Origin of the sequence: Lysobacter sp. 2RAF19, assembly GCF_052115395.1 — a bacterium.
In the GTDB taxonomy this organism is placed as follows: Bacteria; Pseudomonadota; Gammaproteobacteria; order Xanthomonadales; family Xanthomonadaceae; genus Noviluteimonas.
Genome location: NZ_JBFRGO010000005.1, coordinates 1 through 57,671, shown reverse-complemented (window position 1 = coordinate 57,671; position 57,671 = coordinate 1). Strand labels below are relative to the sequence as shown.

The window sequence follows — 57,671 nt, the reverse complement described above, 5'->3', positions numbered from 1 at the left end:
CTGCAGGGTGGTCAGCAGCGCGAACACCAGCGGCGAGAGCAGCAACCATCGCAACCACCGGCGGCGGCCGCGCGCTTGCGTCCGACGGGGTCCGGCCCCATCTGTCGTTCTTCCCGAAGCCACGTCCTTCCCCCGTCGTGCGTGCGGCGCGCATTATCGCCGCGCGAACTCACGATGGCGCGACACATCGCCCATGAAGATTTCCGACAAGATGACCGACGCCCTTTCCACGAACGAGACTGCCGGCCAGGACGACCGACTGTCGCGCTTCCTCCTCCCCGAAGCCGGCGTGCGCGGCGTGCGTGTCCACCTCGACGCCACCTGGCGCCAGATCCGCGACCGCGTGGCGACGTCCGAGCAGGGGCCGTACCCGGCCAGCATCGCGCGGCTGCTCGGTGAAGCCACGGCCGCGGCGGCGCTGTTCACCGGCCACGCGAAGGTCGACGGACGCCTGTCGGTGCAACTGCGGGGCCGCGGCGCGCTGCGCACGCTCTTCGCCGAATGCACGGCCGCGGGCACGCTGCGCGGCATCGCGCAGTACGACGACGACCAGCCCGCGCCGCAGGGCCTGGCCGACCTCGGGCCCGACCCGATCCTGGCCATCACCATCGAGAACCCGACGCCGCATGGCCGCGACCCCCAGCGCTACCAGGGCCTGGTCCCGCTGGAAGGCGGCGACATGAAGACGGCCTTCGAGCACTACTTCCTCCAGTCCGAGCAATTGCCCACCCGGCTCCTGCTGGCCGCCGACGACAACAGCGCCGCGGGCCTGATGCTGCAGAAGCTCCCCGGCGACGCGGGCGACGCCGACGGCTGGACGCGGGCCTGCGCCCTGTTCGACACGCTGACGGCGAAGGAGCTCCTGGAACTGCCCCGCACCACCCTGCTCCACCGCCTCTTCCACGAGGAAGCCCCGGAATTGCTGGCCGACCGGCCCCTGCGCTTCGGGTGTTCCTGCTCCCGCGAACGCGTGGAGGCCATGCTGCAGTCCCTGGGTCGGGAGGAGGCGGAGGCATCGGTGGCCGACGGAACCGCGCGGGTGCGTTGCGAGTTTTGTGGGCAGGGCTACGCCTTTACGGCGGCCGAGATCGCGGGGCTGTTCGCCCCCGGCTCGGCGCCCATGCCGGCCCCCGAACGCATGCAGTAACGGGACGCAGATCCCGCTCCGGGTGCATTTTTTTGTCTCCGGATGATTGTTAAATAAACATAAACGGACTAGGATTCAGACAACCGCCTCTTCAGGAACTTCGACCGGCCCTACGGGTCCCAGACCGCCATGCGACGCTCGTTCCGCCAGCGCCTGTGCATTGCCCTCATCGCCCTCGTGGCGGCGGCCGGGGCGCATGCGCAATCGCGGAACAAGGACGGCATGGTGGAGCTGCCCGTCTGGAACCAGGCGAGCGGCAAGGTCGAAGCGGTGTTGCTGCTGGAGCCCACGCAGAATGCCGTCGGGCTGCGCAAGCAGTTCAGCGAAGGCGCGCTCGATACGGCCTTCGGCCTGGATGCCGGCGATTCGCTCGGCCTGCTCTGCGATCGCAAGACGGGCGTGGCGAGTGCGATCTCGAATCTCGCCAACCACTGCCTGCTCGCTTCGCTCGACGAACCCACCGACAGCCGCCACTTGAACGCGACCACCGCGTTCAGCCGCAACGGTGCGCGCGTGGGCCTGACGCTGGGCACCGGGCAGGAAACCTTGCCGGCGTGGCTGAGCCCGAACGCGCGGGCGCGCGTCGAGCAGCACGACGTCGCCGTGTTCGGGCAGAAGAACATCGGCCGCGAAGGCTTCATCACCATCGGCGGCACCATCGCCAAGGCGCGCCTGGTGTCGGTGGCGGACGTTCCGGAACTCGCCGATCGCTGGGATACCCGCAGCTTCAGCGTGGGCGGCGGCTACGGCAACTTCAGCGGCAACATCATCGGCCGCGTCATCGACGTGCCGGGCCAGCCGAACAACTTCCAGGGCTTCGGCATCGGCCTGACCTGGCGGACCCCGTGGCGCGGGCAGCTCACCGTCGGCGCGGAAAACGTGGTGACGCGCGGCAAGAATCCCTTCGCGCTGCCGGCCGACACCGAAGACCAGGGCACCGTGCCCTACGTGCAGTACCAGCAGGATCTGTGATCCGCTGACGCCCCGCGGCGCCTGTCAGGCCTCGCGCAACCCTTCGATCAATGTTTGCAGGTGGGCCTCGTAGGGCGCCCACTTCGGCACTTCGCGCGCTTCCACCTTGCCACGCACCTGCACCGCGCTCGCGGTCGACACCCCGCGCGTGCGGTTCTGCAGCGCGAGCATCTCCGGCTCATAGGCGAAGCCGCAGAACGCGGAAACCTCGCGCAACACGCGCTCGGTGTCGCGCGTCAGCGCCGCGTAGTCGACATCGAGGATGCGGCCGGGAAACGCGGCGTGCCAATGCGCCATCAGGCGCCGGTACTGGTGGTGGAAATCGGCGAGCTCGCCCTGGTCGTAGGAATACGCGTTGGCGGTGGAGAACAGCTCGCGCAGGTTGGAGAAGCAGGTCTCCATCGGGTCGCGCACCATGTGCAGGATCTTCGCGTCCGGCATCGCGCGGCAGATGAACCCGATATTGAGGAAGTTCGACGGCAGCTTGTCGGTGAACCAGCGCGCATTGCCCACGCGCCACGCCATGCCCTCGCGATATCCCTGTCCGATCGCGGCGAAGTCGGCGTCGCGTGCGCGCGCGACGATCTTTTCGTCGATCACGCCCGGACAGTGGTGGTCGGTCCCCCACCGCATCTGCGTGGTGAAGTCGTAGAGCTCGCCGACGCCATGCACGTCGGGATGGCCGTCGAGCAGTTGTTCGAGCAGCGTCGTCCCCGAACGATGCATGCCGACGATGAAGATCGGCGTGCTTGCCGTCGGCGTCGCCGGCGCGATCGGACCCGCCGGAAAATCGATCAGCGCGTCGAACAGGCGCCGCGTTTCCTCCCGCGAATACGACAAGGTCGGACGCTTCGCGCGACACATCTGTTCCAGCGCAGCCCATGCGCCTTCGTAGTCGCCGATGTCGTCGAGCTCCTTGTGCAGCGCATCGGCGAGCATCGCGATTTCCTCCGGCTTGCGGCCGGGGCGTCGCAGCTGCGCACGGATCGCATCGACATGATTCGACGCGCTGGTCTGCTTGCGCACGCGCGCGAGCACGGTCCAGCCGTGCGGGATCTCCGGCGCGCGCCTGTGGCTGCGCAGGACTTCGGCTTCCGCTTCGTCGAAGCGCCCGAGATACGTCAGGATCTGCGCACGCGCAACGAGCGTGGGCGGAAAATCGGGATCCGCGCGGCGCGCTTCGTCGAGCAGCGCGAGTGCGCGCGTCTGTTCGTTGAGGTAACTGAATTGCGCCGCCGCGGCCAGCAGCACCGGGATCGGGATGTTCGACAACGGGCGCAGATCGTCGATGGCCGCGTGCATCTCGGGCACGGCGTTGAACGTGCGCAAGCGCGAAAACATCTCACGCAACACCGCGGGATCGCGCGGACGCGCGCGTTGCGTCTTCAGCGCATATTCGCGCGCGGCGCGATAGTGCCCGGCGAGCGAATGCGCGTAGGACAGGTGCAGCAATACGTTGGCATCGTTCGGACGCGCGGCCTCGAGCCCTTCGTAAGCGGCGATCGCCTGCGCGAATTCCCGGCGCGTGACGTGCAGGTCGGCCTGCTGGCGCAGGCGTTGTTCTTCCTGCGGGAGCATCAGTCGACCAGCCCGTGCGAAGCCAGGCGCGCGCGCAGCGGTTCGAGCTGCATCGCGTAGCGCTGCCACGCGCCGACGCTGCGCGCATGGATCGGCTGGCGCACCTGCGTGCTGCTGGCCGTCGAAACCGGCGCGGTGTTGCCGGTGATGTCCAGGCAGCGCGCGTCGAACGGCAGGCCGCAGAAGTCGAGCAACGCGCGCACGGTGGGCTCGGTGTCGGTCACGAGGGTTTCGTACTGCACCTCGAGGAAGCGGCCCGGCAGGGCCTGGCGCCAATGGCGGCACAGGGCGTCGAAGCGCGCGTAGTGGTCGGCGAGTTCCCCGAGGTCGTAGCTGTAGCCGTACGCCGCGTTGCCGAACAACTCCTTGAGGTTGGAGAAGCACGCATCCATCGGATCGCGGCGCAGGCAGACGATGCGCGCATTCGGCAATGCCCGTGCGATGAAGCCGGCGAATGCCGCGTTCATCGGATTCTTGTCGGTGAGGAAGGGCTTGCCCGCTGCGCGATGTGCGGTGCGTGCCATGTAGGTACGCCCGACGGCGTCCAGATCGACCGCTGCGACGCGCGCGACCACATCCTCCGTCACGGTCGTGCCGAGAAACGCATCGGTCGCCAGGCACAGCGCAGTGTGGAAATCGTTGAGCTCCCCGCCCTGCGCGACGCTGTCGTGTCCACCGACGATGCGTTCGACGAGGGTCGTGCCCGTGCGCGGCATCCCGAGGATGAAGATCGGCGCGAACGCTGCGTCGCTGGCCGATGCATCGCCCTTCTTCGCCGGCGTCCACCGCTGGAGGGCTTCGAAGCCCGCCTGCTCGTCGCTGCCGCGGTAAGGCACCGTTGCGCGCTTGATCGCCGCACCGGCCTGCAGGTGGCGCCACGCGGCGTCGGTGTCGCCGGCGTCGTCGTATTCCTTGAACAAGGCGAAGTGCATGTAGTCGCGCGTGGTGTCGTCGGCCGGGAGCGCCGCGAGCGCGCGCTCGATGCGTTGCGTGCGCGCACCCGGCGGCGAGGCCTTGCGCAACGAGGCGAGCGACCAGTGCGCAAGCGTGTAGGTCGGTTCGATCGCGATGCAACGCTCGTATTCCGCGGCGGCCTCATCCATCCGCCCGAGGTAGTTGAGCACCTGCGCCTTCGCGTAGGCCAACGAGCCGTTCGGCCGCACGCGCGGCTCGACGTCGGCGATCAGGTCGAGCGCGCAATCGAGCTTGTCGATCAACCACAGATGCTGCGCAAGCATGGCGGCGTTGCGGATCAGCTCCGGGGACTGCCAATCCGCCCCCATGATCAACTCGAAGACCAATTGGGGTTCATCGAAGGCCAACAGGCGACGCGTCACGTGCGCCAGGTCGCCGGGCCGCCGGCTGCGCACCGAACCGGCGCAACGCAATGCATGCTCGCGCGCCGCGCGATAGTGGCCCTGCCCTTCTTCGATCACCGACATGCGCAGGCGCACGTACAAGCGGTCGGGATCGGCCGCGAGCAGGGTTTCGTAGATCGGCTTGGCCTCCAGCGGACGGCCCTGGTTCTCGAGCGTCCTGGCCAATCGCCACTGGCGCTCGAACTGACTGTCCATGGGATGCGCGTCGTCGAAAAGATTGCCCGCATCCTACAAAAAAAAGCGGCCGCCCGAAGGCGGCCGCTCCTGTATCGCCGACAACCGATGGATCAGAAGTCGTACTGCACCATGAAGCGCACCGAACGCGGTGCCTGGTACGAACGCGGCAGCAGGTAGGTGTTGAGCGGAATACCGGTATCCGCGTCTTCCGCCACTTCGCTGACCGACGTGACCTTCTGGTTGTTGAACACGTTGAACACGTCGACCTTGAACATCAGGCCCGCCGCCCACGACGGCGAGTAGCCGACGTTGAGGTCGATCGAGTTCGTCCACGGCAGGCGACCGGCCGTACCGCGCGGGCGCGCAGCATACGGATAGTGCGGACCCTGCAGGTCGGTGAAGTCGATCGGCTGCTGGCCGGCCGGCGTCGTACCGCAACGCATGAACGACGAACCGTACGGGTGGAAGCCCGTGCTCGACGGCCACGGCTGCAGCACGCCCAGGCAGTTGATCGGACGACCGGACTGCACGAGCAGGTTCAAGCCCACCGACCATTCGTCGGTGATCTCGTAGTTGCCGAACAGCTTCAGCGCGTGGCGACGGTCGTTCGGCAGGTAGCCGTACGTGTCGACCGCGAGCTCGCGGTAGTCGAAGTCCTGCGTGGTGTTGGTGTCGCTCTGGCCGATGTCGGACTTCACGCCGCCTTCGGTGTTGCCCTTGTTGTAGGACAGCGTGTACGAACCCTGGAAGAAGAACTTGTCCCAGTTGCCGTCGAGGAAGAACTCCATGGCGGAGTACGAACGCTTGGCCTGCGGTGCGAGGCGCGCACCGGGGATCGTGTTGAGCACCGGCGCGAGCGGACCGTCGCCGTCCAGGTCGGTGTACAGCACCGCATCCTTGCCCGGGTTGATCAGGCGGCAGTACGGGAAGCTCGGGTTCGGGATCACTGCCTGGCCCGCGGTATCCGGGTTGGCGTCGAGGACCGCGGTGTAATCGCAGTTGTCGTCGATGGCGGCCTTCAGCTCACGCATGATCGCGCGGGTACCGAAGGTCATGTGGTCCGTGACCTGCATCTGCATGCCCAGGATGTATTCGTCCTGGTACATCGGATCGAGGTTCTTCGACGCGATCGTGTTCGAGTCGTGCGCACGACCGTCTTCGCCGTTGATCAGGTTCAGCGGGTTCAGCGGGTTGACCAGGATCGGCACGCCCGTCACCGGGTCGACGCCCGAGAACAGGTTGTTGTTCGAACGCTGGAAGATCGACGCGCTCGAACCGCGCACCGCGACGCTCGGCGTGAGCGGCAGGGCGTAACGACCGGCGTTACCGTAGATCTTGAACGTGCTGTCGCCGTTGACGTCCCACGAGAAGCCCAGGCGCGGGCCGAACTGGTTCTTGATCTCGACGAACGTGTCGCCCGACGCGGACTTGTTCTTGAACGTGTCCCAACGACCGCCGTAATAGACGATGAAGTTGTCGGTGATGTTCCAGCTGTCTTCGATGTAGAAGGCCTGCTGTTCCAGCTTGACCGTCGTACCGCGGGCGGTGGTCTGGCGACGCACGACGTCGAACTCGTCGCCGTTGTTCGGCACGCCGTCCGGGTTGCGGGTCGAGTAACGCCACAGCCAGCCACCGACGTTCGCTTCACCGGCGACCGACTGGTAATCGTCGACGTCGATACCGAAGCGGATCTGGTGCGAACCGAGCGCCCACTCGGCGTCGATACGCCACTGGTCGCGGGTGTCTTCGTTGTTGTCGGCCTGCAGCAGCGCGCCGCCCATGAGGTGGCAGGAGCTGCCGTACGTGCCGGTTATAGCCTTGCGGTAGCCGGGACGGATGTCGAGGATCGCCGGGCAACCACCGAGCGTGGTGGTGGCGAGCGGGTCGGTCGCGTAGGCGTCGGTGATGTTGCCCGAGTACACGACTTCCGAACCGTCCGGGTTCTCCAGGTGCTGCTGCCGCTTGAACACGCCGTGGCCGTACAGGGCGCTCAGCGTGAACGAGTCGGTCATGTAACCGGTGTACTTCAGGACGTAGTTGTCACCGCCCTGTTCGTCGACGAGCTTGCCGGCGAAGTTGCCGCGGTTGAGCGTACGCGGCTGGTTGGCGTAGACGCTGGTCTTCGTGGTCTGGTCGTCCGAGAACGCCGTGAATTCCAGCAGGTTGTTGTCGTTGATGTTCCAGTCCAACTTCACCAGCCAACCCGGCGTCTTGACCGTCGAGTCGTTGTTGGTGAAGGCGTCGATGTTGCCGTAGTTGGTCGAGTCGTTCTTGGAGAGCGACACCAGGCCGTAGGCGAACAGCCTGTCCTTGATCAGCGCGCCGCTGGCCCACAGGTTCGCATTGACGCCCTCGAAGCTGTCCTTCGAGTTGTCTTCCTGGATCAGGCCGAAGTCGGTCGCGACGAGCGGGTTGGCGTAGTAGACGTTCTTGACGTCTTCGCGCAGCGAATCCGGCGCCCAGTAGATGTTGCCACCGGCGTGGAAGTCGTTGGTACCGCGCTTGGTGATCTGGTTGATCACGCCGCCGAGCGAACGGCCGAATTCAGCGCCGTAACCACCGGTCTTGACCTGCTGTTCCTGGATGGCCTCGAACGGGACCTTCGAGAAGTTCAGGCTGCGGAACGAGTTGGTGACGTTGAAGCCGTTGATGTAGTACTGGTTTTCCGCAACCGACGAACCACCGAACGAAGCGAGGTTGCCGAACGCGCCATCGCCCTTCACGGTGCCCGGTGCGAGCAGCGCGACGCTGGTCGTGTCGCGCGCGACCGGAATCTTCGCGAGCTGTTCGGCGGTGAGGATCGTGGTGGATTCGACCGACGTGACGTCGATCGGGTTGACCGCCTGGCCCGTGACCGTGACGGCCTCGAGTTCCTGCGGGTTACCGGTGGGCGCGGCGTAGCTGACGTTCGCGGCGGTACCGACGTTCACCGTGACGGTGCGCGGGCTCGTGCCGTTGCGCGTCACCGTGTACTGGCCGATCGGCACCTGCGAGAAGCGATAAGCACCGTCGGCACCGACCGTGATCGTGCGCGAGAAACCGGTGTTGGCGTTGGAGATCGTGATCGTGTCACCGGCCTGGGCCGAACCCGACACCGCACCCGCGGTGTTGGTCTGCGCCTGGACGCCGCCGATGAAACAGAAGCCGAGCGCGAGACTCAACGCGCTTCGCTTTAAGCCTTTTTTAAGATGTTCAGAAGCCATTTCTAACCCCCTCAGGGCTGTTTGCGGATTGACCAATCAAACATCAGCAGCCGGTAAGTAGTCCGACCGGCCGACTATAGACCCTTGAACATTTCCTTAACAAGTACCTTGCGGCGGTTTGACGCAATTGGATCCAAACAAATTTTTTGCGACTTTTTTACTTTTGAAATCAGGCGTTTGCGGTAATTCCCACGGATTCAAACCCCTCCCGCAACGGTCTGAGCTGTCGCTGGTAACGTTTCCAGTGCCCTCTCCAACTCGACAAAAAGGCCGCCTTCCGGCGGCCTCTTCGTCCCCGCATTCCGACAAGGTCAGAAGTCGTACTGGATCATGAAGCGGAGCGAGCGCGGCGCCTGGAAGCTGGCGGGCACCAGGTAGGTCTCGGAGGGAAGACCCGTCTCCGGTACTTCGGCGAGTTCGTTGACCGACGTGACCTTCTGCGAATTGAAAACGTTGAAGACGTCGATCTTGAACTGCAGGCCCGCTGCCCACGACGGCGCGTACGCGACATTCATGTCGAGGTTCTGCGTCCACGGCAACCGGCCCGCCGTACCGCGCGGCACCGGCAGATTGTTGCAGCGCATGAATGCCGCATCGTATGGATGCGGGTCGTAACCGGGGCCCGGAGGCGCACCCGGCGCGCGCGCCGGATCGCGATCGAGCACGCCGATGCAGTTCACCGGTCGGCCCGACTGGATCAACAGGTTGGCGCCCACAGACCACTCGTCGTTGATCGTGTAGTTGCCGAACAACTTGATGCTGTGGCGGCGATCGTTCGGCAGATAGCCGTACGTATCCGTCGTCAGCTCGATGTAATCGAAATCCTGCGTGACGCTCGTGTCGTTCTGCCCGATGTCCGACTTCACGCCGCCCTCGGTGTTGCCGATCGACTTGGCGAAGGTGTACGAACCTTGCAGGAAGAAATTGTCCCAACTGCCATCGACGAAGAATTCCATCGCCGAGTAGTTGCGCTTGGCCTTCGGCGACAGGCGCGCACCCGGGATCACGTTCGTCGTCAGTTGCCCGTTCCCGAGCAGGTCCGTCACGAACACCGCATCCTTGCCCGGATTGAACATGCGGCAATACGGGAAGCCGGGGTTGGGCAGCATCGCGAAGTCGCCGGCTGCGTTCGAGAAGCCGATGAAGTCGCCCGCATTGTCGAACGTGGCGGAGAATCCGTTCGCGTCGAGCACCGCGGTGTAATCGCAGTTGTCGTCGATCGCCTGCTTCAGTTCGCGGTAGATGCCCCGGATGCCCAGTGACAGGTGGTCCGTCAAGGCCTTCTGGAAGCCGAGGATGTATTCGTCCTGGTACATCGGGTCGAGGTTCTTCGACGCGATGGTCAGCGGGTTCTTCGGCCGGCCATCTTCGGAGTTGAGATACAGGAAGCTGTCGGGGACGGCGACCGGATTGATCGGCGCACCGGTGATCGGATCCACCGTCTGGTCGAAATCGAAGCTCTCGCGGCTGAACAATGAGGCCGACGCACCGCGCACGGCCACCGACGGCGTCAGCGGTAGCGCGTAGCGGCCTGCGTTGCCGAACACCTTGAACGTCGAGTCACCGAAGACGTCCCACGAGAAGCCCAGGCGCGGGCCGAACTGGTTGCTGATCTTGACGTAGCTTTCGCCGTTGCCGTTGAGGTTCTCGAACGTATCCCAGCGCAGGCCGAAGTAACCGATGAAGTTGTCGGTGATGTTCCAGCTGTCCTGGATGTAATACGCGTGCTGCTTGACCTTGACGGTGGCGCCCTGCTGGAAGAACTGCTGGCGCGCGCGGTCGAATTCGTCCCCGCTGTTTTCGATGCCGTCGGGGTCGACGGTGGTGTAACGCCACTGGAAGCCACCTTCGATCGCGACGCCGGCGACGGATTCGAAGTCGTCGCGGTCGTAGCCGAAGCGCAGCAGGTGGTCGCCCAATTGCCATTCGGCGTCGAGCCGGAACTGATCGCGCTTGTCGCCCGAGTCGGTACGGTCGATCGTATCGTTGGTGATGTTGCAGGTACTGGAGTACACGCCGGTCGCGATCCGGCGGTATTCCGGACGCGCATCTTCGATCTGGGGGCAGCCGGTCGCGGTCGACGCGATGTCGCCGTTGTATTGGACGGGCAGGCCGGCAGCCGTGCGCAGGTGCTGCTCGCGGGTGAACTCACCGTGGCCGGCCAGGGCCGACAGGGTGAAGGTGTCGGTGAGATAGCCGGTGTACTTCAGGATGTAGTTCTCGCCGCCCTGGTCCTGGAAGTTGGTACCGACCAGGTTGAGGCGTTCGGTGACGCCCGGTCGATTGGCGAAAACCTCCTGTTCGTTCTTCTGCTTGTCGGAGAACGCGGTGAACTCGAGGGCGTGCCTGTCGGTGATGTTCCAGTCCATCTTCAACAGCCACGTCGGGAACGCGATGTCGTCGCTGACGTTGGTCGATGCGACGGCGTTGCCGTAGGTTTCGTTTCTCGTCTTTCCGTAGGAGATCAGGCCGTAGGCGAAGAGTTTGTCCTTGATCAGCGCGCCGCTGGCCCAGATGTTGGTGCGCCATTCGTCCACGCTTTCCTGCGAGTTGTCCGAACGCAGCACGCCATTGGTCTGGTAGGCGTCGTGGACGTCCTCGCGCAGGTCCTTCGGGCTCCAGAACACGTTGCCGCCCGCGTGGAAATCGTTCGTACCGCGCTTGGTGATCTGGTTGACCACGCCGCCGAGCGAACGGCCGAATTCGGCGCCGTAACCACCGGTCTTGATCTGCTGTTCCTGGATGGCCTCGAAGGGGACTTGCGCGAAGTTGAGGTTGCGGAACGCGTTGGTGATGTTGAAGCCGTTGATGAAGTACGCGTTCTCCGCCACCGACGCGCCGCCGAACGAAGCGAGGTTGCCGAAGACCGCGTCGCCGCGCACGGTGCCGGGCGCGAGCAGCGCGACCGCCGTGGTGTTGAGCGGAACGGGGATCTTGGCGATCTGTTCGGCCGTCAGGATCGTGGTGGATTCGACCGAGGTGACGTCGATCGGATTGACCGCGCCGGTGCCGATCACTTCGACGCCTTCCAGTTCCTGCGGGCCCGCCGCGGCGACAGCCGCGTAATCGACGTTCGCCGCAGTGCCGACGTTGACCGTGATCTGCTTGGGCGAACTGCCGTTGCGCGTGACCGTGTACTGCCCGATCGGAATCTGCGAGAAACGGAAATTGCCGTCGGCGCCGACGGTGATCGTGCGCGTGAACCCCGTTGCGGGATTGGACATGGTGATCGTGTCGCCCGACGCTGCGCGGCCCGACACCGCACCGGCGGTGTTGGTCTGCGCGTGGATGCCGCCGATGAAACAGAGCCCGAGTGCGGCTGCGAGCGTGGTGCGCTTGAGGCGCCCGATGTTGCGGCTGGTCGCCATGATCATTCCCTCCTGCCGAAGAACTCGAAGAAGAAGAAATGTGCAATCCGTAAATCGGATCGATGCGGCGGACGTTAGACCTCGAACAAATCCTTAACCACCCCCTTCCGGCGACGTAACGAAACGCGCGGTCGGATTCATGTTTTCGCGCGCCGACAACCGCTTGAATCCAAGCGGTATTTTTATTGCCGAGTTGCCGCACGCAGGCGTGTTACAGCCGACGAAAGGTCGCCGCGTGAGACGCGATACAGCCGCTGTCGCCTCAATCGTCGTTCGCGAGCGCCGATTGCAGCGGACGCAATTGGCGTTCGTAGCGCTTCCACCAGCCCACCCGCCCCGCGTGGATCGGCTTGCGCACCTGCACGCTGCTGGCGGTGGTCACCGGTTGCAGGTTCGCGGTGATGTCCTGCACACCGGCTTGCGGTGCGAGGCCGCATCCGGCGAGGAGCGCGCTTGCGCCCGCTTCGGGTTGCGCGACCAGGGTTTCGTATTGCACGTCGACGATGCGTTCGGGCGCGAGCTGCTGCAGATGTCGCATCAGGCGCACGGTATTGCGATGGTGGTTGGCGACATCGTCGAACGCGTAGCTCCAGTCGTAGAACGCGTTGGTGAACAACTCGCGCAAGCAGCCGAAACACGCGTCGACCGGATCCTTGCGCACGTGCACGATCCGCGACTGCGGCAACGCGGCGAGCGCGACGCCCGCCAGTGCGACGTTGCCCGGGTGCTTGTCGGTATGCCAACGCCGGCCGGCGCTGCGCGCCTGCGTGGCATGGAGGTACAAGGTTCCGACCGTCGCCGCGTCGGTGTGCGCCAGGCGCTGCGAGGCCTCGGTGTCGAGGAAACCTTCGCACCAGTAATCGCTGGCCCATTTGTAGGCCATGCGCAGTGCATTGGATTCGCCGCAGCTCGCGACGTCGGCGTGGTTGCCGAGGATGCGTTCGACGACGGTCGTGCCCGACCGCGGCAGGCCGATGATGAAGAGCGGGATGCGCTCGGCATCCACGGCCTGGCGCGCGATCGACTCGGCACGCGCGGCATCGATGATGCGATCGAAGATCGCGTCCTCGCGCGCGGCGTCGTATCGGCTCGTCGCCTTGCGCAAGGCCATCGCGCGTTCCAGATGCGGCCACGCGCGTTCGGGTGCGTCGGCATTGTCGAGTTCGCGGAACAACGCGTAGGACCAGGCGGAGACCAGGCTGCCGTCGGCGTTGCTTGCAAGCAGACGTTCGAGACGCGCGATGCGCGCGTCGCGCCCTTCGGCCACGTCGAGCGATGCCAGTGCGAAGTGCGCACCGGGATGGCCCGGCTCCAGCGCGATCGCCTCTTCGAAGGCGGATGCGGCCGCCTCCAGGCGACCGGTGAATTTCAATGCATTGCCGCGCAGGAAGGACAGCGCCGGGCTGTGCACGTTCGAATCGTTCGCGACATCCAGCCAACGCAGCGCGGTGGCGGGGTCGTCGAGCATCATCGCCTGCTCGGCGACGCCGGTCAGTTGCATCGGGTCCAGGCCCATGCGCGGATCCAGCGACGCCAGCAGTTGTGCGCAAGTCGCGTATTCGCCGGTGGAAATCAGCCCGCTGGCGACGACCAGCACTTCATGCGGGGAGGCATCCTGGCGCAGGCCGCGCGCGGAGGCACGCGCGTGCGAGACCGCCGCGCGGAAGGCGCCGCGTGCCTGGAACAGGCGCGAAAGCATCCAGTGCGCGCCCCAGAAACCGGGTGCGCGCGCGAGCAGTTGTTCGCACAGGGCGGCGGCGCGCGCCGGGTCGGCGCGGAAGGTCAGTTGCGCTTCGCGCCAGAGAATCTCGGGGGACGGATCGTTCATATGCATTCCGAATAAAAAACGGCCGCTGCGTGAGCAGCGGCCGTCGGTTTACCACAATCGACTCGATGGATCAGAAGTCGTAACGCGCCGAGAAGCGGAAGTAACGCGGCGTCTGGTAGTTGATCGGCAGGAGGTAATCCTGCGAAGCCACCGGGGAAGCGCGGTTCTTGTCGCCGGTTTCGACGTATTCGGTCACGCCTTCGTCGCCGAGCAGGTTGAACACGTCCATCTGCAGCGTCAGCTTGCCGTCGCCGAACGTCGGGGTCCAGGCAACGTTCGCATCGAACGTCTTGGACCACGGCGTACGACCATGGTCGCCACGGTTACCCAGGTGCGGGTTACCGGCGGCGTCGTGGCAGTAGAAGCTCGAGGCCGAGTACGCGCCGATCGAACCGCCGTCGATGCCCTGGAAGGACGGGTGGCTTTCCGGGATGTAGCCGTTGCAGTTCACCGGGCGACCCGACTGGACGATCATGTTGCCGCCAACGCGCCACTGGTCGGTGATGTCGAAGGTACCGAACATCTTGACGGTGTGGCGACGGTCGTTCGGCAGGTAGCCGTACGCGCCTTCGCCGAACGCCGCGAAGTCGAAGTCCTGGGTGATGCCGGCGTCCGCCTGCTCCAGGGTCGAGTTCACGTAGCCTTCCGCGTTACCGACGCTCTTGGCGAAGGTGTACGAACCCTGCAACGCCCAGCGATCGGCCTTCATGCGCTCGAAGAAGAACTCGACCGCGCTGTAGTTACGACGGTACTGCGGCAGGCCGAAGTAACGCGCCGGGATGGTCACCGTGGTGAACGTGCCGTCGTTGTTGAGGTCCAGCGCGAGGTCGGCGTCACGGCCCGGGTTGATCAGGTAGCACGAAGCGGCCGTGTTGTAGTCGTAGTTCGTGTAGCCGTTGTCGGCTGCCCAATCGGCAAGCGCCTGGTGGCTGCACGTGTCGTCGAAGCCGTCCTTGATCTTGCGCTTGATGCCACGGATGCCGATGTTCCAGTTCTCATTGAGCTGCTTCTGCATGCCCAGGATGTATTCGTCCTGGTACATCGGGCTCAGGTTCGCGGCGGCGACGGTGGCCGGGTTCGGGGCGGTGAAGCTGCCGTTGAGCGCCAGGCCGCCGAGCTGCGTGCCCAGGGTCGGGGCACCGGTGATCGGATCGACCGCCGTGTACAGGAAGTACTCGTTGGTCGTGGCTTCGGCGCCCGAAGCGCGGATCGAGGTGTTGTTGGCGACCGGGATGAAGTAACGGCCGGCGTTACCGAACACCTTGAACGACGAGTCACCCATCACGTCCCACGAGAAACCGAGGCGCGGGGCCCACAGGTCGTCGGACTTCACGAACGAGACGCCATCGGCGTTCTTGTTGTCGAAGCGCTCGAGGCGGATGCCGCCGTACAGCATCAGCTTGTCGGTGACGTTCCAGCTGTCTTCCAGGTACGCCGCTTCGTTGGTGGTCTTGTAACCGCCCGACGAACGCGTGATGAAACGACGACGCACGTACGGCTGGTCGTTCGGCACACCGTTGGTCACGCCGCCGGGACCCGGCGAGTTGAAGTAACGGTAGTACACGCCACCGGCGTAGTTGGTCGCGGTGAACTTGGAAACGAACTCTTCGCTGTCCAGGCCCGCGCGGACGGCGTGGTCGCCGATGCGCCAGTCAAGGTCGATGCGCCATGCCTTGCGACGGTCGGTATCCGGAGCCGCAGTGACGGGACGGACCGCAGCGAAGCTCGCCGCCGGCCAGCAACCCAGGTAGACCAGGCCCACGCCGTAGACGGTCGGGCAGTCTTCGCCCGGCAGGCCGCCCGGGATGTACGGGTTGTCGTACTTGAGGTCGCCGTACTGCGCCGACAGGGTCAGCGAGTCGGTGAGGTAGCCGGTGTACTTGCCGATCAGGACGCTGCCGCCGGACTTCTGCTCGTAGTCGTACGCGAACAGGTCGTTGTTGCGGCTGTACGGCGTGGCGCTGTCGTAATGCGTGCGGTCCAGGGTTTCCTTGTTGTAGATCCCCGTGAACTCGAGCAGGTGGTCGTCGGTGATGTTCCAGTCGAGCTTCAACATGCCGCTGGGCGACGTGTTGGATTCGGTCTCGCTGCTGTTCTGGTCGAAGGTGTTCTTCGTGTTGTGGCGGCCGGTGACCAGGCCGAACATGAAGAGCTTGTCCTTGATCAGCGGACCGCCGGCGTACGCGTTGTACTCGAGCGTGTCGGCTTCATCGGCGGAACGGAACACGAGCAGCGCGGCGGATTCCGGGTCGCGCGAAGGCGCGTCCTTGCCCGTCGAACGCAGCTGGTTCGGTTCCCAATAGACGCTGCCGCCACCCTTCCACTCGTTCGTACCGCGCTTGGTCACGATGTTGATCACGCCACCCAGCGAACGGCCGTACTCGGCGCCGTAGCCACCGGTCTTGACCTGCTGTTCGGAGATCGACTCGAACGGAAGCTGCGCGTACGACAGCAGCGAACGCAGGTTCGTGACGTCGAAGCCGTTGATGTAGTAGCCGTTTTCCGCGACCGACGCGCCGCCGAAGGAGGCGAGGTTGCCGAGGCCGGTGTCGCCGCGGACGGTGCCCGGGGCAAGCAGGGCGACGTTGGTGACGTCACGCGAAACCGGAAGGGCCTGGATCTGCTCGGCGGTGAACACCGTCGTCGACTCGACCGACGAGACGTCGATCGGGTTGATCGCACCGGCGCCGACGACCGTGACCGAACCCAGTTCCTGCGGAGCGAAGTTGACCGGCGTACCGGTACCGACGCTGACGCGCACTTCACGCGTCTGGCCACCGGAGATCACGCGATAGCGACCCGGGGAGAGCTGCGGGAGCGTGAAGCGGCCCGAAGAATCGGCGGTCACTTCACGTGCCGAACCGGTGTCCACGTTTTCGATGCGGACAGTCGCGCCGCTCGTCGTGTCGCCGAAGATCGAGCCCACGGCGCTCTGCGCCTGCACCGCACCAGCGAAGCAGAGGCCCAGCGCGACGGTGAGCGCGCTGCGCTTCAGCGTCAAAGATTTCATTGAAGCCATGAATTCCCCCCACGGGAAGGTTGAATTAAAGAGAAAAGTCACTGTCAGGTTTGAGACATGACCACCCGACTATAGGGGAAATAACGAATTGACAACAACAGTCAAACGGAATTAACACACACACCGCCCGCGGCCAGCGGCTGGAAAACGCTGGAAGCCCCTGATCCGACAAAGAAAAACGGGCCCCCGAGGGGGCCCGTTTGGGCGTTGCATTCGCTGGCGTATCGAGGTCAGGAATCGCGTAATTCGGCCGCGATGCGCCCCTGCTCGCGTTTGAGTGCGTCGGGAACGCGCTCGCCGAACTCGTCCAGGAAGGTCTGAAGGCTGTCGATTTCCGCCTGCCAGCCCGGTCGATCGAAGTCGAACAGCACCCGGCGCGCCTCGTCCGACAGGGCCACGCCCTCCAGGTGGATGTCCTCGGCTTTCGGCAATGCGCCGATCGGCGTTTCCGTCGCCGACGCGCGGCCTTCGACGCGGCCGATCATCCATTCCAGCACGCGCAGGTTTTCGCCGAAGCCCGGCCACAGGAACTTGCCGTCCTCGCCCTTGCGGAACCAGTTGACGTGGAAGATCTTCGGCAGGTTCGCGCCGGGCTTGTCGAACGACAGCCAGTGCGCGAAGTAGTCGGCGAAGTTGTAGCCGCAGAAGGGCTTCATCGCCATCGGGTCGCGACGCATCACGCCGACCGCACCGGTCGCCGCCGCGGTGGTTTCCGAACCCATCGCCGCACCGACGAGCACGCCGTGCGTCCAGTCGCGCGCTTCGAAGACCAGCGGCACGAGCGATGCGCGTCGACCACCGAAGACGATCGCCGAGATCGGCACGCCCTGCGCGTCCTCGGCCTTCGGCGACCAGCTCGGGCACTGGCGTGCCGAGACGGTGAAGCGCGCGTTCGGATGCGCCGCCGGGGCACTGAAATCGTATGCATTGCCGCGCCAATCAAAGGCGGGCTTGCGGTCGTCGAGGCCCTCCCACCAAGGCTGGCCGTCTTCGGTCAGGCCGACGTTGGTGAAGATGGTGTTGCGCTGGATGGTTGCCAGCGCATTCGGATTGGATTTCTCCGAGGTGCCCGGCGCGACGCCGAAGAAACCGGCCTCGGGGTTGATTGCATACAGGCGCCCATCGGGGCCGGGGCGCATCCAGCAGATGTCGTCGCCGACGGTCCACACCTTCCAGCCGGCATCGCGATAGCCCTCCGGCGGAATCAGCATCGCCAGGTTGGTCTTGCCGCACGCCGACGGGAAGGCCGCGGCGATGTAATGCGTTTCGCCCTGCGGATTCTCGACGCCGAGGATCAGCATGTGTTCGGCGAGCCAACCTTCGTTGCGCGCCTGGTGCGACGCGATGCGCAGCGCATGGCACTTCTTGCCGAGCAGCGCGTTGCCGCCGTAGCCCGAACCGTAGGACTGGATCGTCAGTTCTTCCGGGAAATGCATGATGAAGCGGCGCTCGGGATCGAGCTCGCCGATCGAATGCAGGCCTTTCACGAACATTCTTTCAGAGCGGGCGCCAAGTGCGCCCGCATGCCCTTCGCGCTCGATGCGCGCCAGGGCCGCCGCGCCCATGCGCGTCATGATGCGCATGTTGGCCACGACGTAGGGCGAGTCGGTGATTTCCACGCCGCAGCGCGCGAGCGGGGAATCGATCGGGCCCATGCAATAGGGGATGACGTACATCGTGCGGCCGCGCATGCAACCGGCGAACAACGCGTCCATCTTCGCGTGCGCATCGGCCGGCGACATCCAGTGGTTGTTCGGGCCGGCGTCTTCGCGGTCGCTGGTGCACACGAAGGTCAAATGCTCCACGCGCGCGACATCGTCCGGATGCGAGCGATGCAGCCAGCTCTCGGGGTGCGTTTTTGAATTCAGCGGCAACAGCGTGCCGTCTTCCTCCATGCCGCGGACCAGCTCCGCGAATTCACTGTCGCTGCCGTCGCACCAGTGGATGCGGTCGGGCTGCGTCGTGCGTGCCACGTCCATGACCCATTGGTTCAACGCGTCCAACTGGCTGCCCATCGTGGAATTCTCGACTTCAAGGGAAAGGGGTTGCGCGGACATGCGTGTCCTTCAAGCTTGAGGAATCAGCGTCGACATCATGTGTTCGACATACGCTTCGAACTCGTCGTGCTGCATGTTCATCTGGTGCAGCTGCAGGTTGAGCTGCAGGAAACCGACGTAGGCCGAATACAGCAGGCGCGCGCGATGCTGCGCGTCCGTGCGGCTCAGCCCGGCCTGGCGGAAGGAGGCGGTGAGGTAATCCAGGCGTCGCTCGGACACGCGCACGATCACCGGCTGCACGGCCGGATGGTCGAGCGCCTTGAGCAACTCCGAATAGATGATGTGCGACTTGGCTTCGTGCGCCACGAGGTGGAAGAGCTTGCGCAGGCGCTCGCGCGGATCGGGAATGGGCTCCAGGGAACCGAACACCGTTTCCTGCTCGACCTTCTCCCAACGCTCCAGCGCGGCGACCAGCAGCGCTTCGCGCGAGGGGAAGTGCCAATAGAAGCTGCCCTTGGTGACGCCCAGGCGCCGGGCGAGCGGCTCGACCGCGACCGACGCCACGCCCTGTTCGGCGATCTGGTCCAGGGCCGCCTGCGCCCAATCTTCTGCACTCAGGCGCGCGGTGCGTTCATTGCGGATGGCGGCTTCGGTCATGGCGAAAGTTTACCGTACGGTTCCCTACCTTAGAGTATGCGCGGAGTGAGGACACGGTGTTGACCCGAAGCGCGTTGACAGCCGATCCATTCTGCCCATACTTGGGCGTATGGTGCCTGCGGGCGCCGTCGTGATCAACCCTTGAAGTGTGGGCGCACCTGCGTTCACCGGAGATCGAGATGAGCGTCGTCGTTCCTTTCCTGTTGTTGCTCCTCGCCGCGGGCTTCGCTGCCTATCACCGGATGCGCCTGGCGTACTGGGCGGCGATGACCGTGACCCTGCTGGTCCTGGCCTGGGTGCTCGGCGCGAACGCCACCGCGACGATCGTCGCCGCAGTGCTCGTCGCCGCGATCGCGATCCCGCTGCTGGTGCCGGGTTTCCGCAAGGCGCGCATCACCACGCCGCTGCTCCACTTCTATACGAAGATCCTGCCGCCGCTGTCGGACACCGAACGCACCGCGCTCGAAGCGGGCACCGTCGGGTTCGAAGGCCAGTTGTTCTCCGGCAAGCCCGACTGGGACCAGTTGCTCTCGCTGCCCAAGCCGCAACTCACCGCGGAGGAACAGGCCTTCCTCGACGGCCCGTGCGAAGAACTTTGCCGCATGACCGACGACTGGGACATCACCCACGTGCGCGCCGATCTTCCGCCGGAGTTGTGGGAGTACTGCAAGAAGCACAAGTTCTTCGGCCTCAACATTCCGAAGGAATACGGCGGGCTCGGTTTCTCGGCGCTGATGAACCACAAGGTTATCCAGAAGCTCGCCTCGATTTCCACCGTGCTTTCGTCGACCGTCGGCGTGCCGAACTCGCTGGGCCCCGCCGAACTGCTCATGCACTACGGCACCGACGAACAGAAGCGCGAATACCTCCCGCGCCTGGCCGACGGCCGCGAAGTGCCGTGCTTCGCGCTGACCGGCCCGTTCGCCGGTTCGGATGCGACCTCGATCCCCGACTACGGCATCGTGTCGATGGGCGAATGGAACGGCGCCAACGTGCTCGGCGTTCGCCTCACGCTCGACAAGCGTTACATCACGCTCGCACCGGTCGCCACGCTGATCGGCGTCGCCTTCCGCATGTACGACCCGGAAGGCCTGCTCGGCGACAAGCGCGACATCGGCATCTCGCTCGCGCTGGTGCCGCGCGAAACGCCGGGGCTCGAAATCGGCCGCCGCCACTTCCCGCTCAACTCGCCGTTCCAGAACGGCCCGATCCACGGCAAGGATGTCTTCGTGCCCTTGTCGCAGTTGATCGGCGGCGAAGACTACGCCGGCCAGGGCTGGCGCATGTTGATGGAATGCCTGTCGATCGGTCGTTCGATCACCCTGCCCTCCACTGCCAGCGGTGGTTCGAAGAGTGTCGCGGTCGTCACCGGTGCGTATGCACGCATCCGCAAGCAGTTCGGTTTGTCGGTCGGGCGTTTCGAAGGCGTCGAGGAAGCGCTCGCGCGCATCGGCGGCAAGGCCTATGCGATCAGCGCGCTGTCGCAGGCCACCGCGGCTGCCGTGGCACGCGGCGAAAACCCCGCGGTGCCCTCGACGATCGCCAAGTACCACTGCACGCAGATGGGCCGCGAAGTCATCCTCGATGCGATGGACGTGCACGGCGGCAAGGGCATCATCCTTGGCCCGCGCAACTATCTCGGTCGCGGTTGGCAGGCCACGCCGATCAGCATCACGGTGGAAGGCGCGAACATCATGACGCGTTCTCTGATGATCTTCGGCCAGGGCGCGATCCTCTGCCACCCGTGGGTGATGAAGGAAATGAAGTCCGCGCAGTTGGCCGATCCGGTCGAGCGCATCGACAAGTTCGACGACGCCTTGTTCGGGCACATCGGCTTTGCGATCTCCAACGCCGTGCGCAGCCTGTGGTTCGGCCTGAGTGGCGCGAAACTCGGCAAGGCGCCGGGCGACGACTACACGCGTCGCTTCTACCGCAAGCTCGATCGCTATTCGGCCGCGCTCGCGCTGATGGCCGATACCTCGATGTTGCTGCTCGGCGGCAAGCTGAAGTTCAAGGAATCGCTGTCGGGCCGCCTGGGCGACGTGCTCAGCCAGCTCTACATCGCGAGCAGCATGCTCAAGCGTTACGAAGATGAAGGGCGTCCGTCGGGCGATCGTCCCCTGCTCGCATGGGCCTTCCACGATGCGATCAACAAGATCGAGAACTCCCTGTCGGGCGCGCTGCGCAACTTCCCGATCCGCCCGGTCGGCTGGTTGTTGTGGGCGTTGATCTTCCCGTGGGGCCGCCGTGCGCAGGCACCGAGCGATCGCCTCGGCCACCAGGCGGCGTCCTTGCTGATGACGCCCTGCGATGCGCGTGCGCGCATGGCCGAAGGGGTGTTCCTCACGCCGACCGCGCACAACCCGGCGGGCCGCATCGACAGCTACCTGCCGAAGATCGTCCTGGCCGAACCGGTCGAACGCAAGTTCCTCAAGGCACTGAAGAACAGCGACATCGAGGCGGTCGACTTCGCATCGCAACTGGAAGAAGGCGTGCGCGAAGGCTGGATCACCGCCGAGGAACGCAAGCAACTGGAAGAGCTGCGCACGATGACGCTCGATGCGATCACCGTCGACGACTTCGAAGCGTGGGAACTGCGCTCGGCAGGTTACGAAACCGCACACGGCGTCGACCACTCGCGCTTCGCCGCCTGAGGTGTCGGTCCTTGCGCTCTACCGCCGGTTCACGCGCTGGCCCGGCGGTCATTGGTTGTTCGCGCGCGCCGTGTGCTGGCGCGCGCCGTATTTCGCGAGCATCGCACCGCGGATCACCGTGCTGGAACCGGGCCGCTGCGAAGCGTCGATCGCGCATCGGCGCAAGGTGACCAACCACATCGGCACGGTGCATGCGATCGCGTTGTGCAACCTCGCCGAATTCTCCGGCGGCCTGATGACCGATGTGTCGATCCCCGCATCGATGCGCTGGATCCCGAAGGGCATGACGGTCGAGTATCTCGGCAAGGCGAAGGGCACGATGCGGGCCGTCGCGACACCGGACTTCGCGCCGGTGCAAGCCGCGCAGGGTTACGAACTGCCGGTCACCGTCGTGGTGACCGATCCGCACGACACGCCGGTGTTCCGCGCGAAGATCGCGATGTGGGTCAGCGCCAGGACACCAGGACCGCGGCGATGATCGCGGGGAAGGCCTGGAGGAAGAAGATGCGCCGGTTCACCGTCGCCGCGCCGTACGCGCCCGCGATCACGACGAAGGCGAGGAACAACAGCACGATCTCGCGCGAGTGCACGAAGAGCCCGTAGACCAGGCCCGCCGCGAGGAACCCGTTGTACAGGCCCTGGTTCGCCGCCAGCGCGCGCGAACGCTCGGCGAACTCCGGCGTCAACTTGAACGCGCGCAGGCCGATCGGCCTGGTCCACAGGAACATCTCCAGCACCAGGAACCACGCGTGCAGCAACGCGACCAGCGCGACGACGAGCATGGCGGGAAGCGACATGTCAGTGCTTCTTTTTCTTCGAGGAGGATTTCTTCTTCGACGATGACTTCTTCGACGACGATTTCTTCGCCGGCGCCTTGGGCTTGGGCGGTTCCTGCGACTTGTGCCAGGCCTGCAATACCTCGGCCTCGCGCGCCATCGACAGACCGGCCTTCGGATTGGCGCGGCGCTCGCCCGGCAGCGCGCGCCAGTACGCGAGCGTGTCGGCGGTCGTGACATCCAGCGGGCGATAGGTCAGGCCCGCGGCCTGCGCCTTGACGCTGCTGACGCGGCCGAAGCCGGCGTATTCGCCCACCGGCGGAATCCACACGGGCATGTCCTGCCATGCGGAGACGTCGTGCTTTTCGAGGAAGTCCGCGGGCACCCACGTCGCCGTGGAGGTCTTGCCCGCCGCGCGTTGGCTGGCGTCGAGCAACTCGCCCATCGTCAGTTTGCCCGCGGGCGCGTCGGCGTTGAACGTGCCGAAGGTCTTCTGGTCGAGCACGTGCAGCAGGAAGGCCGCCAGGTCGCGCACGTCGATGAACTGCGTGGGATCCATCGCCGTGCCCGGCGCGAGGATCTCGCCGCCGCGATCGGCGCGCGCGGGCCAGTAGGTGAAGCGATCGGTGTTGTCGCCCGGGCCCACGATCAGGCCCGGCCGCACGACAGTGACCTTGCCCGGCATCTGTTGCAACGCGGCCGTTTCGCACAGGGCCTTGAGGCCGCCGTAGGTTTCGCCGGTGACTTCCGTGACGTTCGGATTGGCCAGTTGCGCGAGCGGCGCGCTCTCGTCCTGGTTGGGCGTGTCCATCTTCGCGTAGACCGAAATCGTCGAGACCAGCAGGTACTGTCCGACGCGATCGCCGAGCAGCTTGGTCGATCGCGCGACATCGGCGGGGATGTAGGCGGACGTGTCGAGCACCGCATCCCATTTGCGCTTGTTTTCCAGCGCCTTCATGTCGGTCTTGCGGTCGCCCTGCAATTGCTCGATGTCGTCGTATTGCGCGCCGGAGAAACGCTCGGGGTTGGTCTTTCCGCGATTGAACAGCGTGAGCTTGTGCCCCTTGGCGCGCGCGGCTTCGACGAAATGCGGCCCGAGGAAACCGGTGCCACCGAGCACGAGGATCGACATCGGCTCGCCGGGCTTGCGTTGCGCCGCTTGCGCCGGCTTGCGACGCGCCGCGAAGGCAGGCACGGCGGACAGGCTCGCGGCGGCGAGCGAGGCTTTGATGAAATCGCGTCGCGTTGTCATCGACGGGGGTCTCCTTGCGGGGTCGCTCCCGGGAGTGTGCGCTGCAACTTCACGACCCGCCAAGCGCTGAAAATGAACACCAGCGTGGCGCCGATTCCCGCCGTGAAGACGACCTGCGACCCCAGGCCCGCCAGCCCTTTGTGCAGCCATGCGGTGGTGACATCGCTGGTGCGGTACACGAAGGTATCGATGAAGGCCTTGGCCTTGTAGCGCCATTCGCGCTGCACGCGCGTGTAGATCGTCTCGCGGCCGGGTTTGCCGAGTGCGAATTCGCTTCCGCGGGTGGCGACCTGCACGACGGCCACGAGCATCGGGAACGGCGAGGCCGCCAGTGCGCAGAACCCCAGCAACACCGTGAACCCGGGGATCAGCAGCGCAGGTGCCACGCCGAAGCGCCGCAACAGCCCGCGCGTGATCAGCAGTTGCACGGTGATCGCGAACAGGTTCACCGCCAGGTCGATGTTGGCGTAATAACGCGTCGCGCGTGCGGCATCGGCGCCAAAGGCGCTGCGCACGATCGCTGCCTGCTCGTTGTACAGCAGCGTGCCGACCATGACGCCGAAGAACATCAGCATCGCCATCGCGCGCAGCAGCGGTTCGCGCCACACCAGCCGCAGGCCGGCCCACACCGAACCGCCCATTGCACGTTCGCCCGTGGCCTCGCCACGCGCCTGTTCGCGCCGCAGCGCCCAGGGCCGCAACTTGTAGATGCACAGCAGGCAGACGCACAGGAACCCGATCGAGACGAGCAGCAGGTTCGCCACGTCCAGGCGCTGCGCCAGCGAGCGCGTGATCGCCGGACCGAGCAATGCGCCGACCGTCCCGCCCGCGCCGATGTAACCGTAGAAACGCTTGGCGTGCGCATCGTCGAACACGTCCGCCATGAAGCTCCAGAACACGGAGACCGCGAACAGGTTGAACACCGCCGTCCACACGAAGAACGTCACGCCGCGCCCCGCCCACTGCCGATGGAACGCGATGTAGAACGCGCCCAGGCACGCGATGAACACCCCGTACACCGCCGGCAGGAACACGCGCCGCGGCCAGCGCGCGACCAGTGCGCCGTACAAGGGTTGCAGCGCGAGCATCACCAGGAACGTGCCGGTGAACAACACCTGCAGCGTGAAGTCGCCGATGTCCCACCCGCGCCCTTGCGCCCAGCCGACCCAGGCCTGCGGGAAGACGGCGATGGCGTCGCTGGACGCGCCCATCGCATCGCGCACGGGGCGCAGCACGTAATAGCCCGTCAGGAGGCTGAAAAAATAGAGAATCGACCACCACAACGGGGGCGATTCACCGAGCGCGCCGCGGAAGCGATCCATCCCGAACGTTAGCCCAAAGCCCGCGGGGCTGGCTACCATGCCGGAGTACATGCTCCAGCGCCGCGGCCTATCGTCGGCGAACCACCTGACGGGACGGCTCGTGCACGCATTCGACTACATCATCATCGGCGCCGGCTCGGCCGGCTGCGTGCTCGCCAATCGCCTGTCCGCCGATCCGAACGTGCGCGTGCTCCTGCTCGAAGCCGGCCCGCGCGACTGGCATCCCTTCATCCACATGCCCGCGGGCCTGGCCAAACTGGTCGGCAAGAAAGGCGTCAACTGGGATTACGATACGGCGCCCGAACCGCAACTGGACAACCGCGTGCTGTGGTGGCCACGCGGCAAGGTGCTGGGCGGCTCGAGTTCGATCAATGCGATGTGCTACATCCGCGGCCACGCGCGCGATTACGACGACTGGGCCGCGCAGGGCGCGACCGGTTGGGACTGGAAATCGGTGCTGCCCTACTTCAAGCGCAGCGAAGGCAATCGCCGCGGTCGCGACGATCTGCACGGCGAGCTCGGCCCGCTCGCGGTCTCGGACCTGCGCTACACCAATCCCTTGTCGCAGGTCTTCATCGACGCCGCGGCGCAGGCCGGCTATCCGCGCAACGGTGACTTCAACGGCCGCGCGCAGGAAGGCGTCGGCTTCTACCAGGTGACGCAGAAGGATGGCGCGCGTTGCTCGGCGTCGGTCGCCTACCTGCATCCGGTGCAACATCGCAAGAACCTGGTCGTGCGCACCGGCGCGATGGTCTCGCGCATCACCTTCGACAAAGGCCGCGCCAACGGCGTCACGTGCGCCGCCAATGGCATGGCGTTCCACTACGAATGCACGCGCGAAGTGTTGTTGTCCGGCGGGGCCATCAATTCGCCGCAATTGCTGATGCTCTCGGGCGTCGGCCCGGCCGCCCAGTTGCGACGCCACGGCATCAAGGTCGTGCATGACGCGCCCAACGTGGGCGAAAACCTGCAGGACCACCTCGACGTCTGCACCTTGCAGCACTCCACGCAGCCGATCACCTACGACCGCGCGAGCGACGCGAAGATCGCCTTCGACTACTTCCTGCGCGGCCACCGTGGCGCGGGCAGCAGCAACATCGCCGAAGCCGGCGGCTTCCTGCGCTCCCCGCTCGCCCCCGACGACCGCCCCGACATCCAGTTGCACTTCGTGCCGGCGATGCTCGACGACCACGGCCGCCATCGCCTGCGCGGCGACGGCTACACCTTGCACGCCTGCTTCCTGCGCCCGCGCAGCCGCGGCCGCATTTCGATCGTCAGCCCGCGCGCACAGGACAAGGCGCGCATCGAAGCCAACTACCTCAGCGATCCGGAAGGCTTCGACCTGCGCATGATGGTGGAGTGCGCGAAGGCCGCGCGCGCGATTTTCCGGCAGCAAGCATTCGACGCATTCCGCGGCGCGCCGATTTTCCCCGCGCGCGACGACCTGGACGACAAGGGCCTGGAAGCATTCGTGCGTGCGAAGGCCGAGACGGTGTACCACCCTGTCGGCACTTGCCGGATGGGTAGCGACGAGGCCTCCGTCGTCGATCTGCAATTGCGCGTGCGTGGTGTTGAAGGCCTGCGCGTGGTGGATGCGTCGGTCATGCCGACGTTGATCGGCGGGAATACGAATGCGCCGACGATGATGATCGCCGAGCGCGTTGTCGATTTGATGTAAGGCAGGAGCGCCGAGCGAAACAAGCTTCGCACTCGCCGATCATTGAGAGCACCGCAGAGCCGCCTTTTTTTAACGGTCGCCGCGAAGGCGCCGATGCCCGAGAGAGGGCATCGAGGAGAACGCGCGACTGGAGCTCGGCTCCGGGATGCCCTCGACGGGCAAGGCGCCGCCCGTCGGGTGTGGCTGGCTGTAGGCGCGCCCCCATCCCTTGGCGACGAACCCACTCAAACACAGGTGTCGCGCAACACGAAGCGCGGTGCGCAGTGGACGTCGCGTTGAAGGCCACATTGCGGAGCGTGAGCCCTTGCGGAGCAATGTGGCCTTCAATGCGGCGCGCCGCTGCGCCATCCTGGTGTCCACGCCAACACCGCAATGACGACGTCCCAGCGAACCCGCTCTCTCAACCCCGCTCCAACATCGGCGGCAACGGACAATGCAGGCAAGCACAAATCGTGCGCAACAACTCCGCTTCCCCGACCGTCACCTGGTTGTCGCTCCCGATCGTGGCGACCAACCCTTCGATCAACGCCTGCTTCGCCAACGGATCCAGCGCATCCAGCGACGCCCAGACCGAATCCAGCGCCAACGCCCCTTCCCTGCGCGGAATGTAAGGCAACGCATCGCTCGGCAACACCCGCTGGATCCCCTGCAAATACGCCGCGCGCGCATCCGACTCGCTTTCGTGCCCGCCCTGCGCGACCACGCACAGCAACGTCGCGACCTCACTGCGCACCCCGCTCAACTTCGTCCGCCCGAACCGCGCATTGCGCGAGGGATCCAGCGACTCACGCACCTGCACCTGCAGCAACCGCCCCAGGCAATACTCGAACAACGACACACGCCCGTCCGCATGCACGACCGCGTCGGTCGTATCCAGGAAGACATCCAATTCCGGACGCGGCCGCAGCCGCAGCGCAGGAAACGCGATCGACGCGACCGGCAACCGCAACGCCGCATGCAGCGACCGCAAATGCTGCTCGCGCAACTGCTCCGCCTCCCCCGCCATCGCCAGCCCCAGCCGCGCCGCGATCTCTTCGCGCTGCAACATGCGCACGCGCTTGTCGTCGTCCAGCAACAACCCGAGCAACAAGGGCATCACCGCATCGCGCTGGCCGGCCAGCGTGCGCACCGCGGCGGGGATCGTGTCGACGATCGCATCGGCGCGCTTGTAATCGTCCGGCGAAGGCTGCGCGACCTGCGCGACCACCATCGGCGGCGTCACGGACAATTGCGTCTGCTCCGAAGGCAACGCCGCGGTACCGGTCGACACCAACCCCAGGTGCGCGTCCTCCTCCAAACCATTCGGCGGCACGTCCAACCATCGCTTCGACAGCACGCGCATCTGCGCCTGGGTGAACTGCGGCTCCAGTTCCTGGATGCGTTCGATCAACGGCGGATGCGTGGCGAACAACCCGTGGAAACCCACGCCGTCGCCGAACAACATGTGGCTGACTTCCTCGGCATTGTTGCGCTCGTTGAGGCGCGAACCTTCATCGAGCCCGCCGATCTTCTTCAACGCACCCGCTAGGCCCGTGGCCTGGCGCGTGAATTGCACGGCCGACGCATCGGCCAGGCGCTCGCGCTGGCGGCTCACGCCGGCCTTGATCATGCGGCCGAAAAACAGGCCGATGTAACCGACGACCATCGCGACCAGCGCGGCGAGGAGGATCGCACCGGCGCCCTTGTTGCGCCCGCCGAAGCGCCCGTGTTCGAGGATCTTGCGACCGATCAGGCCGATCATCAGGATGCCGAACAACACGCCCATCAAGCGGATGTTCAAGCGCATGTCGCCGTTGAGGACGTGGCTGAACTCGTGCGCGATCACGCCCTGCAACTCGTCGCGATTCAAACGGTCCAGCGCCCCGCGCGTCACCGCGATCACCGCATCCGACGGCGAGTAACCGGCGGCGAAGGCGTTGATCGCTGCCTCGTGTTCGAGCACGTAGATCTTCGGCACCGGCACGCCGGAGGCGATCGCGATTTCCTCGACGACGTTGCGCAGGCGGCGCAGGTTGAAGTCGGTGGTGTCCGATGCGATGGGCACGCCGCCCATCTGCAGGGCGACCGTCTCGCCGCCGCCGCGCAGGGAGGCGATGCGATACAGCGAGCCCATGCCGATCACGCCGAGCGTGAGCACGCTGCACACGAACAACAGCGGTGCGGCGCTGCCGCTTTCCCCGCGCGTGCCGATCCCGAAGGCCAGCCACGCGGCGAAGTCCACCGCGCACACGATGCCGACCACTGCGAGTGCGAAGAGCAGCACGAGGCGCGACGAGTTCCGCCGCGCCGCCGCCTGGCGTTCGAAGAAATTCATGGACGCCCCGCGTCAGGTCAGAACTGCACCTTCGGTGCGGCGCGCACCTGCGCCTGCTCCGCCGCCGGGATCTCGAGCAACGCCGCCGGCTGGAAATTGAACATGCCGGCGAAGATCGAGGACGGGAACACTTCGCGCTTGTTGTTGTAGCCCATGACCGAGTCGTTGAAGGCCTGTCGTGCGAAGGCGACCTTGTTCTCGGTCGAGGTGAGTTCCTCGGTGAGCTGCATCATGTTCTGGTTGGCCTTGAGGTCCGGATAGGCCTCGACCACCGCCATCAACCGGCCCAGCGCACCATTGAGGACGCCCTGCGAATTGGCCAGTTCGGCCATCGCGGCCGGGTCCCCGGGGCTGGCCTTCGCGGCCTGCAGGCCGTTCATCGCCGCGCCGCGGGCGGCGACCACCGCCTCCAGCGTCCCGCGCTCATGGGCCAGGTAGCCCTTCACGGTTTCCACGAGGTTGGGGATCAGGTCGAAACGGCGCTGGAGCTGCACGTCGATCTGCGCAAAGGCGTTCTTGAATGCGTTGCGGGCCATCACAAGCCCGTTGTAAATCCCGACTCCCCACATCACCAGCACGACCAGAAATGCGAGCAGGATCAGCAAAATCCACATCACTCTTCCCCTTGTTCATGCAAAGCGCGGAACTGGCGCTATGATCGGCCAGCAAATCGCAGCATACGCAGGGGGCAAGCCCGATGAAAGGCGCTGTCAATCGGGTTTCTGAGTCGCACGGGGCCAAGCCCGGGCATCCTCGCGCCGGCCTGAAGGCCTGGCGTGCGGCGCTGGTCGGCCTGTTGCTTCCCATCGCGGTCGGCTCGGCGCAGACACCCGGCGCCGCGCCCGCGGCGCCCGTCGTCCGCACCGCCGCCCCCGCTGCTCCCACGCAGGTCGCCGTTGCCGGCGTGCAGCGTGCTTCGGTCCTCAATCCCAATCCGCTGCCCGTCGCGCAAGGTTTCGACGTGCGCCGGTTCGAGGACATGGCGCAGCAACTGGTCGCCGACCAGCGCATCCCCGGCATGGCGATGGCGATCGTGCAGGGTGGCCGCATCATGTCGATGCGCGGCTACGGCATCACCGACACCAAGGCCGCCGAGCCGGTCGATTCGCACACCGTCTTCCGCCTGGCCTCGCTGTCGAAGTCCTTCGCCGGCACGATGACCGGGCTGCTCGTCAACGACGGCGTGATCCGCTGGGACAGCCGCGTCAACGAATACCTCCCCGAGTTCCACCTGCAGAACGAATACGCGACGCAGCGCCTCACCGTCGCCGACGTCCTCAGCCATCGCGTGGGCCTGGTGCACAACACCTACGACCGCGACCTGGAAGGCAACCTGGATTACCGCTCGCTCACGCAGAAGCTCGCGTACGCGCCGTCGGCCTGCCTGCCGGGCGAGTGCTACGGTTACCAGAACGTCGCCTTCAGCCTGATCGGCGATGTCGTGTTCGCCGCGACCGGCTCGTTCTACCAACAGGAAGTCGAACGCCGCATCCTCAAGCCGCTCGGCATGAACGATGCGAGCCTGGGCCTGGAAGGCATCGAAGCGAGCCCGCGCTGGGCGAAGCCGCACGTGCGCGGTCGCGGCGGCTGGGTGTCGATCGAACCCAAGCCGAACTACTACCGCGTCGCGCCGGCCGCCGGCGTCAACGCCAGCATCTCCGACATGGCGCAGTGGATCCTGGCGCATGGCGGCCATCGCCCCGACGTGCTGCCCGCGCCGTTGCTCGCGACGCTGCATGCGCCGCTGGTGGCGACGCCGGGCGAGTTGCGCGGCACCTGGCGCCGCCAGCGCCTGTCGTCGGCGAGCTACGCGATCGGCTGGCGCGTGTACGACTACGCCGGGCACCAGGTGGTCTTCCACGCCGGTGCGGTGCAGGGCTATCGCGGCATGATGGCGATGATGCCCGAGCGCGACCTGGGCGTTGTCATCCTCTGGAACAGCGAGAGCTCGCTGCCCTCCGGCCTGCTGCCGACGATCCTCGACAGCGCACTGGGTTTGCCGGCGCAGCGCTGGCTCGACGTCGCACCGTTCGACGAAGGCCTGTACGCGAAGAACCAGGGCCCGACGGACGAAGCGGGTACCGATTCGTCGACGGCGACTGCCGCGCCGCGTTGAGTCAAAAGCGGGAATGGGGAATAGGGAGTAGGGAATAAAAAGCCGCGCTCAAGCGCGGCTTTCTCGTTCGCGTCGCAGTTCCTATTCCCTATTCCCCATTCCCCATTCCCCGCTTCCAATAAAAAACCCCACCCCGCCTGGGCACGCGGGATGGGGCTGGATTACGGCTATCGGGTCAATTACATCATCGGCATGACGGGCGCCGGCATGTTCACCGGGGCCGACTTGCGCGAGGACTTGCGCGCCTTCTTCGCAGCAGGCTTCTTGGCGGCCTTCTTGGCAGCGCGCTTCTTGGTGGCCTTCTTCGCGGCCTTCTTGACGCCCTTCTTGGCGGCGGCCTTGCGGACCGTCTTCTTGGCGGCCTTGCGGACGCCCTTCTTCGCGGCGGACTTGCGGGCCGTCTTCTTCGCGGCCTTGCGCACGCCCTTCTTCGCAGCCGACTTGCGGGCCGTCTTCTTGGCAGCCTTGCGGACGCCGGTCTTCTTGGCGGCCTTGCGCACGGTCTTCTTGGCAGCCTTCTTTGCAGTCTTCTTGGCAGCCTTCTTCGCGCCGGCCTTGCGGGCCGTCTTCTTGGCCGCCGATTTACGGGCGGTCTTCTTCGTCGCCTTCTTGGCGGACTTCTTCGCAGCTTTCTTCATGGCCATGGGATGGCTCCTCGTCAGTGGACTTGCTTGGCTTTAGAACTGCCCAGTTCGAAGCGACGTCGCGGGAGTCGGACCCGCGACCAACCGCCGACGCGCCACGCGCGCCGGGACGGATTCGGCATGCCGCGGCACCAGGTGCGCGGCAATAAAAAACCCGCGACGCAGGGCGTCGCGGGTTCCTTTGAAAGATGTCGACTGCGATTTCGCGAAGGAAACGAAACCCGCGTCCACCGGCTTGTCGATCCGGGCGGAGGTTCGTGTTGTCTTGCGCGATGTCGTTTTGTCGTGACTCACTCGTTACCGCAGGGTGGCTGCTTGCGGCGAAACCTAATCACGGTTTTTTCCTGTGTCAACAACCCCCTACGATTTTTTTATTGGCTCTCAGGGGCGAGCGCGGGTGGCGGGGTCGGCTTCGGAGGGTGCGCGCGGCGTTCCGTGCGACGCGCCGATCGTTGTCGCATGCATATCACTGTTGCAAAAAACACCTTGTTTTGCGCAGCCGAAGAAAAACGCGCGACGCGCCGGCGATGCTTGCGTGCTTGCCGACGCAAGACCGCGCGGCACTTGCCCGAAGGGGCAACGACGGTGTTGGACGGGGCGAAAAAAAGTTTTCGCGATGACGCATCGCAGCACCCGATTTACGCCCAACTGCGCAAACTTCGACCGCTCGTCGGAAACGAATCCGGCCGCGCGAGGCGGCCGGATCGGAGTGCCGCAACGCGTGCGGCGATCGGACGCGCGTGGCGTCAGTGATCTTCTTCCTCGAGCAGTTCGGCGTAGTCGTCCGGCGCCAGGAGTTCGTTGAGCTGCTCGGGTTCCTCGGCTTCGATCACGAAAATCCAGCCGTCGCCGTACGCGTCTTCGTTGATCGTTTCGGGCTTGTCGGCCAGCGCGGCGTTGACCTCGACGACCTTGCCGGTCACCGGCGAATAGACGTCCGACGCTGCCTTGACCGACTCGACGACGGCAACGGCGGTGCCGGCTTCGACGCGGTCGCCGACGTTCGGAAGTTCGACGTACACCAGGTCGCCGAGCAGGCCCTGCGCATGGTCGGAGATGCCGATCGTGACCTTGCCGTCGCCTTCGACGCGTGCCCATTCGTGGGACTTCATGAACTTCAGGTCGCCGGGGATCTCGTTCATCGTGCTGCTCCGTGCTGCGTCGTCGTGGGGAGGGGTGGACCGTAGTGTAGCGAAGGGGGGCGGCGCCGGATCAAGCCATGCGCCGCACCTTTCGTCGCATTGTCAGATGCCGGGTTGCGCCTTGCCTTCGCGCACGAAGGGGAACTTCACCACGCGCACCGGGACCTCGCGGCCGCGGATGTCCACGCGCACCGGCGCGTCGGCATCGAGCGGACCGGCGGGCACGCGCGCGAAGGCGATCGCCTTGCCGAGCGTGGGCGAGAACGTGCCGGAGAGAATCTCGCCCTCGCCGTTGGGCGTGAGCACCTTCTGCCCGTGGCGGAGCACGCCCTTCTCGTCCATCACCAGCCCGACCATCTGGCGCGGCACGCCGGCGGCCTTCTGTGCTTCGAGTGCGGCGCGGCCGGTGAATTCGCGGCCTTCGTCGAGCGAGACGGTCCATGCAAGGCCGGCTTCGAACGGCGAGACGGTGTCGTCCATGTCCTGGCCGTAGAGATTCATGCCGGCTTCCAGGCGCAGCGTGTCGCGCGCGCCGAGGCCGGCGGGTTTGACGCCCGCGGCGAGCAACGCATTCCAGAACGCGATCGCCTGCGCTTCGGGCACCAGGATTTCGTAACCGTCCTCGCCGGTGTAACCGGTGCGGGCGACGAACAGCGGTACGCCGTCCTTCGAAGTGGCCTCCGCGGCGGCGAAGCGCGTGAGCTTGGATACCTTCTCCACCGACGCGGCATCGAGCAGCGAGGCGACGCGTTCGCGCGCGGTCGGACCCTGCACGGCGAAGATGCCCAACTCGGGGCGCTCGACGACGTCCACGCCGAACTGCGTCGCCGCGGCATTGATCCACTGCAGGTCCTTCTCGCGCGTGGCGGCATTGACCACGAGGCGATAGAAGCCATCGCCCATCGCATAGATGATCAGGTCGTCGACCACGCCGCCCTGCGGGTTGAGCATCGCGGTGTACAGCGCCTTGCCCGGCGCCTTGAGCTTGTCGACCGAGTTGGCGACCAGCTTGCGCAGGAAGTCGCGCACGCGCGCGCCGCGCAGGTCCACCACCGTCATGTGCGAGACGTCGAACATGCCCGCGTCGTTGCGCACCAGGTGGTGCTCGTCGACCTGCGAGCCATAGTGCAAGGGCATGTCCCACCCGCCGAAGTCGACCATCTTGGCGCCGAGCGAACGGTGGGTGTCGTTGAGGATCGTCTTCTGCGTCATGCGGGCTGCCGTGGGGTCGGGAGCCCGCGATTATCGCATCGCTCGCAGGCTCAGCCGGCCACGTCGACCCGCAACGTCATGCCTTCGGCCGACAGCACGCGCACCGGCGTGCCCGCCGGGAGATCCGGGCCGACCACGTCCCAGAACGCGTCGGCGATCTGCACGCGCCCCTGGCCGTTGACGATCGCGCGTTCCAGCGGCACCACGCGGCCGATCAGCGCGGCCGTGCGGCGGTTGAGGATGGGGTCGCCGCCGGCCAGCACGCGCTTGCCGCGGGAGAACCGCCGCCACGCGAGGATCGACACGATGCCCAGCACGGCGAACAGGCAGGCCTGCGCAAGCACCGACACGCCGGGCACCAGCAGCACCACGAGGAAGACCGCCGTCGCCGCGAAGCCGAGCCACAACAGGAAGGCGCCCGGCGCGAGCACCTCGGCCACGAACAGCAGCAGCGCGATCGCCGCCCAGACGAAGACGTCGGTACGCATGGTCAGCCCCCGGCGCGCGGCGCGGGCGTGGCCGGCGCGACCACGCGCGCGGTGCCCTGGCGCTCGAGCGCCTGCTTCGCCAGTTCGGCGATGCCGCCGAGCGAGCCGAGCACGCCCGAGGATTCCATCGGCATCAGCACGAACTTCTGGTTCGGCGCCTCGGCGAGCGACTTGAACGCCTCGATGTACTTCTGCGCGACGAAGTAATTGATCGCGTTGACGTTGCCGCCCGCGATCGCGTCCGACACCATCTGCGTGGCCTTCGCCTCGGCTTCGGCCAGGCGCTCGCGCGCTTCGGCCTGGCGGAAGGCGGCTTCGCGCTGGCCTTCGGCTTCCAGGATCGCGGCCTGCTTCTCGCCTTCGGCGCGCAGGATGGCGGACGCGCGATGCCCCTCGGCTTCCAGGATGTTGGCGCGCTTCTCGCGCTCGGCCTTCATCTGGCGCGCCATCGAATCGATCAGGTCGCGCGGCGGCTGGATGTCCTTCAACTCGATGCGATTGACCTTCAGCCCCCACGGATGGGTGGCCGCGTCCACCGCGACGAGCACCTTGGCGTTGATCTCGTCGCGCTTGGACAGCGACTCGTCCAGGTCCATCGAACCGATCGACGTACGGATGTTGGTCATCACCAGGTTGAGGATGGCGATCTCCAGCTGCGCGACTTCGTAGGCGGCCTTGGCCGCGTCGAGCACCTGGAAGAAGACGATGCCGTCGACCTTCACCACGGCGTTGTCCTTGGTGATCACGTCCTGGCTCGGCACGTCCATCACCTGTTCCATCATGTTGATCTTGCGGCCGATGCCCTGGTAGATCGGCACGAGGAAGTGCAGGCCCGGCGAGAGGGTGTGGGTGTAGCGGCCGAAGGCCTCGACCGTCCACTCGTAGCCCTGCGGCACCATCCGCACGGCCTTCATCACGATCACCAGGCCGAAGAAGACTACGACCGCGCTCAACATCCAGTTCAACGACATCGCCGCACCCCCGCTACTTGTCTGAACGGAGTATAGGGTCGGTGGGAACACAAGCGGCTGCGACGCTTTCGCCCTCCCCGGCATCCACTGTCTTCGAATGACCCTCGCCCCTCCGACCGCCGCCCCACGTTCGAGTTTCGCCATCGACGTGCCCGACGCCCTGCTGGCCCGCGCGCGCGCCGGCGACCGGGCGGCGTTCGAACAGCTCTACCGTTGGTTCGAGCGGCCGGTGTTCACCCTGGCGCTGCGGATCGGCGGCGACCGGGAGGAGGCGCGCGACGTGCTGCAGGACACGATGCTCAAGGTGCTCGGCCGGATCGGCGAGTTCCGTGGTGGCGGCAGTCCCTTCTGGGGGTGGCTGCGGCAGATCGCGGTCAACGAAGCATTGATGCGCCTGCGCCGCGACAAGCGTTTGGCGCAGGAGATCGGCGTGGACGACACGGGCGTGTTCGCCGAAGACGATGCACCGCTTCCCCCCGCGGCCGCCGATGCAGCGCTGGTGCAGCGCGCGCTCGCCGGCCTGCCGGCATCGACGCGCAGCGTGTTGTGGCTCTACCACGCCGAGGGTTACACGCACGAGGAAATCGCCACGTTGATGCAACGCACCGCCAGCTTTTCCAAATCGCAACTCGCGCGCGGGACCCGGAAGCTCCGCGCCGCACTGTCCATCCAGGAGGACGTCCATGCGTGACGCCACCCGACATCCCGCCGGCCCCGCGCCGGACTCGTGGGCGCAGGCCTTCAACGCCCTGCCGCTCGAACGCCCGCAGGCCGATGCGTGGGCCGACATCGCCGCGCGCCTGCCCGTGCGCAAGCGCGCGCGTTGGCCCGCGCGCCTGGCCATCGCCGCGACGCTCGCACTTGCGGTGATCGTGCCGCTGCGCATGTTGCCGACCTCGAAACAAACCGCATCGCCGCCGGCGCCGGTCGTCGCCGCGACGACGCAACCGGAGACGGCCGACGCACTGGAAACGCTGTACGCCGAATCCGCCCAGCTCGAAGGTTTGCTTGCGCTTGCGCGCGACGATTCGGTGGGCAGCGGCGCGGCGGTGGAAGTCGGCGCGAACCTCGATGCCGAACTCGCCCGCATCGACGCCGCGCTGCGCCAACCCAACCTCGGCCGCGACGGGCAACTCGCCCTCTGGCGCGCACGCGTCGACACGCTGCGCTCGGCCGTGAGCTTCGAATCCACGCGACGCTGGATGGCCGTGCACGGGCAGGGCTACGACGGCGCGCTCGTCCGCGTCGATTGAAGCGCGCCTGCGACGCTCGGCCCCCGCACCGCATCCCTGTCATCGGAACCACACCATCACCGCCATCGAGGACCGCATGAAACTTTTCCGTCCCACGCCCTTGCTCGGCGCCTGCATCGCACTCGCGCTCGCCGCCAGTGCCGCGGCGCAGACACCCAAGACCAAGGTCCGCACCGCCGATGCCCCGACGCAGGCGCAGCTCGACGCCGCGCAGGCCGACCTGGAACGCGCCGCCCGGCGCCTGGCCGAACTGCAGGGCAAGCTCGGCGAGCAGGCCGCGCCCGATGTGCACATCTTCGAACGCCGCATGATGAAAAGGCCGGTGATCGGCGTCGTCCTCGCGCCCGACGCGCAGGCCGGCGTGCGCGTGGCCGGCGTCACGCCCGACAGCGGCGCGGCGAAGGCGGGCCTGAAGGCCGGCGATCGCATCACCGCCGTCGGCGGCACGCAGGTGCTCGGCAGCAACGGCGACCTGCGCCTGGACAATGCCCGCAAATTGTTCGTCGGCATGGACGAGGGCAAGCCGATCCGCATCGACTACGTGCGCGCGGGCAAGGCCGCGAGCGCGAACGTCACCGCGTCGCTCGACCAGGATGTGTTCTGGGTGGGCGGGCCGGACGTGGGCCCGCAGTTGCGTCGCATCGACGTCGACGTGCCGGGCGTGGGCGACGACGTGCGCCAGGAAGTGATCCGCATCGGACCGCGCGGCGACTGCAAGGGCAAGGACTGCAAGGTGCCGATGCTCGCCGAAGCCTTCCGCTGGAACGGGTTGAACCTGGCGTCGGTCGGCGGCGGTCTCGGCCGTTACTTCGGAACCGACAAGGGCGTGCTCGTGCTGAGCGCAGGCCCCGACCTGGAAGGCCTGCAACCGGGCGACGTCATCCAGAAGATCGACGGCCGCGCGGTGAACTCGCCGCGCGAAGCGATGGAAGCGCTGCGCGCGAAGGAAGACAACGCCACGGCGCTGGTCGAATACCTGCGCGATCGCCGCGTCGCCAGCACGCGGGTGAAGGTGCCGGAGATCTCCCTGAAGTTCATGACCCCGCCGCCTCCTCCGCCGCCGCCGCCGCGCGCACCGAAGGCGCCGCTGCCGCCTCCGCCTCCGCCGCCGGCCGCCTTCATCGACGACGATGGTGCAGTGACGTTGTTGCAGACGCAGCAACTGGCCTTCATCGGCGACGACGGCAATGTCGAACTGGAGTTCGACACGCCGCCGGACAACGCGACCATCCTCCGCGACGTGCAGATCAAGACGAACTGACGCTCACGCGGTCGCGGCTTCGATCCGCGACCAGGTCGCATCATCGAAGCGCTCGGTCAATTCGAGCGCTTCGAGGTTCTGCACCAGTTGTTCCTTCTTCGTGGCGCCGAGCATCACCGTGGACACGTGCGGGTTGCGCAGGCACCAGGCCACCGCGAGCGGCGCGGGCGGCACCCCGAGTTCTTCGGCGATCCCGGTGAACTTGCGCGCGCGTTCGATGTGCCGCGCCTGCGGATCCTCCAGCAAGGCATCGCGCAGCCACGCGAAGCGTTCGTGCCCGAGGCGCGAATCCTGCGGCACGCCCGCGTTGTACTTGCCGGTGAGCAGGCCCGAGGCGAGCGGCGACCAGATCGTCAGGCCCAGGCCGTATTCCGAATACAGCGGCGCGTATTCCAGTTCCACGCGCTCGCGATGGAACAGGTTGTACTGCGGCTGCTCCATCGTCGGCGCGACCAGGTTGTGTGCACGCGCGACCTTGTGCGCTTCGCGGATCGCATGCGCCGGCCATTCCGACGTACCCCAGTAGAGCACCTTGCCCTGGCGTACCAGCGTGTCCATCGCCCACACCGTTTCGGCGACCGGCACGTCCGGATCGGGGCGATGGCAGAAATACAGGTCGAGGTAATCCACGCGCAGGCGCTTGAGCGCGGCGTCGCACGCATCGTGCACATGCTTGCGCGACAGGCCGCGCTGCGTCGGCCGCGGATGGTCCACCGCGCCGAAGTACACCTTGCTCGAGACGCACCAACTGTCGCGCGGCAGGCGCAGGTCGGCGAGCACGTCGCCCATCACGCGCTCGGCTTCGCCGTTGGCATAGGTCTCGGCGTTGTCGAAGAAGTTGATGCCGTGGTCCCACGCCGCGGCGATGAGTTCGCGCGCTTCGCCGCGGCCCAACTGGTTGCCGAAGGTCACCCAGGCACCGAAGGACAAGGCAGAGATCGGAAGGCCGGAAGCACCGAGGCGGCGGTAACGCATGCGAGGTTCCTTGGTTTGCCGAGCGCGTTTCGCGCGGACGGGCCGCCGAGGATACTCCCGGCGCAGGCGGCCCCGGCGCGCACCGGCCGTGGTCGCGTTATCCTCCGGGCGGGGAACATCAGGGGTGCGGGATGCGTTCGACAACCGCCGGTCGCCATTACACCGAAATCCTGCAGGCACTGGTCACGCGTCCGGACGAGGTGATGCTCGAGGTCGGCGCGAGCGGTGAATTGCTCGTCGCGCGCCTGCGCGTGGTGGTCGCCGCGATGCTCCTGCTCCTCCCGCTGGCGAACGCGGCGACCGGCGGCCAATTCAGCGAAACGCTCATCGGCCTGGCCGGCGCGGTGTTCGTGAACGTGTTCGCGCAGGTGTGGCTCGCGCTGGCGCGGCATGGCCGGCGCTTCCGCTGGCTACCCTTCGCCTCGGGCGCATTCGACGTATCGGCGACCACGCTGGTCCTGGTGATCCTCGCCTGGAACCACCTGCCCTCCGGCGTCAACAGCATGATCGTGTGGTGCGGCTACCTGCTCGCGATCACGCTCACGGCCCTGCGCAACGACGGGCGCGTGACGATGTTCGTCGGCGGGCTGGCGATCGTGGAGTACGCGATCCTGACGATGGCCGTGTTCGCGATCGCCACGCCCGACCAGTTGATCTCCAGCGATTACGGCACGGTCACCGTCGGCGGGCAGTTGCAGCGCCTGGTGTTGCTGGCGGCGTTCACGCTGATCACCGCGGTGGTCGTCTATCGCATGCAGCGCCTGGTGGAGATGTCGGGCACCGACGGTTTGACCGAGCTGCCCAATCGCACGTGGCTGGTGCATCGCTTTCCGCGCCTGCTCGATGCCGCGCGCCGCGACGGCGTGAGCCTGTGCGTGGCGCTGATCGACCTGGACCACTTCAAGCGCATCAACGACGAGATCGGGCACCACGCGGGGGATCGCGCGCTGATGCATGTCGTCGATCTGGTGCGCGACTCGCTGGAAGACGGCGAGTGGCTCGCACGCCTGGGCGGCGAGGAATTCGTGCTGATCCTGCGCAAGCCGCTGGGCACGGCGTGGGAGCGGGTCGACGGACTGCGGCGCACCTTGTTCTCGCGCCGCTTCGTGCCCGACCCCGGCGCAGACCCCTTGCTGCTCACCTTCAGCGCCGGCGTCGCGAGCTTTCCACATGAAGCCACCGACCTTTCCGGCCTGCTCAAACGCGCGGACCTGCGGCTGAATTCGGCGAAGGCCGCCGGCCGCAATCGCGTGCTCGCGCGCGATGCCTGATACATGAACAGGGCTTCGTGCGCGGTCGGTTGCCGCTGGGGGCACCCTCGACTAATGTGCGCGGTCGGCCGCTGAGGCCCTGGGGGATTTCTCGATGGATGCATTGGCCCGGATCGGCTTCGGCCTGTTCGGCCTGGCGGTGCTGATCGGCATCGCATGGCTGTTCTCGAACAACAAGAAAGCGGTCGACTGGCGCCTGGTGGCGACCGGCGTGACGCTGCAGATCGGCTTCGCCGCGCTGGTGCTGCTGGTGCCGGGCGCACGCAATGTCTTCCAGTCGCTCGGCGACGGATTCGTCGCGATCCTGGCCTTCGTCGGCGAGGGTTCGAAGTTCATCTTCGGCTCGCTGATGGACGTGAACAAGTTCGGTTTCATCTTCGCCTTCCAGGTGTTGCCGACGATCATCTTCTTCGCCTCGCTGATGGGCGTGCTGTATCACCTGGGCGTGATGCAGGCGGTCGTGCGCGCGATGGCCTGGGGCATCACCAAGGTGATGCGCGTGTCGGGCGCCGAGACCACGTCGGTTTGCGCGAGCGTGTTCATCGGCCAGACCGAGGCGCCGCTCACCGTGCGCCCGTACATCCCGCGCATGACCGAGTCGGAACTGATCACGATGATGATCGGCGGCATGGCGCACATCGCCGGCGGCGTGCTCGCCGCGTACGTGGGCATGCTCGGCGGCGGCGATCCGGTGCAGGGCGCGTTCTACGCCAAGCATCTGTTGGCGGCATCGATCATGGCCGCGCCGGCGACGCTCGTCGTCGCCAAGATCCTGATTCCCGAAACCGGCACGCCGCTCACGCGCGGCACGGTGAAGATGGAAGTGGAGAAGACCGCGAGCAACGTCATCGACGCCGCGGCCGCGGGCGCCGGCGACGGCCTGCGCCTGGCGCTGAACATCGGCGCGATGCTGCTGGCCTTCATCGCGCTGATCGCGTTGATCAACTGGCCGTTGACGTGGGTCGGCCATGCGACGGGACTGGATGTCGCGCTCGGCCATCCGACCGACGTCGCCTCGATCCTCGGTTATGTCATGGCGCCGATCGCATGGGTGATCGGCGTGCCGTGGCAGGACGCGACGACGGTGGGTTCGCTCATCGGCCAGAAGATCGTGATCAATGAATTCGTCGCCTACCTGCAGCTGGCCGACATCGTGAACGGCAAGGTCGCGGGCGTGGCGCTGAGCGAACAGGGCAAGTTGATCGCGACCTACGCGCTGTGCGGCTTCGCGAACTTCTCCTCGATCGCGATCCAGATCGGCGGCATCGGCGGGCTTGCGCCGGAACGTCGTGGCGACCTGGCGCGCTTCGGTTTGCGCGCGGTGCTCGGCGGTTCGATCGCGACCTTCATGACCGCGACCATCGCGGGCGTGCTGACGTATCTGGGAAGCTGATCGTGCGCGTCGTCGTCGTTGGCTCGTTCAACGTCGACCATGTCTGGCGTTGCGACGTACTGCCCCACGCCGGCGAAACGCGCGTCGGCAGCTACGCGACCGGCCCCGGCGGCAAGGGGTTCAACCAGGCGGTGGCCTGCGCACGCGCAGGGGCATCCACGACCTTCGTCTGCGCGCTCGGCGAGGATGTCGGCGCGCAATCGGCGCGCGCGCTGGCGGCGGCGGACAACATCGCGCTCGTCGATCAAACCAGCGCGCACCCGACCGGCACCGCCGGCATCTACGTCGATGCGCAAGGGCGCAATTCGATCGTGATCGGCGCGGGCGCGAACGCGGACCTGCGCGGCGATTTCGTCGACGCGCGACGCGACGCGTTCGCACCCGCGGGCGTCGTGCTCGTGCAACGCGAATCGCCGGAGGATGCGGTGTCGGCCGCGTTGCGCATCGGGCGCGCGGTCGGCGCGACGACGGTGTTCAATCCGGCGCCGGCGAATGCGGACGTCGGCGGCCAAACCCTCGCGCTCGCCGACCTCCTCACGCCCAACGAAACCGAGTTCGCGGCCTTGCTTGCGCGCCATTGCGACGTGGCGGCCAAGCCCGACGCGATCGTTTCGACCGACGATGCGACCCTGCACGGATATTGCCGCCAGTTGCTGCCGCGCGGCACGGTCGTGGTGACGCTCGGCGCGGCCGGTGCGTTCGTGTCGCATGCCGGAGATGTGCTGCGCGGCGATGCATCGGCTGCGTATCGCGTGCCGGCCTTTCCCGCCGTCGCGATCGACACCACGGGCGCCGGCGACGCTTTCAATGGCGCGCTGGCCGCTTCGCTCGCACAACGCGATGCGCCCTTCGCGGAACATGTGCGCTTCGCCGCGCGCTACGCGGCGAAGTCGACCGAACGCGAAGGCGCCGCCGCGGCGATGCCGCGGCTTGCGGTCTTCAACGGGCCATGAAGGCTTCGATTTCGTCGGCGTCTCGCACCAGGGCGTCGGTCAGGATGCGGTGACCTTCGTTGGTGATCACGATGTCGTCTTCGGTGCGGATGCCGATGCCGCGCCACTTCGCAGGCACCGTCTTGTCCTCGGGCGCCACGTACAGGCCGGGCTCGATCGTGAACACCATGCCCGGCTCGAGCAGGCGCGATTCGCCGTCGATCCGGTATTCGCCGACATCGTGCACGTCCAGGCCGAGCCAGTGGCCCGTCTTGTGCCGATAGAACCTGCGATACGCCCCATCGGCGATCGCTTTTTCCAGGCGGCCCTTCAACAACCCCAGGCGCAGCAATCCCTCGGTGAGCGTTTCGACCGCGGCCTGGTGCCCCGCGTCGTATGAAACGCCGGGCCGCGCCTTCGCCAGGGCCGCGCGTTGCGCTGCGCCGACCAGATCGTGCAGCGCGCGCTGTTCCTTCGAGAAGCGCCCGTCGATGGGAAACGTACGAGTGATGTCGGCGGCGTAGTTGCGGTATTCGGCGCCCGCGTCGATCAACACCAGGTCGCCCGCGCGCGCGGTGGCGTTGTTGGCGCGGTAATGCAGCACGCAGGCGTTGGCACCTGCGCCGACGATGCTGCCGTAAGCAGTCTCGGCATCGTTGGCGCGGAACACGCGTTCGAGCTCGGCCTGCAGTTCGAATTCGCGCACGCCTGCGCGCGCCATGCGCATGGCCGCCTCGTGCGCGGCGACGCTGATGTCGGCGGCGCGCTGCATCAACTTGATTTCGTCGTTCGATTTGAACAACCGCATCTCGTCGAGCAAATGGCCGAGCGCGAGGAATTCATGCGGCGGTTGCGCCCCCGTGCGCGCCTGCGCACGCACGCGGTTGAGCCAGCCGATCAGCTTGAGGTCGAACTCCGCGTCGCGCCCGAAGTGGTAGTACACGCGCGAGCGGCCTTCGAGCAGGCCGGGGAGGATTTCGTCGAGGTCGGCGATCGGATACGCATCGTCCATGCCGAAGGCATCGACCGCGCCTTCCTGGCCGGCGCGCGGGCCGTCCCAGGCTTCGCGGTCGGGATCGCGCTCGCGGCAGAACAGGATCGTCTCGCCGTGCGCGCGCCCGGGGACCAGGACGAGCACCGCTTCGGGTTCGGGAAAACCGGTGAGATACCAGAAGTCCGAATCCTGCCGATACGGGTAATGCGTGTCGCGGCTGCGCACGCGCTCGGGCGCGGCGGGCAGGACGAGGATCGCGTCGTCGCCGGCCATGCGCATGAGTTGCTTGCGCCGCCGTGCGTAGGCGGTGCCCGGAAGGTTGAGCGGGCGTTGCGGTCCGGCGGCGCGCATCAGTTGAATTGCTTGCGATGGCGCGGCGCGAGGACGCAATCGCCATGCAGCAACAGCGAGGCGACGCGGACGAACTCCTCGATCTCGGTCAGTGCGTCTTCGTCGTCTTCGTCGCCGTCGTCCTGCGGCGTGGCCGCGGCGAGCCGGGCCAGGTCGGCCAGCGCTTCGCTGCCCTCTTCCGACAGCGGCGGGTTTTCGCCGGCGGCCAGGCCGAAGCCCCCGAGGAAGCCGCGACACCAGTCGAACAAGGCGCCGCTGCGTTCGCCCAGGCTGGCGTCGGCTTCGGGAAGCAGCAGTTCGAAGGAGAAGCCGCGATCTTCGAGTTGGCCGGCGCTCGCCACGCGCAATGTGTCCAGCGCGTTGCCCGGCGGGTTTTGCGGCAGCGCGTCATCGGCCATCACGCGGGCCAGCCAGTCCGGCGTGTCGTCCCCTCCGGCGGCGAACCAGCCGATCAGGGACCCGTGCAATTCCGCGGGCGTGACACCCAGGCGCTGGGCGGCGATGGCATCGTGGACGGCGGACCAACTCGGCAAGGCGACATCGGACACTGCGGGGCTCCTTCGCGCAGGGCGCCAGTGTACCGCTTGGTTTGCGCCGCGGCGGCCGTTGGCCGCACACTGCGGCGAAGCCACCGGGATGCGGAGCCCGTGCGCCTGCAGATCCTTCGTTCGTCCGCCCGCGCCGGGGAGCGCGTCGCGGTTGTGTTGTTCACCCTCGCGCTGGCGCTGATCCTGCCGGCGAGCATGTCGTGGGCGGCCACGCGCGATTTCCACTTCCGCAACCTGGGCAGCGAACACGGCCTGGCCCAGAACACCGTCACGGCGTTCGCGCAGGATGCCGAAGGCTTCGTCTGGGTCGGCACGCAAGGCGGCCTGCATCGTTACGACGGCCAGCGCTATCACCTCTTCCGCCACGACCCGCGCGATCCGGCATCCCTGCCCGACAGCTATGTCACCGCGCTCGCGGTCGAAGGGCGCGATGCGATGTGGGTGGGCACGTACTCGGAATTCCTCGCACGGCTCGACCTGCACGACGGGCAGATCAAGCGCTTCGCGGTCGACGGCGGCACCGCGCTGCCGGGCTCGCCGCGCAAGCAGGTGCTCGCGATCCTGCCGGTCGATGGAAAGCTGTGGGTCGGCACGCAGGGCGGGCTGCTGCGCTTCGATCCGAAGACCGGCCGCAGCACCGACCTGCTGACGCTGGATCCGCGCATCGTCGCGCCTTCGCCGTGGCAAGCGCTGCTGCGCGATCGCGACGGGGCGGTGTGGTTCGGCAGCGCCGGCGGGCTGTATCGCTTCGGCCCCGGCGGCGGCGCCGAACGCATCGATGCAGCCACGGTGCGTTCGATCGCGTTCGATCGCGATGGCCGCCTGTGGGTCGGTCGCCCCGACGGCCTGTTCCGCCTGCGCGACGACGGCCGCGCGCTGATGCGCGTGTGGCCCGGCGCGGAGGGAGAAACGAGCACCGACGTGCACGCGATCGTGCAGGCGCCCGATCGCCGCCTGTGGATCGCGGTGTTCGGCGATGGCGTGCGCCGTCTGGACACCGACGGGAACCACGTCGAAGCGCTGCGCGAAAACTGGATGCAGGGCGCGCTGCCCGAAAGCGCGATCGGCAAGCTGATGATCGATCGCGGTGGCGCGCTGTGGGTGGGCGGGCAATTCCGCGGGCCCTCCGTGACCGATCCGCTCGGCACGCGCTTCCGTTATCTGGCCGGCGGCGAGCCGCGCAACTTCGCGTCAGGCGTGGCGGGCAACAGCGTGCGCTCGCTCGTGGAGGACGATGCGCGCCAGTGGTGGTTCGGCACCGACAACGGCGAGTTGTATCGCGCCGATGCGCAGGGCAATGGGCTCGCGCCGGTCGAAGGATTCGCCGAGGCATTCCCCGAGCCGGGCTTGCTGCTGCGCACGATGGGCTTCGCGCGCGGCGATGCGGGCAAGCTCTGGATGGCCACCACGCGCGGCCTGGGCCTGGTCGACACGCAGGCCGGCACGATCTCCGCCGTTCCGCTGGCGGGCTTTCCCGGCGTGCAGCTGCGCAGCGTCGCGCGCGACGACGACGGCACCCTGTGGCTGGGTTCGCAATTGCGCGGCGTGTTGCACTTCGATCCGGGCACCGGGCACGTGCGCGCGTACACGGCGGCCGGCAATTCGCCCGAGCCTTCGACCGTGCATGCGGTGACGATCGACCGAAACCACCGCGTGTGGGCCGGTTCGAGCGATGGCCTGGAATTGCTCGAACCCGCCGCCGGCCGCATGCGCGTGTTCCGCCACGCACCCGACGCACCGCACAGCCTCGCCGGCAATCTCGTGCGCGCGGTGCTCGAAGCCTCCGACGGCACGATCTGGGTGGGCACGCATTCGGGCCTGAGCCGCGTCGTCGAAAAGGGCAACGACATTCTGTTCGACCATCCGCTCGACGCCGCGCTCGGCTCGCGCCCGGTGCCGGTCGTGTTCTCGATCGCCGAATCGCCGCAGGGCCTGTTGTGGCTCGGCACCGACGCGGGCCTGATGCGCTTTGATCCCGCGCACGGCACGGTGCGCGCCTTCGGCATGGCCGATGGCTTGCAGGACCTGGAATTCAACGGCGGCGCGGCCTTGAAGTTGCGCGACGGGCGCCTGCTGTTCGGTGGCGTGCGCGGGCTCAACGTGTTCGATCCGCGCATGGTGCACGACAGCGCGTACATGCCGCCCGTGCGTTTGCTGACCGCGCGTTTCGGTGCGGCGGGCGTGACCGACGAGGACCTGGTGTGGCAGGCCACGCGCATCGACGTACCGCCGAATGCCGGCATGCTGCGCTTGCGCGTGGGCGCGCTGGACTTCGCCGACGGCGGCAACATCCGCTATCGCTACAAGCTCGAAGGCTTCGACACCGACTGGATCGACAACGGCGCGATCCCCGAAGTCACCTACACGCGCGTGCCGCCGGGCGATTACGCATTCCTCGCGCAGGCGACCAACCGCGATGGCGTGTGGAACACGCAGATGCTGCGGCTGCCGGTGCACGTGGCGCCGCCGGCGTGGCGCCATCCGCTCGCGCTGCTGGCCTATCTCATCGCGGGCCTGCTGCTGATCGGTTCGATCGCGTGGCTGATCGTGCAGCGTCGTCGACGCGAGAAGGAATATTTCGCGCAGATCCGCGATCGAGAGGAACGCCTGCAACTCGCGCTGTGGGCCTCGGGCGAGATGTTCTGGGACTACGACCTGGCGCGCCGCGAGATGCGCAGCATGCGCACGGCCGAAGGCGAAGACGCGCGTCGCGGCATCGCGGTGCAGACCGATGTCGACCAGCGCCACGAAATCCACGCCGACGACCTGCCGCGCGTACTCGAACGCCTGAAGGACCACGTCCGCGGGAAGACGTCGCTGTTCCTCTCCGAACATCGCGTGCGCGGACCGAACGGCGCGTGGACCTGGGTGCGCGCGCGTGGCCGCGTGGTCGAAAAGGACGCCGATGGCCGCGCCCTGCGCGTGGCCGGCACCGCGCGCGACATCACCGCCGGTCGCACCGCCGAGCGCGAGCGCCGCATCGCGAGCGAAGTGCTGCGCAGCATGTCCGAAGCGGTGGCCGTGCTCGATCGCGATTTCCAGTTCGTGTCGGTCAACCCCGCTTTCAGCCGCATCAGCGGATACAGCGATTCGGAAGTCATCGGGCGTTCGGCGAACCTGCTCGACAGCGCGCAACACGACCCGGACTTCTATCGCCAGACGCGCGCGGAAGTGGAACGCAATGGCCGCTGGAGCGGCGAGATGTGGCAGCAACGCAAGGACGGCGAAGAATTCCTGTGCTGGATCGAAAGCAGCGCGGTGCTCGATGCCGGCGGCCAGCGCAGCCATTACGTCGCGGTGTTCACCGACATCACCGACAAGAAGCGCGCCGAACAGGAACTGCGGTACCTCGCCAATTACGACACGCTGACCAGCCTGCCCAATCGCGCGTTGCTGTCCGAGCGCCTGTCGCGCGCGATCGTGCGCGCGCGTCGCCAGGAAAGCCGCATCGCGGTGTTGTTCCTCGACCTGGACCGGTTCAAGGACATCAACGATTCGCTCGGCCACGCCGCCGGCGACCGCATCCTGCGCGCCACCGCCGCGCGTTTGCAGCAGACGGTGGGGCCGCAGCACACGGTCGCGCGCCTGGGCGGCGACGAGTTCACCGTCGTGCTGGAAAACATCGACACGCCGGAGGAAGCGGAGAAGATCGCGCGCGAGATCATCACCGCGTTCGAAGCGCCGCTGGACATCGACGAAACGCAGGACGTCGCGATCACCCCGTCGATCGGCATCAGCCTGTATCCCGACAACGCGGCGGTGCCCACCGACCTGCTCAAGCACGCCGACACCGCGATGTACCAGGCCAAGGCCGCGGGGCGCCGCATCTACATGCGCTACACCGAGTCGATGGAGATCGCGATCCGCCGCCGCGCGACGATTTCCGCCGCGCTGCGCAAGGTGCTCGATCGCAACGAGTTGCGCCTGGTGTTCCAGCCCAAGCTGTCGCTGCCGCAGGCGCGCATCACCGGCGTGGAAGCGCTGCTGCGCTGGACGAGCCCGGAGTACGGCGAAATCCCGCCGGCGCAGTTCATCCCGCTGGCCGAGGAAAGCGGGCTGATCCTGGAGATCGGCGAATGGGCCTTGCGCGAAGCCTGCCAGACGCTCAAGCGCTGGCGCGCGCATGGCCTGGACCGCCTGACGATGGCGGTGAATGTTTCGGCGCTGCAACTGTTGCGCGGCGACCTGCCGGCGGTGGTCTCGCGCGTGCTGGAAGACACCGGCGTGCCGGCCGAGTACCTGGAACTGGAGCTCACCGAGAGCGTCGTGATGTCCAACGCCGCGCAGACCGCGGTGACCCTGCAGGCGATCCGCGAACTGGGCGTGCAGCTGGCGGTCGACGATTTCGGGACCGGCTACTCCTCGCTGGCCTACCTCAAGCGCCTGCCCATCACCACGCTGAAGATCGACAAGGAATTCATCGGCGACCTCACCCGCGACGCCGACGACGAGGCGATCACCAGCACGGTCATCTCGATGGCGCACTCGCTGGGCCTGAACGTGGTCGCCGAGGGCGTGGAGGAGGAAGCGCAGGTCAGCTTCCTCCGCGCGCACCGGTGCGACGAGATCCAGGGCTACTGGCTCTCGCCGCCGCTGGACGCGCACCGCTGCCTGGGGCTGATCCGTACCTGGTCGCCCGACTTCGACGCTGCCGTGCTGCCGTGAAGGGCGCTGCCCCGAACGTGCGCCTTGACCACCCCCCGCACGCTGCCTAACCTCAGGCAATGGACACGGCCGACACCCTCGCTCAGCTTCAGGCCCTGGCCGCGCGCATCGACCAGCTCGCCGCCCTCGCGCAGCGGCTGACCGAGGAAAACCGCAGCTTGCGCGCGCAGCAGGAACAACTGTCCGGCGAACGCGCGCAGTTGCTCGCGAAGAACGAGCAGGCGCGCTCGCGCGTGGAAGCGATGATCACGCGATTGAAGTCGCTGGAGCAGCACACGTGAGCAAGGTCAGCGAGCCGGTCACCATCCGCGTCCTGGATCGCGAGTACACCGTAGGCGTGGAGCCCGACGAACGCGACAGCCTGGTGGCGGCCGCGAAGTTGCTCGACGCCAAGATGCGCGAGATCCGCGGCAGCAACCGCATGGCCGGGGTGGACCGCATCGCGGTGCTCGCCGCGCTCAACCTCGCGCACGAATTGCAGCAAGTGCGCGGCGACAGCGAACGACTCGACCGCGAAGTGTCGAAGACGGTCGGCGCGTTGCAACGCCGCCTCGACGATCTGTTCGATACGCCACCGGCCTGACCTGCACGACGCGCAGGCCCGATGTCGAGACGGCGTGCACGGAATTCCAAAACGCATCGCGTCCACACCTGAATCCACGCCATGTTTCGACCGACGAACGGACTTTCGCGTTTCGACCGCGGCGCTATACTTCGCCTCGCGTCCTCTGCTGTGTCGACGGCGCGCGCAAACATTCACCTTGTCCCTTTAAGACGACACCGGGGATGTAGCGGAGACCGGGTGTGCAAGTCCGCCATGAGCGGGAAGCCCGAAGGTCGCCAAACGTTCCCACTTGAACCTCGGGTTCAAGGTCGTTTCGCGCGCATCTTCACGGCGGAGGATGTTCTTTTTCCATGACGTTCTCGCGCGACACGCTCCGCAGGGAACTCCGCGCGAAGCGTCGCGCGATTCCCGCGCCTGCGCGGATCGCCGCAGCCGACGCGCTCGCCCATCGCCTGCTTTCGCTTCCCTTCGCACCCGTCTCCGGCCATGTCGCCGGTTATTGGGCCATGGACGGCGAAATCGCGTTGTCGTCCTGGCAACTGCGCCTGCCGCGCGGTTGCACGTATTGCCTGCCGGTGCTGCACGAAGACGGCCTGCTGCGCTTCGCGCCATGGCGCGGCGGTGCGGCGCTGGTGTCGAACAAGCACGGCATTCCCGAACCCGACGTCCCGCATTCGGCCTTGTTGCCGGCGCACGCGATGGCCTTCGTCGTCGTGCCGCTCGTGGCGTTCGACGCGCACGGGCATCGCCTGGGCATGGGAGGCGGCTGGTACGATCGCACCTTCGCATTCCGCCGCGACCACGCCGCGCTGCCGCACCTGGTGGGCGCTGCGTTCGCCGCGCAGCAGGTCGAAACCGTGTCGCCGCAACCCTGGGACATGCCGCTCGATGCGCTGTGCAGCGAAACCGACACGCATCTCTTCGATCCGGTGCCTGCCCCATGAGCCCCCCGCGCCGCTATTGGTTGATGAAGACCGAGCCCGACACGTTCTCGATCGACGATCTGGAACGCGTGGGCGTCGAACCCTGGAACGGCGTGCGCAACTACCAGGCGCGCAACCACATGCGCGCGATGCAGCCGGGCGATGGCGTGTTCCTCTACCACTCCAGTTGCGCGGTGCCGGGCATCGCGGGCCTGGCGAAGGTGGCGAGCGCGGCGTATCCGGACCCGACGCAGTTCGACAAGAAGTCCGAGTACTACGATCCCAAGAGCACGCGCGAAGAACCGCGTTGGTCGCTCGTGGACGTGGCGTTCGAGCGCAAGTTGGCGCAGGTGATCACGCTCGAGGACATCAAGGCGCATGCCGATGCACTCGGCGAGGATTTCGCGCTCGTGCGCCGCGGCAACCGTTTGTCCGTGCTGCCGGTGACCGCCGCGCAGTGGAAACAACTTCTGAAACTGGAACAACGATGAGCGAAGCAAAGCGACTCGCGGGCGAAAAGGCGATCGAGTACGTGCAGGACGGGATGATCGTCGGCGTGGGCACGGGGTCGACCGTCGCCTTCTTCATCGACGCGCTCGCGCGCATCAAGGACCGGATCGCGGGCACGGTGTCGAGCTCGGAACAGAGCACGCAACGCCTGCGCGCGCACGGGATCGAAGTGCTCGACCTCAATGCGACCGGCCCCTTGTCGCTGTACGTGGACGGCGCCGACGAATGCGACACGCACAAGCGCCTGATCAAGGGCGGCGGCGCGGCGCTCACGCGCGAGAAGATCATCGCCGAGGCGAGCGAGAAGTTCGTCTGCATCATCGATCCGGCCAAGCGCGTCGATGTGCTCGGCAAGTTTCCGTTGCCGGTCGAGGTGATCCCGATGGCGCGCAGCCTGGTCGCGCGCGAGATCCTCAAGCGCACCGGCGGCCAGCCGGTGTGGCGCGATGGCGTCACCACCGACAACGGGAACGTCGTGCTCGACGTGCATGGGCTCTCGATCGTCGACCCGGTGGGCCTGGAGCGCGAGTTGAACCAGATCCCCGGCGTGGTGGCGGTGGGCCTGTTCGCGCGGCGCCCGGCGGACGTGGTGATCGTGGGTGGAGAGCCGCCGATCCTGCTGTGAGGTTTTGTTAACTCGTTGATTTCATAGCGGAACAGCCGTTGCCACGGCCGCTTCCACTTCCCGTCGCCGGTGTTAGTATTGCTACTAACCATGCGACGTTTCTCTCTCTTCCACAGTCTTTCGCCTTCGCCTGATCGGGGCTTTCGCGCATGAGCGCGGTCGTCGCCCTCGATGGCCTGCTGGCCGCGCGGCGTGTCTGGCGCGGGCAACCCGCGACGCAGGCGCCGGTGGATGCGATCGCCACCGGATGGGCCGCGCTCGATGCGGTGTTGCCCGGCGGCGGTTGGCCGGCGGCGGCGCTCAGCGAAATCCTCCTGCCCGCCGACGGCGTCGGCGAACTGCGCCTGGTGTGGCCCGCGCTCGCGCGCTTGGGCCAGGGCAACGGCAGTGTCATCGCGCTCGTCGCGCCGCCGTATCGCGCCCATGCACCGGCGTGGCAGGCGGCGGGTTTGCGCCACGAGGCCTTGCAGGTCATCGACGCCAATCCGCGCGATGCGTTGTGGGCCGCCGAACAATGCCTGCGCTCGGGTGCGTGCGCGGCGGTGTTGTGCTGGCCGCAGAAAGCCGACGACCGCGCATTGCGACGCTTGCAGGTGGCCGCCGAAACCGGACGCACGCCGGGCTTCGCGTTTCGCGACGCGCATGCCGCGCTGAATCCTTCGCCCGCGCCGCTGCGCATCGCGATCGAAACCGCGCCGCATCGCCTGCGCGTGCTGAAGTGCCGCGGCGCGTTGGTGCCGCCTTCGCCGCTGCCCTTCCCCGCGACGTCGACGGCGGGATGAGGCCGGGCCATGCAGTGGGCGTGCGTATTGTTGCCGCAACTGGCGATGGACGGTGTCCTTCGCAGGATCCAGACGCCCGATGCGGCGGCGATCGCGCTCGTCGAAGGGCCGGCGCAGAAGCGCACGCTGCATTCGGTGACGCCGGCGGCGCGCATGCTCGGTTTGCGCCCCGGTTTGTCGCTCGCCGCGGCGCAGGCGCTGAGCACGCATTTCCAGGCGGTCGATCACGATCCCGATGCGGTCGAACGCGAGCGCGATTTGCTCGCGGCGTGGGCGTACCGCTTCAGTTCGCAGGTGAGCACGGACCTGCCGCACGCGTTGCTGCTCGAAGTCGGGCATAGCCTGCGTTTGTTCGGGCCGTGGCCGCGACTGGAAGCGCGCATGCGCGAAGAGTTGCGCGCACTCGGTTTCCGGCATCGCATCGTCGCCGCGCCCAATCCGCATGCGGCGCGCGTGTTGGCGAACGTCCACGACGGGCTTGCGATCGACGAACACACATTGGGCAATGCGCTCGGGCAACTGCCGATCGAACGCAGCGGCTTGCCGCAGCCGGTGGCCTTCGCACTTTCGCGCATGGGCCTGCGCGAATTGCGGCAAGTATTCGCCTTGCCGCGCGATGCGCTCGCGCGTCGCTTCCCCCGCGCGGTGCTCGAACATCTGGATGCGCTGCGCGGCGACCGCATCGCACCGCTGCATTGCTACCTGCCGCCGGATCGGTTCGAAGGCCGCATCGAATTCGAAACCGATGTCGAATCCAGCCAGGCCTTGTTGTTTCCGTTGCGGCGGCTGGCGCAGGATCTGTCGGCGTTCCTCGCCGGGCGCGATGGCGGTGTGCAACGTTACACGCTGGTGCTCGAGCACGAACGCTGCGAGGACAGCACGGTGCCCGTCGGCCTGCTCACGCCGCAACGCGAGGCGAACATGTTGTTCGAACTCGGACGCGGGCGCCTGGAACAGGCGCGTTTGCCTGCGCCGGTGCGTGGGTTCCGGCTCGTGGCGGACGAGTTGCCGCCGTTCGTGCCCGCGGCGCCGGATTTGTTCGAAACGCGCGCGCAACAGGATGTGCCGTGGCCGCAATTGCGCGAACGTTTGCGCGCACGCCTGGGCGACGAGGCCGTGCACGGGATCGGCCATGCGCCGGAACATCGGCCGGAACGACACACGATGGCGGGCAAGCCGGTGCCGGATGCGCGTCCGCGTCCCGGTTGGTTGCTGCCGCACGCGGTGCCGTTGCGCGATCACGCGCTGTGCGTGCTCGCCGGCCCCGAACGCATCGAAAGCGGCTGGTGGGATGGCGGCGATGTCCGCCGCGATTACTACCTCGTGGAAACCTCGCTCGGGCAACGCGCCTGGGCGTTCTGCGCCGCGGGCGAACCGGTGGATCCGGGTCCCGCGCCTTCGCACCTGATGCTGCATGGATGGTTCGCATGAGCCGCCTGCCGGCCTATGCGGAGTTGCACTGCCTGTCGAACTTCAGCTTCCAGCGCGGTGCATCGAGCGCGCGGGAGTTGTTCGATCGTGCAAAGCAGCAAGGCTATGCCGCGCTTGCGATCACCGACGAGTGCACGCTGGCCGGCATCGTGCGGGCGCTCGAAGCGTCCGAAGCGACGGGCGTTGCGTTGATCGTCGGCAGTGAGATGCAGGTCGAAGATGGACCGAAGTGCGTGTTGCTGGTGGAAACGCAGGCGGGCTATCGGCGTTTGTGCGAGTTGATCACCGCCGCGCGCCGGCGTTCCGACAAGGGCGCGTACCGGTTGCTGCGTACCGATTTCGACGCCGCGCCGCTCGATGGATTGCTGGCGTTGTGGGTGCCGCGGCTCGATGGCCGCGAGGCCGAGGACGCCGCGTGGTTGCGGGCGCGGTTTCCCGATCGCGCGTGGCTGGCGGTGCATCTGCATCGCGGGCCGGACGATGCAGGGCGGCTGGAGGCGTTGCGCGCGCTGTCGGAGGCGACGGCCTTGCCGATGGTCGCGTGCGGCGATGTCCACATGCACGTGCGCGGCCGGCGCGCATTGCAGGACACGATGACGGCGATCCGCCTGCACACCACGCTCGCGCAGGCCGGACGCGCGTTGTTTCCCAATGGCGAGCGCCATCTGCGCACGCGGCAGGCGCTCGGCGCGATCCATCCGCCGGAACTGCTCGCGCAGGCGGTTGTCGTCGCGCAGCGCTGCACCTTCAACCTGCGGCAACTGGCGTACACGTATCCGCACGAACTCGTGCCCGCGGGCAAGACGGCGCGCGAATGGTTGCGCGAGCTCGTCGAAGACGGCATCCAGACGCGATGGGCGAAGGCCAATTCGACCGAACACGAACGCGCCAAGGCGCGCGAGTTGATCGAGAAGGAACTGACGATCATCGGGCGGCTCGGATACGAGTCGTACTTCCTCACCGTGCACGACATTGTGCGCTTCGCGCGCAGCCGCGACATCCTGTGCCAGGGGCGCGGGTCGGCGGCCAATTCCGCGGTGTGTTACGCGCTCGGCATCACCGAGCTGCAGCCGGGCGTGATGGAGATGTTGTTCGAGCGTTTCGTGTCGGAGGAGCGCAACGAGCCGCCGGACATCGACGTCGACTTCGAACACGAGCGCCGCGAGGAAGTGCTGCAGTACGTGTTCGAACGTTACGGCCGCGGGCGTGCGGCGCTGGCGGCGGTGGTGATCCGCTATCGCGGGCGCAGCGCGGTGCGCGACGTGGCGCGCGTGCTCGGCCTGCCGCCGGACCAGGTCGACGAGATCGCCAAGACGATGGATCGCTGGAACAGCGACGTACCGATGCCCGATCACCTGCGCGACCACGGGTTCGATCCGGAATCGCCGCTGTTGCGGCGCGTGCTGGCGATCGCCGGCGATTTGCTGGGGTTCCCGCGGCATCTGTCGCAGCATCCGGGCGGATTCGTGATTTCCGAACATCCCTTGTCGACGCTCGTGCCGGTCGAAAACGCGGCGATGGACGATCGCACGGTCATCCAGTGGGACAAGGACGACCTGGACGTGATGAAGCTGCTGAAGGTCGATTGCCTCGCGCTCGGCATGCTCACGTGCGTGCACAAGACCTTCGACCTGCTGCGCGCAAGCGGGCGGCGCGACATCGGGCTCGACGATATTCCGCAGGGCGATGAAGCGACGTACGCGATGATCCGCAAGGCCGATACGGTCGGGACGTTCCAGATCGAATCGCGCGCGCAGATGGCGATGCTGCCGCGGCTGAAGCCGCGCGTGTTCTACGACCTGGTGGTGCAGGTCGCCATCGTGCGGCCCGGGCCCATCCAGGGCGACATGGTGCATCCCTATCTGCGCCGGCGGAACGGCGAGGAACCGGTGACGTATCCGTCGGAGGCCTTGCGCGAAGTGTTCAGGCGCACGCTCGGCGTACCGCTGTTCCAGGAACAGGTGATGCAGCTGGCGATCGTCGCGGCCGATTACACGCCCGGCGAAGCCGACCAGTTGCGTCGATCGATGGCCGCGTGGAAGCGTTACGGCGGCATGGAACATCATCGGCAGAAGATCATCGCCGGCATGTTGCGCAACGGCTACACCAGCGCGTTCGCCGAGCAGATCTTCGAGCAGATCAAGGGTTTCGGCAGTTACGGTTTCCCGGAATCGCATGCGGCGAGTTTTGCGTTGATCGCGTATTCGAGTTCATGGCTGAAGTGCCACGAACCGGCGGCCTTCGCCGCGGCCCTGATCAATTCGCAGCCGATGGGGTTCTACGCGCCGAGCCAGATCGTGCAGGACGTGCGGCGCCACAACGTGATCGTGCGGCCGGTCGACGTGCGTTACAGCGATTGGGATTGCACGCTCGAACCCTTGGGCGAGGCGGCGTCGCAGCCTGCGTTGCGGCTGGGGATGCGCATGGTGGATGGATTCCGCCAGGCCGATGCGGAGCGGATCACCGCGGCACGGGCAGCGGCGGCATTCGCGGACGTCACCGATCTGTGCGTGCGCGGCGAACTCGATGCGCGTGCGCGCGGTTTGCTTGCCGACGCCGGTGCCTTGCGGGCGCTGGCGGGACATCGCCACAAGGCGCGTTGGGCGGCGGCGGGCGTGGAGGCGCAACGCCCCTTGTTCGATTCGATCGGCGCGACCCCGGAAAGGACGGTGGCACTGCCGCTTCCCACCGCCGACGAGGAAATGCGGACCGACTACGCAATGACGGGGCTGACGCTCGGCAAACATCCCCTGCAGTTGTTGCGATCCAAATTGCGAGCACGGCGTTTCCGGCCCTCCTCCGAGTTACGCGCGATGCCGCACGGCCGGAATGTTTCCTTCGCGGGTTTGGTCACCTTGCGCCAACGCCCGGAAACCGCGAGCGGCGTGACGTTCCTGACGCTCGAAGACGAGGACGGCTTGGTCAATGTCGTGGTTTGGCGACAGATCGCCGATGCACAACGGCGGCCGTTGCTGGAGTCGCGCTTGCTCGCGGTCGAAGGACGCCTGGAATCGAAGGACGGCGTGCAGCACCTGATCGCGAAGCGGTTGACGAACCTGGCGACATTGCTCGGGCCGCTGGATGCGACGTCGCGGGACTTCCGGTAACTCGCGGAAAACCCGGAGGAAGTTACTACGCGCATGTTTGCTTCGCCCAAAGAAAAACCCCGCCATTGCTGGCGGGGTTTGGGTATAAGGCCCTGGCGATGACCTACTCTTGCATGCGGATGCACACTACCATCGGCGCGGCTGCGTTTCACTTCCGAGTTCGGAATGGGATCGGGTGGTGCCACAGCGCT

The 57,671-nt window shown here is 66.7% G+C and carries 43 protein-coding genes, 1 rRNA gene and 1 other RNA gene (1 of these 45 running past the window's edge); 22 read left to right on the top strand and 23 right to left on the bottom strand.

Annotated features, from left to right (window positions below; translation table 11 throughout):
* Positions 1-123: the 5' end (the start) of a monofunctional biosynthetic peptidoglycan transglycosylase gene (gene mtgA / locus AB4059_RS15525; protein WP_498980128.1), read on the bottom strand. Its footprint begins 663 nt before the window's first position; the window shows 123 of its 786 coding nt (coding positions 1-123); the start codon lies at positions 121-123; its stop codon lies beyond the left edge, outside the window.
* Positions 124-193: 70 nt separating this feature from the next.
* Here mtgA and hslO point away from each other — a divergent pair, with 70 nt between their 5' ends.
* Positions 194-1,147, top strand: coding sequence for an Hsp33 family molecular chaperone HslO (gene hslO, locus AB4059_RS15520; RefSeq protein ID WP_498980127.1), 954 nt, complete (start codon positions 194-196; stop codon positions 1,145-1,147).
* A gap of 129 nt (positions 1,148-1,276) precedes the next feature.
* Positions 1,277-2,119: an XOO1806 family protein gene (locus AB4059_RS15515; protein ID WP_498980125.1), complete on the top strand. Its 843-nt coding sequence runs from the start codon at positions 1,277-1,279 to the stop codon at positions 2,117-2,119.
* A gap of 24 nt (positions 2,120-2,143) precedes the next feature.
* On the opposite strand, the gene AB4059_RS15510 is transcribed toward AB4059_RS15515, so the two are convergent.
* The 8 genes from AB4059_RS15510 to AB4059_RS15475 all read right to left on the bottom strand — a co-directional run bounded on the left by AB4059_RS15510 (position 2,144) and on the right by AB4059_RS15475 (position 19,325).
* Complete coding sequence (locus AB4059_RS15510) at positions 2,144-3,697, bottom strand: tetratricopeptide repeat-containing sulfotransferase family protein (protein WP_498980124.1); 1,554 nt, start codon at positions 3,695-3,697, stop codon at positions 2,144-2,146.
* Positions 3,697-5,271, bottom strand: a complete 1,575-nt coding sequence (locus AB4059_RS15505; protein ID WP_498980122.1) for a sulfotransferase family protein — start codon at positions 5,269-5,271, stop codon at positions 3,697-3,699. The genes AB4059_RS15510 and AB4059_RS15505 overlap by 1 nt, the downstream gene beginning before the upstream one ends.
* Positions 5,272-5,363: 92 nt before the next feature.
* Positions 5,364-8,414, bottom strand: coding sequence for a TonB-dependent receptor (locus AB4059_RS15500; protein WP_498980121.1), 3,051 nt, complete (start codon positions 8,412-8,414; stop codon positions 5,364-5,366).
* 353 nt (positions 8,415-8,767) lie between these two features.
* Entirely contained in the window at positions 8,768-11,824 is a 3,057-nt protein-coding gene (locus AB4059_RS15495; protein WP_498980120.1) for a TonB-dependent receptor, read from the bottom strand.
* Between the two features lie 262 nt (positions 11,825-12,086).
* Positions 12,087-13,652, bottom strand: a complete 1,566-nt coding sequence (locus AB4059_RS15490) for a tetratricopeptide repeat-containing sulfotransferase family protein (protein ID WP_498980119.1) — start codon at positions 13,650-13,652, stop codon at positions 12,087-12,089.
* Positions 13,653-13,722: 70 nt separating this feature from the next.
* Positions 13,723-16,662: a TonB-dependent receptor gene (locus AB4059_RS15485; protein ID WP_498980118.1), complete on the bottom strand. Its 2,940-nt coding sequence runs from the start codon at positions 16,660-16,662 to the stop codon at positions 13,723-13,725.
* A 239-nt stretch (positions 16,663-16,901) separates the two neighbouring features.
* Entirely contained in the window at positions 16,902-18,686 is a 1,785-nt protein-coding gene (locus tag AB4059_RS15480; RefSeq protein ID WP_498980215.1) for a phosphoenolpyruvate carboxykinase (GTP), read from the bottom strand.
* 51 nt (positions 18,687-18,737) lie between these two features.
* Positions 18,738-19,325: a TetR/AcrR family transcriptional regulator gene (locus AB4059_RS15475; protein WP_498961177.1), complete on the bottom strand. Its 588-nt coding sequence runs from the start codon at positions 19,323-19,325 to the stop codon at positions 18,738-18,740.
* 179 nt (positions 19,326-19,504) lie between these two features.
* Between AB4059_RS15475 and AB4059_RS15470 the strand changes: the two genes are divergently transcribed.
* Positions 19,505-21,979, top strand: a complete 2,475-nt coding sequence (locus tag AB4059_RS15470; protein ID WP_498980116.1) for an acyl-CoA dehydrogenase — start codon at positions 19,505-19,507, stop codon at positions 21,977-21,979.
* A 1-nt stretch (position 21,980) separates the two neighbouring features.
* Entirely contained in the window at positions 21,981-22,457 is a 477-nt protein-coding gene (locus AB4059_RS15465) for a hotdog fold domain-containing protein (RefSeq protein WP_498980114.1), read from the top strand.
* Here the strand turns inward: AB4059_RS15465 and AB4059_RS15460 are convergent.
* The 3 genes from AB4059_RS15460 to AB4059_RS15450 are packed head-to-tail and all read right to left on the bottom strand — an operon-like array spanning position 22,426 to position 25,329.
* Positions 22,426-22,776, bottom strand: coding sequence for a DUF1304 domain-containing protein (locus AB4059_RS15460; protein ID WP_498980112.1), 351 nt, complete (start codon positions 22,774-22,776; stop codon positions 22,426-22,428). The two genes, AB4059_RS15465 and AB4059_RS15460, sit on opposite strands and share 32 nt — an antisense overlap.
* A gap of 1 nt (position 22,777) precedes the next feature.
* Complete coding sequence (locus AB4059_RS15455; protein WP_498980110.1) at positions 22,778-24,007, bottom strand: NAD-dependent epimerase/dehydratase family protein; 1,230 nt, start codon at positions 24,005-24,007, stop codon at positions 22,778-22,780.
* Positions 24,004-25,329, bottom strand: coding sequence for an NTP/NDP exchange transporter (locus AB4059_RS15450; RefSeq protein WP_498980109.1), 1,326 nt, complete (start codon positions 25,327-25,329; stop codon positions 24,004-24,006). The genes AB4059_RS15455 and AB4059_RS15450 overlap by 4 nt, the downstream gene beginning before the upstream one ends.
* A gap of 49 nt (positions 25,330-25,378) precedes the next feature.
* On the opposite strand from AB4059_RS15450, the gene AB4059_RS15445 reads away from it, so the two are divergent.
* On the top strand, positions 25,379-27,007 hold the full coding sequence (locus AB4059_RS15445; RefSeq protein WP_498980107.1) for a GMC family oxidoreductase: 1,629 nt from the start codon (positions 25,379-25,381) through the stop codon (positions 27,005-27,007).
* Between the two features lie 400 nt (positions 27,008-27,407).
* Here the strand turns inward: AB4059_RS15445 and AB4059_RS15440 are convergent, their stop codons facing one another.
* On the bottom strand, positions 27,408-29,321 hold the full coding sequence (locus tag AB4059_RS15440; RefSeq protein ID WP_498980105.1) for a M48 family metallopeptidase: 1,914 nt from the start codon (positions 29,319-29,321) through the stop codon (positions 27,408-27,410).
* Positions 29,322-29,338: 17 nt separating this feature from the next.
* Positions 29,339-29,935: a LemA family protein gene (locus AB4059_RS15435; RefSeq protein WP_498980103.1), complete on the bottom strand. Its 597-nt coding sequence runs from the start codon at positions 29,933-29,935 to the stop codon at positions 29,339-29,341.
* An 83-nt stretch (positions 29,936-30,018) separates the two neighbouring features.
* Here AB4059_RS15435 and AB4059_RS15430 point away from each other — a divergent pair, with 83 nt between their 5' ends.
* A complete protein-coding gene (locus tag AB4059_RS15430; RefSeq protein WP_498980101.1) occupies positions 30,019-31,437 on the top strand; it encodes a serine hydrolase domain-containing protein in 1,419 nt (472 codons plus the stop codon).
* A 179-nt stretch (positions 31,438-31,616) separates the two neighbouring features.
* On the opposite strand, the gene AB4059_RS15425 is transcribed toward AB4059_RS15430, so the two are convergent.
* From AB4059_RS15425 to AB4059_RS15405, 5 genes are all read right to left on the bottom strand, one after another.
* Complete coding sequence (locus AB4059_RS15425; protein ID WP_498980100.1) at positions 31,617-32,081, bottom strand: hypothetical protein; 465 nt, start codon at positions 32,079-32,081, stop codon at positions 31,617-31,619.
* Positions 32,082-32,827: 746 nt separating this feature from the next.
* Positions 32,828-33,223 (bottom strand): glycine cleavage system protein GcvH, encoded by a 396-nt coding sequence (gcvH, locus tag AB4059_RS15420; protein ID WP_498961202.1) that lies wholly within the window; start codon positions 33,221-33,223, stop codon positions 32,828-32,830.
* A 102-nt stretch (positions 33,224-33,325) separates the two neighbouring features.
* Positions 33,326-34,435, bottom strand: coding sequence for a glycine cleavage system aminomethyltransferase GcvT (gcvT, locus tag AB4059_RS15415; RefSeq protein WP_498980099.1), 1,110 nt, complete (start codon positions 34,433-34,435; stop codon positions 33,326-33,328).
* A 50-nt stretch (positions 34,436-34,485) separates the two neighbouring features.
* The gene (locus AB4059_RS15410; protein WP_498961206.1) at positions 34,486-34,923 is read right to left on the bottom strand and encodes an NfeD family protein; all 438 of its coding nucleotides are present in this window, start codon (positions 34,921-34,923) and stop codon (positions 34,486-34,488) included.
* 2 nt (positions 34,924-34,925) lie between these two features.
* On the bottom strand, positions 34,926-35,894 hold the full coding sequence (locus AB4059_RS15405; RefSeq protein ID WP_498961208.1) for an SPFH domain-containing protein: 969 nt from the start codon (positions 35,892-35,894) through the stop codon (positions 34,926-34,928).
* A 97-nt stretch (positions 35,895-35,991) separates the two neighbouring features.
* On the opposite strand from AB4059_RS15405, the gene AB4059_RS15400 reads away from it, so the two are divergent.
* The 3 genes from AB4059_RS15400 (at position 35,992) to AB4059_RS15390 (ending at position 38,408) form a co-directional block, all read left to right on the top strand.
* On the top strand, positions 35,992-36,585 hold the full coding sequence (locus AB4059_RS15400; protein WP_498980097.1) for an RNA polymerase sigma factor: 594 nt from the start codon (positions 35,992-35,994) through the stop codon (positions 36,583-36,585).
* Complete coding sequence (locus AB4059_RS15395; protein ID WP_498980096.1) at positions 36,578-37,147, top strand: hypothetical protein; 570 nt, start codon at positions 36,578-36,580, stop codon at positions 37,145-37,147. The genes AB4059_RS15400 and AB4059_RS15395 overlap by 8 nt, the downstream gene beginning before the upstream one ends.
* A gap of 76 nt (positions 37,148-37,223) precedes the next feature.
* A complete protein-coding gene (locus tag AB4059_RS15390; RefSeq protein WP_498980094.1) occupies positions 37,224-38,408 on the top strand; it encodes a PDZ domain-containing protein in 1,185 nt (394 codons plus the stop codon).
* 3 nt (positions 38,409-38,411) lie between these two features.
* Here the strand turns inward: AB4059_RS15390 and AB4059_RS15385 are convergent, their stop codons facing one another.
* Positions 38,412-39,383 (bottom strand): potassium channel beta subunit family protein, encoded by a 972-nt coding sequence (locus tag AB4059_RS15385; RefSeq protein WP_498980093.1) that lies wholly within the window; start codon positions 39,381-39,383, stop codon positions 38,412-38,414.
* 131 nt (positions 39,384-39,514) lie between these two features.
* On the opposite strand from AB4059_RS15385, the gene AB4059_RS15380 reads away from it, so the two are divergent.
* The 3 genes from AB4059_RS15380 (at position 39,515) to AB4059_RS15370 (ending at position 43,000) form a co-directional block, all read left to right on the top strand.
* On the top strand, positions 39,515-40,654 hold the full coding sequence (locus AB4059_RS15380) for a GGDEF domain-containing protein (RefSeq protein ID WP_498980092.1): 1,140 nt from the start codon (positions 39,515-39,517) through the stop codon (positions 40,652-40,654).
* Between the two features lie 94 nt (positions 40,655-40,748).
* Positions 40,749-42,047 (top strand): NupC/NupG family nucleoside CNT transporter, encoded by a 1,299-nt coding sequence (locus tag AB4059_RS15375; RefSeq protein WP_498980090.1) that lies wholly within the window; start codon positions 40,749-40,751, stop codon positions 42,045-42,047.
* Positions 42,047-43,000 (top strand): ribokinase, encoded by a 954-nt coding sequence (locus AB4059_RS15370; protein ID WP_498980213.1) that lies wholly within the window; start codon positions 42,047-42,049, stop codon positions 42,998-43,000. The genes AB4059_RS15375 and AB4059_RS15370 overlap by 1 nt, the downstream gene beginning before the upstream one ends.
* Here AB4059_RS15370 and AB4059_RS15365 read toward each other — a convergent pair.
* Both AB4059_RS15365 and AB4059_RS15360 read right to left on the bottom strand, forming a co-directional pair.
* Positions 42,987-44,324 (bottom strand): aminopeptidase P N-terminal domain-containing protein, encoded by a 1,338-nt coding sequence (locus tag AB4059_RS15365; RefSeq protein ID WP_498980088.1) that lies wholly within the window; start codon positions 44,322-44,324, stop codon positions 42,987-42,989. The genes AB4059_RS15370 and AB4059_RS15365 overlap by 14 nt on opposite strands.
* A complete protein-coding gene (locus AB4059_RS15360; RefSeq protein WP_498980086.1) occupies positions 44,324-44,872 on the bottom strand; it encodes a UPF0149 family protein in 549 nt (182 codons plus the stop codon). The genes AB4059_RS15365 and AB4059_RS15360 overlap by 1 nt, the downstream gene beginning before the upstream one ends.
* Positions 44,873-44,971: 99 nt before the next feature.
* Between AB4059_RS15360 and AB4059_RS15355 the strand changes: the two genes are divergently transcribed.
* The 10 genes from AB4059_RS15355 (at position 44,972) to AB4059_RS15310 (ending at position 57,480) form a co-directional block, all read left to right on the top strand.
* Positions 44,972-49,537 carry an EAL domain-containing protein gene (locus tag AB4059_RS15355; RefSeq protein ID WP_498980084.1) on the top strand — a complete coding sequence of 1,522 codons (4,566 nt, stop codon included), beginning with the start codon at positions 44,972-44,974 and terminating at the stop codon, positions 49,535-49,537.
* Between the two features lie 59 nt (positions 49,538-49,596).
* Positions 49,597-49,818 (top strand): TIGR02449 family protein, encoded by a 222-nt coding sequence (locus AB4059_RS15350; protein ID WP_498980082.1) that lies wholly within the window; start codon positions 49,597-49,599, stop codon positions 49,816-49,818.
* The gene (locus tag AB4059_RS15345) at positions 49,815-50,120 is read left to right on the top strand and encodes a cell division protein ZapA (RefSeq protein WP_498961230.1); all 306 of its coding nucleotides are present in this window, start codon (positions 49,815-49,817) and stop codon (positions 50,118-50,120) included. Before AB4059_RS15350 ends, AB4059_RS15345 begins: the two co-directional genes overlap by 4 nt.
* Before the next feature lie 139 nt (positions 50,121-50,259).
* A non-coding RNA gene (gene ssrS / locus AB4059_RS15340) (6S RNA) lies at positions 50,260-50,443 on the top strand.
* A 9-nt stretch (positions 50,444-50,452) separates the two neighbouring features.
* Positions 50,453-51,046, top strand: coding sequence for a 5-formyltetrahydrofolate cyclo-ligase (locus tag AB4059_RS15335; RefSeq protein WP_498961232.1), 594 nt, complete (start codon positions 50,453-50,455; stop codon positions 51,044-51,046).
* Entirely contained in the window at positions 51,043-51,516 is a 474-nt protein-coding gene (locus tag AB4059_RS15330) for an EVE domain-containing protein (protein ID WP_498980081.1), read from the top strand. The genes AB4059_RS15335 and AB4059_RS15330 overlap by 4 nt, the downstream gene beginning before the upstream one ends.
* Positions 51,513-52,160: a ribose-5-phosphate isomerase RpiA gene (gene rpiA / locus AB4059_RS15325; protein ID WP_498961236.1), complete on the top strand. Its 648-nt coding sequence runs from the start codon at positions 51,513-51,515 to the stop codon at positions 52,158-52,160. The genes AB4059_RS15330 and rpiA overlap by 4 nt, the downstream gene beginning before the upstream one ends.
* Before the next feature lie 149 nt (positions 52,161-52,309).
* A complete protein-coding gene (gene imuA, locus AB4059_RS15320; protein ID WP_498980079.1) occupies positions 52,310-52,942 on the top strand; it encodes a translesion DNA synthesis-associated protein ImuA in 633 nt (210 codons plus the stop codon).
* A gap of 9 nt (positions 52,943-52,951) precedes the next feature.
* Positions 52,952-54,373: a Y-family DNA polymerase gene (locus AB4059_RS15315; RefSeq protein WP_498980077.1), complete on the top strand. Its 1,422-nt coding sequence runs from the start codon at positions 52,952-52,954 to the stop codon at positions 54,371-54,373.
* Positions 54,361-57,480 (top strand): error-prone DNA polymerase, encoded by a 3,120-nt coding sequence (locus AB4059_RS15310; RefSeq protein WP_498980076.1) that lies wholly within the window; start codon positions 54,361-54,363, stop codon positions 57,478-57,480. Before AB4059_RS15315 ends, AB4059_RS15310 begins: the two co-directional genes overlap by 13 nt.
* Positions 57,481-57,570: 90 nt before the next feature.
* Here AB4059_RS15310 and rrf read toward each other — a convergent pair.
* Positions 57,571-57,671, bottom strand: a 5S ribosomal RNA gene (gene rrf / locus AB4059_RS15305); the annotation flags it as partial.

What these genes read in the sequence shown, in the direction of transcription:
- hslO (WP_498980127.1), top strand. Translation starts at nt 194, where the DNA reads ATGAAGATTTCCGACAAGATGACCGACGCCCTTTCCACGAACGAGACT.
- AB4059_RS15515 (WP_498980125.1), top strand. Translation starts at nt 1,277, where the DNA reads ATGCGACGCTCGTTCCGCCAGCGCCTGTGCATTGCCCTCATCGCCCTC.
- AB4059_RS15510 (WP_498980124.1), bottom strand. Translation starts at nt 3,697, where the DNA reads ATGCTCCCGCAGGAAGAACAACGCCTGCGCCAGCAGGCCGACCTGCAC.
- AB4059_RS15505 (WP_498980122.1), bottom strand. Translation starts at nt 5,271, where the DNA reads ATGGACAGTCAGTTCGAGCGCCAGTGGCGATTGGCCAGGACGCTCGAG.
- AB4059_RS15495 (WP_498980120.1), bottom strand. Translation starts at nt 11,824, where the DNA reads ATGGCGACCAGCCGCAACATCGGGCGCCTCAAGCGCACCACGCTCGCA.
- AB4059_RS15490 (WP_498980119.1), bottom strand. Translation starts at nt 13,652, where the DNA reads ATGAACGATCCGTCCCCCGAGATTCTCTGGCGCGAAGCGCAACTGACC.
- AB4059_RS15485 (WP_498980118.1), bottom strand. Translation starts at nt 16,662, where the DNA reads ATGAAATCTTTGACGCTGAAGCGCAGCGCGCTCACCGTCGCGCTGGGC.
- AB4059_RS15480 (WP_498980215.1), bottom strand. Translation starts at nt 18,686, where the DNA reads ATGGGCAGCCAGTTGGACGCGTTGAACCAATGGGTCATGGACGTGGCA.
- AB4059_RS15475 (WP_498961177.1), bottom strand. Translation starts at nt 19,325, where the DNA reads ATGACCGAAGCCGCCATCCGCAATGAACGCACCGCGCGCCTGAGTGCA.
- AB4059_RS15470 (WP_498980116.1), top strand. Translation starts at nt 19,505, where the DNA reads ATGAGCGTCGTCGTTCCTTTCCTGTTGTTGCTCCTCGCCGCGGGCTTC.
- AB4059_RS15460 (WP_498980112.1), bottom strand. Translation starts at nt 22,776, where the DNA reads ATGTCGCTTCCCGCCATGCTCGTCGTCGCGCTGGTCGCGTTGCTGCAC.
- AB4059_RS15455 (WP_498980110.1), bottom strand. Translation starts at nt 24,007, where the DNA reads ATGACAACGCGACGCGATTTCATCAAAGCCTCGCTCGCCGCCGCGAGC.
- AB4059_RS15450 (WP_498980109.1), bottom strand. Translation starts at nt 25,329, where the DNA reads ATGGATCGCTTCCGCGGCGCGCTCGGTGAATCGCCCCCGTTGTGGTGG.
- AB4059_RS15445 (WP_498980107.1), top strand. Translation starts at nt 25,379, where the DNA reads ATGCTCCAGCGCCGCGGCCTATCGTCGGCGAACCACCTGACGGGACGG.
- AB4059_RS15440 (WP_498980105.1), bottom strand. Translation starts at nt 29,321, where the DNA reads ATGAATTTCTTCGAACGCCAGGCGGCGGCGCGGCGGAACTCGTCGCGC.
- AB4059_RS15435 (WP_498980103.1), bottom strand. Translation starts at nt 29,935, where the DNA reads ATGTGGATTTTGCTGATCCTGCTCGCATTTCTGGTCGTGCTGGTGATG.
- AB4059_RS15430 (WP_498980101.1), top strand. Translation starts at nt 30,019, where the DNA reads ATGAAAGGCGCTGTCAATCGGGTTTCTGAGTCGCACGGGGCCAAGCCC.
- AB4059_RS15425 (WP_498980100.1), bottom strand. Translation starts at nt 32,081, where the DNA reads ATGGCCATGAAGAAAGCTGCGAAGAAGTCCGCCAAGAAGGCGACGAAG.
- gcvH (WP_498961202.1), bottom strand. Translation starts at nt 33,223, where the DNA reads ATGAACGAGATCCCCGGCGACCTGAAGTTCATGAAGTCCCACGAATGG.
- gcvT (WP_498980099.1), bottom strand. Translation starts at nt 34,435, where the DNA reads ATGACGCAGAAGACGATCCTCAACGACACCCACCGTTCGCTCGGCGCC.
- AB4059_RS15410 (WP_498961206.1), bottom strand. Translation starts at nt 34,923, where the DNA reads ATGCGTACCGACGTCTTCGTCTGGGCGGCGATCGCGCTGCTGCTGTTC.
- AB4059_RS15405 (WP_498961208.1), bottom strand. Translation starts at nt 35,894, where the DNA reads ATGTCGTTGAACTGGATGTTGAGCGCGGTCGTAGTCTTCTTCGGCCTG.
- AB4059_RS15400 (WP_498980097.1), top strand. Translation starts at nt 35,992, where the DNA reads ATGACCCTCGCCCCTCCGACCGCCGCCCCACGTTCGAGTTTCGCCATC.
- AB4059_RS15395 (WP_498980096.1), top strand. Translation starts at nt 36,578, where the DNA reads ATGCGTGACGCCACCCGACATCCCGCCGGCCCCGCGCCGGACTCGTGG.
- AB4059_RS15390 (WP_498980094.1), top strand. Translation starts at nt 37,224, where the DNA reads ATGAAACTTTTCCGTCCCACGCCCTTGCTCGGCGCCTGCATCGCACTC.
- AB4059_RS15385 (WP_498980093.1), bottom strand. Translation starts at nt 39,383, where the DNA reads ATGCGTTACCGCCGCCTCGGTGCTTCCGGCCTTCCGATCTCTGCCTTG.
- AB4059_RS15380 (WP_498980092.1), top strand. Translation starts at nt 39,515, where the DNA reads ATGCGTTCGACAACCGCCGGTCGCCATTACACCGAAATCCTGCAGGCA.
- AB4059_RS15375 (WP_498980090.1), top strand. Translation starts at nt 40,749, where the DNA reads ATGGATGCATTGGCCCGGATCGGCTTCGGCCTGTTCGGCCTGGCGGTG.
- AB4059_RS15365 (WP_498980088.1), bottom strand. Translation starts at nt 44,324, where the DNA reads ATGCGCGCCGCCGGACCGCAACGCCCGCTCAACCTTCCGGGCACCGCC.
- AB4059_RS15350 (WP_498980082.1), top strand. Translation starts at nt 49,597, where the DNA reads ATGGACACGGCCGACACCCTCGCTCAGCTTCAGGCCCTGGCCGCGCGC.
- AB4059_RS15335 (WP_498961232.1), top strand. Translation starts at nt 50,453, where the DNA reads ATGACGTTCTCGCGCGACACGCTCCGCAGGGAACTCCGCGCGAAGCGT.
- AB4059_RS15330 (WP_498980081.1), top strand. Translation starts at nt 51,043, where the DNA reads ATGAGCCCCCCGCGCCGCTATTGGTTGATGAAGACCGAGCCCGACACG.
- rpiA (WP_498961236.1), top strand. Translation starts at nt 51,513, where the DNA reads ATGAGCGAAGCAAAGCGACTCGCGGGCGAAAAGGCGATCGAGTACGTG.
- imuA (WP_498980079.1), top strand. Translation starts at nt 52,310, where the DNA reads ATGAGCGCGGTCGTCGCCCTCGATGGCCTGCTGGCCGCGCGGCGTGTC.
- AB4059_RS15315 (WP_498980077.1), top strand. Translation starts at nt 52,952, where the DNA reads ATGCAGTGGGCGTGCGTATTGTTGCCGCAACTGGCGATGGACGGTGTC.
- AB4059_RS15310 (WP_498980076.1), top strand. Translation starts at nt 54,361, where the DNA reads ATGGTTCGCATGAGCCGCCTGCCGGCCTATGCGGAGTTGCACTGCCTG.